56 protein-coding genes and 1 other RNA gene (1 of these 57 only partly in view) are annotated in these 55,578 nt (G+C 64.1%); 15 read left to right on the forward strand and 42 right to left on the reverse strand.

Annotated elements, in window-relative coordinates; translation table 11 throughout:
• Positions 1-841 precede the first annotated feature (841 nt).
• The 26 genes from DyAD56_RS02140 to DyAD56_RS02265 form a co-directional block, all read right to left on the reverse strand.
• Positions 842-2,023, reverse strand: coding sequence for a flagellar hook-length control protein FliK (locus DyAD56_RS02140; RefSeq protein ID WP_158241227.1), 1,182 nt, complete (start codon positions 2,021-2,023; stop codon positions 842-844).
• Positions 2,024-2,054: 31 nt separating this feature from the next.
• Complete coding sequence (gene fliJ / locus DyAD56_RS02145; RefSeq protein WP_102301115.1) at positions 2,055-2,492, reverse strand: flagellar export protein FliJ; 438 nt, start codon at positions 2,490-2,492, stop codon at positions 2,055-2,057.
• Positions 2,489-3,853, reverse strand: a complete 1,365-nt coding sequence (gene fliI / locus DyAD56_RS02150; protein ID WP_102301116.1) for a flagellar protein export ATPase FliI — start codon at positions 3,851-3,853, stop codon at positions 2,489-2,491. The genes fliJ and fliI overlap by 4 nt, the downstream gene beginning before the upstream one ends.
• Positions 3,850-4,500, reverse strand: coding sequence for a flagellar assembly protein FliH (locus DyAD56_RS02155; protein ID WP_102301117.1), 651 nt, complete (start codon positions 4,498-4,500; stop codon positions 3,850-3,852). The genes fliI and DyAD56_RS02155 overlap by 4 nt, the downstream gene beginning before the upstream one ends.
• Positions 4,497-5,492: a flagellar motor switch protein FliG gene (gene fliG / locus DyAD56_RS02160; RefSeq protein WP_199178862.1), complete on the reverse strand. Its 996-nt coding sequence runs from the start codon at positions 5,490-5,492 to the stop codon at positions 4,497-4,499. Before fliG ends, DyAD56_RS02155 begins: the two co-directional genes overlap by 4 nt.
• A 147-nt stretch (positions 5,493-5,639) precedes the next feature.
• Positions 5,640-7,346: a flagellar basal-body MS-ring/collar protein FliF gene (fliF, locus tag DyAD56_RS02165; protein WP_102301119.1), complete on the reverse strand. Its 1,707-nt coding sequence runs from the start codon at positions 7,344-7,346 to the stop codon at positions 5,640-5,642.
• A 48-nt stretch (positions 7,347-7,394) separates the two neighbouring features.
• Entirely contained in the window at positions 7,395-7,718 is a 324-nt protein-coding gene (gene fliE / locus DyAD56_RS02170) for a flagellar hook-basal body complex protein FliE (RefSeq protein WP_102301120.1), read from the reverse strand.
• Between the two features lie 253 nt (positions 7,719-7,971).
• Positions 7,972-9,393 (reverse strand): sigma-54 dependent transcriptional regulator, encoded by a 1,422-nt coding sequence (locus DyAD56_RS02175; RefSeq protein ID WP_102301121.1) that lies wholly within the window; start codon positions 9,391-9,393, stop codon positions 7,972-7,974.
• 360 nt (positions 9,394-9,753) lie between these two features.
• Positions 9,754-10,311: a PilZ domain-containing protein gene (locus DyAD56_RS02180; protein ID WP_102301122.1), complete on the reverse strand. Its 558-nt coding sequence runs from the start codon at positions 10,309-10,311 to the stop codon at positions 9,754-9,756.
• A gap of 71 nt (positions 10,312-10,382) precedes the next feature.
• The gene (locus DyAD56_RS02185; protein WP_102301123.1) at positions 10,383-10,676 is read right to left on the reverse strand and encodes a flagellar protein FliT; all 294 of its coding nucleotides are present in this window, start codon (positions 10,674-10,676) and stop codon (positions 10,383-10,385) included.
• 2 nt (positions 10,677-10,678) lie between these two features.
• Positions 10,679-11,110 carry a flagellar export chaperone FliS gene (gene fliS / locus DyAD56_RS02190; protein ID WP_102301124.1) on the reverse strand — a complete coding sequence of 144 codons (432 nt, stop codon included), beginning with the start codon at positions 11,108-11,110 and terminating at the stop codon, positions 10,679-10,681.
• Between the two features lie 16 nt (positions 11,111-11,126).
• On the reverse strand, positions 11,127-12,650 hold the full coding sequence (gene fliD / locus DyAD56_RS02195) for a flagellar filament capping protein FliD (protein ID WP_102301125.1): 1,524 nt from the start codon (positions 12,648-12,650) through the stop codon (positions 11,127-11,129).
• A gap of 195 nt (positions 12,651-12,845) precedes the next feature.
• A complete protein-coding gene (locus DyAD56_RS02200; RefSeq protein ID WP_102301126.1) occupies positions 12,846-14,249 on the reverse strand; it encodes a flagellin in 1,404 nt (467 codons plus the stop codon).
• Between the two features lie 270 nt (positions 14,250-14,519).
• A complete protein-coding gene (gene flgL, locus DyAD56_RS02210) occupies positions 14,520-15,746 on the reverse strand; it encodes a flagellar hook-associated protein FlgL (protein WP_102301128.1) in 1,227 nt (408 codons plus the stop codon).
• 20 nt (positions 15,747-15,766) lie between these two features.
• Complete coding sequence (flgK, locus tag DyAD56_RS02215) at positions 15,767-17,641, reverse strand: flagellar hook-associated protein FlgK (protein ID WP_102301129.1); 1,875 nt, start codon at positions 17,639-17,641, stop codon at positions 15,767-15,769.
• An 18-nt stretch (positions 17,642-17,659) separates the two neighbouring features.
• Positions 17,660-18,634: a flagellar assembly peptidoglycan hydrolase FlgJ gene (gene flgJ, locus DyAD56_RS02220; RefSeq protein ID WP_102301195.1), complete on the reverse strand. Its 975-nt coding sequence runs from the start codon at positions 18,632-18,634 to the stop codon at positions 17,660-17,662.
• Between the two features lie 169 nt (positions 18,635-18,803).
• The gene (locus DyAD56_RS02225; RefSeq protein WP_233202253.1) at positions 18,804-19,973 is read right to left on the reverse strand and encodes a flagellar basal body P-ring protein FlgI; all 1,170 of its coding nucleotides are present in this window, start codon (positions 19,971-19,973) and stop codon (positions 18,804-18,806) included.
• Positions 19,973-20,656 carry a flagellar basal body L-ring protein FlgH gene (flgH, locus tag DyAD56_RS02230; RefSeq protein WP_102301130.1) on the reverse strand — a complete coding sequence of 228 codons (684 nt, stop codon included), beginning with the start codon at positions 20,654-20,656 and terminating at the stop codon, positions 19,973-19,975. The genes DyAD56_RS02225 and flgH overlap by 1 nt, the downstream gene beginning before the upstream one ends.
• Positions 20,657-20,664: 8 nt before the next feature.
• Positions 20,665-21,450, reverse strand: a complete 786-nt coding sequence (gene flgG, locus DyAD56_RS02235) for a flagellar basal-body rod protein FlgG (RefSeq protein ID WP_102301131.1) — start codon at positions 21,448-21,450, stop codon at positions 20,665-20,667.
• A 27-nt stretch (positions 21,451-21,477) separates the two neighbouring features.
• On the reverse strand, positions 21,478-22,218 hold the full coding sequence (flgF, locus tag DyAD56_RS02240; RefSeq protein WP_102301132.1) for a flagellar basal-body rod protein FlgF: 741 nt from the start codon (positions 22,216-22,218) through the stop codon (positions 21,478-21,480).
• 9 nt (positions 22,219-22,227) lie between these two features.
• The gene (flgE, locus tag DyAD56_RS02245; RefSeq protein ID WP_102301133.1) at positions 22,228-23,445 is read right to left on the reverse strand and encodes a flagellar hook protein FlgE; all 1,218 of its coding nucleotides are present in this window, start codon (positions 23,443-23,445) and stop codon (positions 22,228-22,230) included.
• 35 nt (positions 23,446-23,480) lie between these two features.
• A complete protein-coding gene (locus DyAD56_RS02250; RefSeq protein ID WP_102301134.1) occupies positions 23,481-24,164 on the reverse strand; it encodes a flagellar hook capping FlgD N-terminal domain-containing protein in 684 nt (227 codons plus the stop codon).
• A 16-nt stretch (positions 24,165-24,180) separates the two neighbouring features.
• Positions 24,181-24,609 (reverse strand): flagellar basal body rod protein FlgC, encoded by a 429-nt coding sequence (gene flgC / locus DyAD56_RS02255; protein WP_102301135.1) that lies wholly within the window; start codon positions 24,607-24,609, stop codon positions 24,181-24,183.
• Positions 24,609-25,010 (reverse strand): flagellar basal body rod protein FlgB, encoded by a 402-nt coding sequence (flgB, locus tag DyAD56_RS02260; RefSeq protein ID WP_102301136.1) that lies wholly within the window; start codon positions 25,008-25,010, stop codon positions 24,609-24,611. The genes flgC and flgB overlap by 1 nt, the downstream gene beginning before the upstream one ends.
• 396 nt (positions 25,011-25,406) lie before the next feature.
• Complete coding sequence (locus DyAD56_RS23800) at positions 25,407-25,583, reverse strand: hypothetical protein (protein WP_158241228.1); 177 nt, start codon at positions 25,581-25,583, stop codon at positions 25,407-25,409.
• A 787-nt stretch (positions 25,584-26,370) separates the two neighbouring features.
• Positions 26,371-27,300 carry a chemotaxis protein gene (locus DyAD56_RS02265; RefSeq protein ID WP_102301137.1) on the reverse strand — a complete coding sequence of 310 codons (930 nt, stop codon included), beginning with the start codon at positions 27,298-27,300 and terminating at the stop codon, positions 26,371-26,373.
• Positions 27,301-27,464: 164 nt separating this feature from the next.
• Between DyAD56_RS02265 and DyAD56_RS02270 the strand changes: the two genes are divergently transcribed.
• The 5 genes from DyAD56_RS02270 to DyAD56_RS02290 all read left to right on the forward strand — a co-directional run bounded on the left by DyAD56_RS02270 (position 27,465) and on the right by DyAD56_RS02290 (position 31,665).
• Positions 27,465-28,772: a methyl-accepting chemotaxis protein gene (locus DyAD56_RS02270; RefSeq protein ID WP_102301138.1), complete on the forward strand. Its 1,308-nt coding sequence runs from the start codon at positions 27,465-27,467 to the stop codon at positions 28,770-28,772.
• On the forward strand, positions 28,769-29,461 hold the full coding sequence (gene flgA / locus DyAD56_RS02275; protein WP_102301139.1) for a flagellar basal body P-ring formation chaperone FlgA: 693 nt from the start codon (positions 28,769-28,771) through the stop codon (positions 29,459-29,461). Before DyAD56_RS02270 ends, flgA begins: the two co-directional genes overlap by 4 nt.
• A gap of 85 nt (positions 29,462-29,546) precedes the next feature.
• Positions 29,547-29,870 carry a flagellar biosynthesis anti-sigma factor FlgM gene (flgM, locus tag DyAD56_RS02280; RefSeq protein ID WP_102301140.1) on the forward strand — a complete coding sequence of 108 codons (324 nt, stop codon included), beginning with the start codon at positions 29,547-29,549 and terminating at the stop codon, positions 29,868-29,870.
• A complete protein-coding gene (locus DyAD56_RS02285) occupies positions 29,867-30,313 on the forward strand; it encodes a flagellar protein FlgN (RefSeq protein WP_102301141.1) in 447 nt (148 codons plus the stop codon). The genes flgM and DyAD56_RS02285 overlap by 4 nt, the downstream gene beginning before the upstream one ends.
• Positions 30,314-30,408: 95 nt before the next feature.
• Positions 30,409-31,665, forward strand: coding sequence for an HDOD domain-containing protein (locus DyAD56_RS02290; protein ID WP_102301142.1), 1,257 nt, complete (start codon positions 30,409-30,411; stop codon positions 31,663-31,665).
• A 291-nt stretch (positions 31,666-31,956) separates the two neighbouring features.
• Here DyAD56_RS02290 and DyAD56_RS23805 read toward each other — a convergent pair whose 3' ends face one another.
• From DyAD56_RS23805 to pdxH, 4 genes are all read right to left on the reverse strand, one after another.
• Positions 31,957-32,103 (reverse strand): hypothetical protein, encoded by a 147-nt coding sequence (locus DyAD56_RS23805; RefSeq protein ID WP_158241229.1) that lies wholly within the window; start codon positions 32,101-32,103, stop codon positions 31,957-31,959.
• A 298-nt stretch (positions 32,104-32,401) separates the two neighbouring features.
• Positions 32,402-33,223 (reverse strand): cobalamin-binding protein, encoded by an 822-nt coding sequence (locus DyAD56_RS02300; RefSeq protein ID WP_102301144.1) that lies wholly within the window; start codon positions 33,221-33,223, stop codon positions 32,402-32,404.
• Positions 33,224-33,227: 4 nt separating this feature from the next.
• Positions 33,228-33,665, reverse strand: coding sequence for a secondary thiamine-phosphate synthase enzyme YjbQ (locus DyAD56_RS02305; protein ID WP_102301145.1), 438 nt, complete (start codon positions 33,663-33,665; stop codon positions 33,228-33,230).
• A 32-nt stretch (positions 33,666-33,697) separates the two neighbouring features.
• Positions 33,698-34,285, reverse strand: a complete 588-nt coding sequence (gene pdxH / locus DyAD56_RS02310; RefSeq protein ID WP_102301146.1) for a pyridoxamine 5'-phosphate oxidase — start codon at positions 34,283-34,285, stop codon at positions 33,698-33,700.
• Positions 34,286-34,327: 42 nt separating this feature from the next.
• Between pdxH and DyAD56_RS02315 the strand changes: the two genes are divergently transcribed.
• On the forward strand, positions 34,328-35,158 hold the full coding sequence (locus DyAD56_RS02315) for a kinase (protein WP_102301197.1): 831 nt from the start codon (positions 34,328-34,330) through the stop codon (positions 35,156-35,158).
• 10 nt (positions 35,159-35,168) lie between these two features.
• Here DyAD56_RS02315 and DyAD56_RS02320 read toward each other — a convergent pair.
• From DyAD56_RS02320 to DyAD56_RS02330, 3 genes are all read right to left on the reverse strand, one after another.
• Positions 35,169-35,245: non-coding RNA, sX9 sRNA (locus tag DyAD56_RS02320), on the reverse strand.
• Positions 35,246-35,306: 61 nt separating this feature from the next.
• Positions 35,307-35,651, reverse strand: coding sequence for a heavy metal-binding domain-containing protein (locus DyAD56_RS02325; protein WP_102301147.1), 345 nt, complete (start codon positions 35,649-35,651; stop codon positions 35,307-35,309).
• Positions 35,652-35,706: 55 nt separating this feature from the next.
• Positions 35,707-36,543 (reverse strand): NAD-dependent epimerase/dehydratase family protein, encoded by an 837-nt coding sequence (locus DyAD56_RS02330; protein WP_102301148.1) that lies wholly within the window; start codon positions 36,541-36,543, stop codon positions 35,707-35,709.
• Between the two features lie 58 nt (positions 36,544-36,601).
• Between DyAD56_RS02330 and DyAD56_RS02335 the strand changes: the two genes are divergently transcribed.
• The 6 genes from DyAD56_RS02335 (at position 36,602) to DyAD56_RS02360 (ending at position 43,632) form a co-directional block, all read left to right on the forward strand.
• The gene (locus tag DyAD56_RS02335; protein WP_102301149.1) at positions 36,602-37,141 is read left to right on the forward strand and encodes a shikimate kinase; all 540 of its coding nucleotides are present in this window, start codon (positions 36,602-36,604) and stop codon (positions 37,139-37,141) included.
• Positions 37,138-38,235, forward strand: a complete 1,098-nt coding sequence (gene aroB, locus DyAD56_RS02340) for a 3-dehydroquinate synthase (RefSeq protein WP_102301150.1) — start codon at positions 37,138-37,140, stop codon at positions 38,233-38,235. Before DyAD56_RS02335 ends, aroB begins: the two co-directional genes overlap by 4 nt.
• A gap of 19 nt (positions 38,236-38,254) precedes the next feature.
• Positions 38,255-38,761: a hypothetical protein gene (locus DyAD56_RS02345; protein ID WP_146010417.1), complete on the forward strand. Its 507-nt coding sequence runs from the start codon at positions 38,255-38,257 to the stop codon at positions 38,759-38,761.
• A gap of 118 nt (positions 38,762-38,879) precedes the next feature.
• Positions 38,880-39,140: a WGR domain-containing protein gene (locus tag DyAD56_RS02350; protein WP_102301152.1), complete on the forward strand. Its 261-nt coding sequence runs from the start codon at positions 38,880-38,882 to the stop codon at positions 39,138-39,140.
• Position 39,141: 1 nt separating this feature from the next.
• Positions 39,142-40,209 (forward strand): uroporphyrinogen decarboxylase, encoded by a 1,068-nt coding sequence (hemE, locus tag DyAD56_RS02355; protein WP_102301153.1) that lies wholly within the window; start codon positions 39,142-39,144, stop codon positions 40,207-40,209.
• 615 nt (positions 40,210-40,824) lie between these two features.
• Entirely contained in the window at positions 40,825-43,632 is a 2,808-nt protein-coding gene (locus DyAD56_RS02360; protein WP_102301154.1) for a valine--tRNA ligase, read from the forward strand.
• A gap of 205 nt (positions 43,633-43,837) precedes the next feature.
• Here the strand turns inward: DyAD56_RS02360 and rimI are convergent, their stop codons facing one another.
• The 3 genes from rimI to pssA are packed head-to-tail and all read right to left on the reverse strand — an operon-like array spanning position 43,838 to position 45,573.
• The gene (gene rimI / locus DyAD56_RS02365; RefSeq protein ID WP_102301155.1) at positions 43,838-44,311 is read right to left on the reverse strand and encodes a ribosomal protein S18-alanine N-acetyltransferase; all 474 of its coding nucleotides are present in this window, start codon (positions 44,309-44,311) and stop codon (positions 43,838-43,840) included.
• Between the two features lie 6 nt (positions 44,312-44,317).
• Positions 44,318-44,803 (reverse strand): hypothetical protein, encoded by a 486-nt coding sequence (locus tag DyAD56_RS02370; RefSeq protein ID WP_102301156.1) that lies wholly within the window; start codon positions 44,801-44,803, stop codon positions 44,318-44,320.
• Positions 44,803-45,573 (reverse strand): CDP-diacylglycerol--serine O-phosphatidyltransferase, encoded by a 771-nt coding sequence (gene pssA / locus DyAD56_RS02375; protein ID WP_102301157.1) that lies wholly within the window; start codon positions 45,571-45,573, stop codon positions 44,803-44,805. The genes DyAD56_RS02370 and pssA overlap by 1 nt, the downstream gene beginning before the upstream one ends.
• Positions 45,574-45,761: 188 nt before the next feature.
• Here pssA and DyAD56_RS02380 point away from each other — a divergent pair, with 188 nt between their 5' ends.
• The 3 genes from DyAD56_RS02380 (at position 45,762) to DyAD56_RS02390 (ending at position 48,697) form a co-directional block, all read left to right on the forward strand.
• A complete protein-coding gene (locus DyAD56_RS02380; protein WP_102301158.1) occupies positions 45,762-46,193 on the forward strand; it encodes a DUF4124 domain-containing protein in 432 nt (143 codons plus the stop codon).
• 101 nt (positions 46,194-46,294) lie between these two features.
• Positions 46,295-47,992: a proline--tRNA ligase gene (locus DyAD56_RS02385; RefSeq protein ID WP_102301159.1), complete on the forward strand. Its 1,698-nt coding sequence runs from the start codon at positions 46,295-46,297 to the stop codon at positions 47,990-47,992.
• 378 nt (positions 47,993-48,370) lie between these two features.
• Entirely contained in the window at positions 48,371-48,697 is a 327-nt protein-coding gene (locus tag DyAD56_RS02390; protein ID WP_102301160.1) for an H-NS histone family protein, read from the forward strand.
• Positions 48,698-48,764: 67 nt separating this feature from the next.
• On the opposite strand, the gene DyAD56_RS02395 is transcribed toward DyAD56_RS02390, so the two are convergent.
• The 6 genes from DyAD56_RS02395 to DyAD56_RS02420 form a co-directional block, all read right to left on the reverse strand.
• The gene (locus DyAD56_RS02395) at positions 48,765-50,039 is read right to left on the reverse strand and encodes a threonine/serine exporter family protein (protein ID WP_102301161.1); all 1,275 of its coding nucleotides are present in this window, start codon (positions 50,037-50,039) and stop codon (positions 48,765-48,767) included.
• Positions 50,040-51,230: 1,191 nt separating this feature from the next.
• A complete protein-coding gene (locus tag DyAD56_RS02400) occupies positions 51,231-51,677 on the reverse strand; it encodes an NfeD family protein (protein ID WP_102301162.1) in 447 nt (148 codons plus the stop codon).
• A 9-nt stretch (positions 51,678-51,686) separates the two neighbouring features.
• Positions 51,687-52,640: an SPFH domain-containing protein gene (locus tag DyAD56_RS02405; protein ID WP_102301163.1), complete on the reverse strand. Its 954-nt coding sequence runs from the start codon at positions 52,638-52,640 to the stop codon at positions 51,687-51,689.
• A gap of 353 nt (positions 52,641-52,993) precedes the next feature.
• Positions 52,994-54,373: an ATP-binding protein gene (locus DyAD56_RS02410; RefSeq protein WP_102301164.1), complete on the reverse strand. Its 1,380-nt coding sequence runs from the start codon at positions 54,371-54,373 to the stop codon at positions 52,994-52,996.
• 28 nt (positions 54,374-54,401) lie between these two features.
• Positions 54,402-54,710, reverse strand: a complete 309-nt coding sequence (locus DyAD56_RS02415) for a hypothetical protein (RefSeq protein ID WP_146010418.1) — start codon at positions 54,708-54,710, stop codon at positions 54,402-54,404.
• Between the two features lie 68 nt (positions 54,711-54,778).
• Positions 54,779-55,578: the 3' portion of a sigma-54 dependent transcriptional regulator gene (locus tag DyAD56_RS02420; RefSeq protein WP_102301166.1), read on the reverse strand. It continues 538 nt past the right edge of the window; 800 of the gene's 1,338 nt are visible here — the last part of the coding sequence; its start codon lies off the right edge, out of view; its stop codon occupies positions 54,779-54,781.

The following is a 55,578-nucleotide window of genomic DNA, read 5'->3' on the forward strand; positions in this document are numbered from 1 at the left end:
CTTCCGGGCTTCGCCCTCCAGGTACGCCGTGCGGGTTCCGGGCTTTTCGACGGGGGCTCCTGCCCCGGCGAAAAGGAATCGGCATCCATGCCGATTCCCCTGCGGGCCTTTTCTCCACCCGCCCGCCGCCTCATACGGGGCCCGGGAAGATCAAAAGCAACAGGCACACGGCTCGTGCAGCAGAGCTGCACATCGCGTCGTGGCAGGTCGTGTTGCCCCTGCTTTAGGGCACAAAGCCAAGGCAGAAGAGAAAGCCGATGCCGTTAGGTGACGAGTTCTCCATAACGGTCGGGAAGCGTCGCGGCAGCCTTACCTAGCCTCTGGGGTAGGGAAGCGTAGCGAAGCCTGCCTTAAGTCCTCTCCGCATCAGCGCGATGTGCAGCTCTGCTGCACGAGCCGTGTGCTTGCAGCCTTTGATCTACCGGGCCCCCTGTGCGGCGGTGAGGGGTGGACGAGAAGGCCCGCAGGGGGATCGGCATGGATGCCGATCCCTTTTCGCCGGGGCAGGAGCCCCGTCGAAAAGCCCGGCCGCCCCTCACGAACTGGCCGGCTTCACCGGCCAGCGCCAAGTGGGGGTGCCCTTTCTTTGGGTTACTTTTCTTTGGGCATGCAAAGAAAAGTGACTCGGCCTCCGGTAGGAGGGCGAAACGCCCGCCGCGTAGGCGGCCAGATCGCGGTAACGCACGAGGCGACGACCAACCGCCCACGCCACTGGACCCCGGCCCTTGCCCCCTTTTGAGGGGTACGCCGGGGTGACGGCTAAAGATGAAACCATGAGGCCAGGTTGCCCCCTCCACCCCAACCCTCTCCCCGTAGGGGAGAGGGAGAAAAGCGCGCACCGTCAGGCAAACATATCCACCAACCCCACCGCCTTCACCACCGGCGCCACCACAGAAGCCAACTCACCCGCATCCTCGGCAAGCCCACTCCCACTTCCCGCCGCCGCCCCACCAGAACTCCCCGACCCCTGCCCCGAATTCCCCTGCCCCACCTGCGCCTGCCCCAACGACAAACCATGATGGGCCAGCATCGAATCCAACTGGCCGAGCGTCTGCTGAACCGCATGTACCGCCTGCGGGTGTTGCGCAATGAAGGCCACATCCACGTGGTCCTGCTTCACACTCACCTTAACGTCGAGCTCGCCAAGGTCTTCAGGATGCAGGCGAATGCGCGCCTCCTTCACGTCCTGACCGCCAAGCCAGGTGACCTGTTGGCTCAACTCCTGACCGAAGGCCGGTGTGCCCACGCTGGACTGCATGGTCAACACATGCGCTGCAGGCGTGGTGGCCGCATTGGCCTGCAAGCCAGGCTGCAGTGGCGCGCCCATGGCGGCGACGTTTTTCAGGGCGTCCAGCGAATCACTGCCATCGTCCTGCTTCGACGACGTCGTCAAGGTCTGCAGGGCGGCGGTGAATGCATCGCCCTTGGCGCCCTGCGTTGCAGTGGTGGTCGTGGCGTCGGCACTGTCGTCGCCGTCATTCGCGCCCTGCGCGAGCATGGACAGACTCTTATCTTGGATGCCATCCATGGCCTTGGTGAAAGTATTCGTGTTGGCGGCCGCCGGCTGGGCGTTCGCCTGCATCGCACCGAGCAACGACAGCCCGGCGGGTGTCGTTGGCAGCGTGCCCAGCGCCGCGCCTCCGGTGCTGCCGGTCGTGGCATCCACGGCGGCGTCCGCATCCGCAGATACCGCGGTAGGTGCTGCCGAAGCCGGCACGCTCTGCCCCAACAACGCGAGCATGGCAGCGGCAGCATCGGGGGTGGGTGACGTTGGTTTGTCGTCGTCCTTTGCGCCTGCCTTGTCCTTGGCTTTTGCCTGCGGCTGCGCCTGAGACGATGCCGCTTTCGGCGATGGCTGCTTCGCCGGCGCTGCGGGCGACGGATCGTTCTGTCGTGCCCATTGCCGCTGCGCCTGCTGCAACGGCCTGCTGAAATCCTGGCTGGTATCGCCCTGCACACTCGTGCTGGCTGGCGTGTTGGCGGGCGGCGGCGTATTCGCCGTCAGGGCAACGGGGGGCGTCATACGGTGGCCTCTTGGCATACGTTGGGGGTTTTCATCGCGACAAGCCCCGGTTCGGTCGACGATGCTGCATGCGCTCGTCCACCTCGGCTTGTTCGCGACGTTCCTCGCTCTTTCGTTCCTGCTCGCGGTAGCGATCGATCACGGTGCCAAGCGCCTGTTCCCGCGCGTGGGCTTCGCGCCATTGGTTGCGGACACCGTCGAGGTATCGGCGTTGGCGCGCCACTTCGTTGACCTGCTGGGCGATGACCTGATTGATGCGCTCGACGAACTGGCGGCGGTTGAGCAAGGCACTCACGCTCACGCCACCCTGCGTCTCGGCGTACTCGGCCCGGTACTTCTCCAGCTCTTCGAGCTGCTGTTCCGCCTTCGCGAGCTTTTGCTGCTGCTCGGCCAGGCGTTGCATGGCCTCCTCCTGGCGTGTGTGTGCCAGGTCGGCAGCCGGCTGCAGGCGGTTCGCGCGGGATTTCACGGCGCGCCTCCGGCGGTCAGGCTTTCAAGGCCGCCGATGGCGTCGGCCAGCGTGGTCGGCGCATCGACTTCCTGCTGCAGGAAATCGCGCAGCCTCGGCCACATGGCGATGGCATGGTCTACTTGGGGGTCGGAACCTTTCTGGTACGCGCCTACGGCGATCAGGTCGCGCTGCTGGCGATACGCCGAATAGACCTGGCGGAAACGCTGCGCGGCGCGCAAGTGTTCGCGCTGTACCACGGCGGGCATCACACGACTGATCGATGCTTCGATATCGATGGCCGGATAGTGCCCTGCCTCGGCGAGATCGCGCGAGAGCACGATATGGCCATCCAGGATCGCGCGCGATGCATCCGCGATGGGATCGTGGCGGTAGTCGTCGCCTTCGGTGAGCACGGTGTAGAACGCGGTGATGGAGCCACGCCCTTCCGCGTCGTTGCCTGCACGTTCCACCAGCGCAGGCAGCATGGCAAACACGGACGGCGGATAACCCTTGGTGGCCGGCGGCTCACCGATAGCCAGTGCGATTTCGCGCTGCGCCTGTGCGTAACGAGTGATCGAATCCATCAGCAGCAGAACGCGCTGGCCGCGATCGCGGAACCATTCGGCGATGGCGGTGGCGTACTGCGCGCCGCGTAGCCGCTTGAGCGGCGGCGCATCGGCCGGCGCGGCGACGATCACCGAGCGGGCCCGGCCTTCCGGACCCAGCGTGTGTTCGACAAATTCCTTCACTTCGCGACCGCGTTCGCCGATCAGGCCGACGACCACTACGTCAGCATCGGTGTAGCGCGTCATCATGCCGAGCAGGGTCGATTTACCCACGCCCGAACCGGCGAACAAGCCCAGACGCTGCCCACGCCCCACGGTAAGCAGGGAGTTGATCGCGCGCACGCCGGTATCGAGCGGCGTGTCGATGGGCTTGCGCGCCATCGGGTTGATGGGTTCTTTCTTCAGCAGGGCATGCTCATCAACGTCGAGCGGACCCAGGCCGTCGAGCGGTAGGCCATCTGCGCCGATTACCCGCCCCAGCAGGGCATGGCCTACTGGCAGCCCGCCGGTATGCGTGCACGGGCGTACCCGGGCATTGGGCAACACGCCATGCATCTCCGTCACAGGCATCAACAACAGGCGTTCGTCAGCGAAACCGACGACTTCGGTATCTAGTTCGCTGCCATCAGCGGTGGTGACCATACAGCGGGCGCCAAGCGGCGCTTCACAGCCCTCCGCCTCCAGCGCCAGACCCACCACGCGGCGCAAGCGGCCTTCCACGGTCAACGTGCGGACACCCACCGCGCGCTGGCGGCGACGGGCTAGCCGCTCTTGCCACAGCGCGCTACGCGGCGAGTCCGGCTGCACGCTCATCCACGCACCTCGTCGGCGTCTTCATCGGTTTCTTCGGCTTCCGCGCCGAGCACGGCATCGACTACGGCGGCGAGCCGCGTTTCGACACGCGCATCCAGGCGCGAGCGTTCGCTCTCCAGCAGGCAGTCGCCGCGCTGGAGGCTATTGTCCGGCAGCAACTGCCAGTGCGACTCCACCATGTCCAGCGAGCGCAGCAGCGCCAGATCGTCCGGATGCAGGCGTACACGCAGGTTGCCCGTTGCAGACGGCAGCGCCAGTGCAGCCTGCCGCACGGCTTCCACCACCAGATCGGGAGCGGTGCGCAACTCGTGCGCCAATACCTGGCGCGCGACCGTCATGGCCAGGCGCGCCAGTTCCAGTTCTACCAGCTCGTCCATGCTGCGCAGCGGACGCGCCGCCGACTCCAGCAAGGCGTCCAGACGCTGCATGCGTTCTTGCAGCACGTCGCGCGCCTCCGCCATGCCCTGGGCATGGCCGGCGGCGTAGCCTTCCTCGCGCGCTTGTTCTTCCAATGCCTCCAGATCGCGCACGGTCGGTTGCTGGACGGTCTCCACGGGAGCCGGTTCCGGCGCAGCCGACTCACCGACCTCCGGTGGAAGCCAACGCTCGAATGCTTTCCAGTCGTCCCTGTTCATCACGGCGCTCATGCCACCAGCTCGTCACCCGTACCGGAAAGATTGATCGCGCCGGAATCGGCCAGCTTGCGCGCGATGGCGAGCACTTCCTTCTGCGCCGAGTCGACTTCGCTGAGTCGAACGGGACCGGACACTTCCAGATCGTCGCGCAGCATGTCGGCGGCGCGCTTGGACATATTGCCGAAGATCTTTTCGCGCACGCCGGGCTCTGCGCCCTTGAGTGCGGTGACCAGGCGGGCTGTCGGCACTTCGCGCAGCAGCGTCTGCATGCTGCGATCGTCGAGCTCGGCCAGATCTTCGAACACGAACATCAGCTCCTCGATGCGGCCACTGAGGCTAACGTCGTGGGTGCGGATGGCCGCCATCAGTTCGTTCTCGCGCGTGGTTTCCATCGCATTGAGGATGTTGGCCGCCGCTTTCAGTCCGCCGACGCTGGCGGACTTGAGTTTCTTGGTGTTTCCGCCAGCGAACTGGCGCTCCATGATCTCGTCGAGCTCGTTGAGGGCGTGCGGCTGCACGCCGTCAAGGGTGGCGATACGCATCACCGCATCGCTGCGGGTGCGCGGCGGCAAGTAACCGATGACTTCAGCCGCCTGATCCGGTTCCAGATGCGCCAATACCAGCGCGATGATCTGCGGATGCTCCTGGCCGATCATCTCGGCAATGGCGCGGCTTTCCATCCACTTGAGCGATTCCAGGCCCTTGCTGCTACGGCCAAGAAGAATGCGGTCGATCAAGCCACCCGCCTTGTTCTCGCCCAGCGCGTTGACCAGGATCTTGCGGATGTATTCCTCGGTGCCCACGCCAAGCGAGGTATGACGCCCCATGTCTTCGTTGAGGCGCGCGAGCACCTGTTCCACGTGCTCGCGCGTCACGTTGGACATGCCGGCCATGGCCGTGCCCACCGCTTGCACGTCGCGCGCGCTGAGGTGCTTGAGCACTTCGGCCGCGTCTTGCTCACCCAGGGTGAGCAAGAGGATGGCCGCGCGCTGCGCGCCGCCGATTGGCATATCTGTCTTCATGATTCGTTCCGCCCGCTAACCTGCTGTGCCGTGGCCGGCCGAAGAAATGTGTTCTGCGATACGACAGCGCGGCGCTGCTCCGCCGACCGCGCGTGAAACCGATGGCCGTCATGGGCCGCGAAGTTGCGATCAGCCGCCATCTTCGCCCACCCAGCTCTTGACCACCTGCGCGACCTGCTTGGGGTTCTCGCTCACCATGCGGCGCGCCAGACCAATGCGCTGTTCATAGGCAAGCTGCGGCGGCACGCCGCCGAGCTTGACCAGGTCGTCGCCTACGTCTTCATCGTCCACGCGCACCGAAATAGTGGGCGCACCGGGACCGGCGCCCGCCAGGGCCAGTTCGCGACCCGGTGTAGGCGCGCGCGACAAGCCGCGCAACAACGGACGCAGCAGACCGAAGGCCACCAGTAGCGCTACCAGAATGCCGGCGGCCTGCTTGATCAGGTCGAGCATGCCGGGCCGCTCCCAGAACGGCTGCGTGGGCGTAGCCATGTCGGCATTGGGGTCTTGATGGAACGGCTGGTTGATCACGCTTACGTTGTCGCCGCGTCTTTCGTTGTAGCCAACGGCGTTGCGCGTGAGTGTGGTGAGGTGTTCCAGTTCCTGCGGCGTGAACGGCACGCTTTTGGGCGCGCCCTTGTCACCAGCCACGGTCTTGTTGTCGAGCACCACCGCCACCGTAAGGCGCGCAAGTCGGCCAGCGGGATCACTGACATGGCTGATGGTGCGATCGAGCTCGTAGTTGCGCGTGGCGCTGCTCGACGTGTCGCCCGGGGCGTTGCTCTGCGCCGTGGTCGCCGCCGCTTTGCCGTTCGCACCCTTGCCCGCCGCAGGCTTGGCCGCCGTCGGCTGGGCCACGTTGTTCGGTGGCTGATTGCTCAGCGCACCCGGCACCGACGCGTCGTTCGCCTGACCCACATGACTTTCGCTGTTGGTCTGTTCGCTGCGCAGCGCGGGATGTTCGTGATCGAACGTTTCGGTCGCCTTTTCAGTCTCACTGAAATCCAGGTCCGCATACACCTGCGCACGCACCTTGCCCGGACCAACCAGTGGCGTCAGCAGTTCTTCAATGCGCTGCGCGTAGGTGTTTTCGATACGCGTAGCCAGACGCAGGCGCGTGTCGCCGATGGCGCTGGCGCTTCCGGCATCTGTGGTGGTGAGCAGTTGACCCTGCTGATCAACCACCGATACCTGTTTGGGGTCGAGATTGGGCACGCTGGAAGCGACGAGATGCACAATCGCCGCCACCTGACTCGCGTCGAGCTGACGGCCGGGATACAGCGTCACCAGCACCGAGGCACTCGCTTCCTTGTTGTCGCGAATAAAGGCCGATGGCTTGGGCAACGCCAGATGCACGCGCGCGGCGCGCACCGACTGCAAGCCGGCGATGGTGCTGCCCAGATCCGTTTCCAACATCTGCTGGTAACGCGTGCGCTCGGCCAGATCACTCATGCCGAACGGCGAGTCGCCACCGGGTACCGCGGTCGTCGCCGAACTGCCCTGCGGCAGACCCTGAGACGCGAGCTTGAGTCGGATCGCGGCCAAATCGGACGCGGGCACCATGATGGACGTGCCATCCGCACCCAATGTGTACGGCGTGTTCGACGCCTGCAACGCCTGCGTGACGGCGGCGGCATCCTTCTGCTCGAGGCCCGCATACAGCAAGCCGTAGTTGGGCCCGCGGGACCACAGCACCACGGCGACGCCAAGGGCGACTGCCGCGGCGACACCCACCAGCAGCAACAGTTGTCGCGATGCCGGCGTGCGCACGAGCTGCTTGAGATCCAGGCGAGAACCGGGCTGCTCGTCGGTGGTCGCTAGGGCGTTATCGGCCATGAAGACTGCTCTTGCTCAAGGGACGCAGTAACGTCGTCATCGGACCGGTCAAACCGGCATGTTCATGATGTTGTTGTAGGCGTCGACCACTTTGTTTCGCACCTGGGTCAACGTATTCAACGAAAGATCGGCCTTGTTGATGGCCACCATGGTCTTGGCGAGATCGGCGCCGTCGTCGCCACGCTCGAAACTCGCTGCCTGGTTTCCGGCATCCATCTGTGCATCGGCTACCGACGAGATCGACTTCTTCAGCAGGCTGGCGAAATCCGTCTGCCCCGGTGCCGCCGCAGTAAATGCCTGCTCGGTCGGCTTGGTCTGCAAAGTGAGCTGGCGCATCTGCGACAGCAGGTTGTTGACGTCGATCTGACTCATGACGGAATTCCAACGCGTAAAGAGTGTCCGAGGGTGTAACTGCACAACCCGTGCCAGCTTCGTGAAAGCCGTTCGCCGGCGTGATAGCACGCGTTCCCGCGACGGTGCAGAACCAACATCTTGCTCAACGAAGACAAGGCGATGCGCGCCAAACGCATCGCGTGACGCTGGATATACACGTGCGCAGATAGATCGAAACGACGCGACCGAACGACGGCGCGCGACTCTCCGTGACGGAGAGCCGACGTCATCCTTATGCCTGCAGGCTCGGCTGCAACCCGTACTTGCGAAGCTTTTCCACCAACGTGGTGCGCTGCATGCGCAGCAGCTTTGCCGCGTGTGCGACCACGCCACCGGTGACGTCAAGCGCTTGACGGATCAGGCCCACCTCGATGTCGGCCAGATGGTCCTTCAGGTCGAGCCCGCCTTCCGGCAGCATGGCCAGCGATTCGCTCGACACCACGGTCATGGACTCCGGCAACACCGGAGACTGGCCCGTCATCAGCGACAGCAGCGCCGCGCCGCGAACTTCCTCGATCGGTTGTTGGCCGCGATATTTTTCCGGCAGATCGCTCACCCGCACTTCGCTGTGCGGATAGAGAATGGCCAGGCGCTCGACTAGGTTGTACAGCTCGCGCACATTGCCCGGCCATGCATAGCTATGCAGCGCGTTCATCGCACCGGCGCTGAAGCGCACGTTGGCCAGGCCGCGGCGCGACAGGCGCTGGTTGAACTCGCCCACCAGCTCCGACAGGTCGTCCAGATGATCGCGCAGCGCGGGCATCTCCAGCGGGAACACGCTGAGGCGATAGAACAGGTCTTCACGGAACTGGCCGTGAGAGATGGCGTCTTCAAGGTTACGGTGCGTGGCGGCGATGATGCGCACATCGCAGCGCTGTGTGCGATTGCTGCCCACGCGCTCGAACACGCGTTCCTGCAGCACACGCAGCAACTTCACCTGCATCGGCAAACTCATGTCGCCGATTTCGTCGAGGAACAGCGTGCCGCCCTCGGCCAACTCAAAACGGCCCTTGCGGGTACTGATCGCGCCGGTGAAGGCGCCCTTCTCGTGACCGAACAGTTCGCTTTCCAACAGTTCGGCTGGGATAGCGCCGCAATTGATGGCGACGAACGGCTTGTCGCGACGCGACGAACATTCGTGGATGCTGCGCGCCACCATTTCCTTGCCGGTGCCCGAATCGCCCAGCACCAACACGCTGGAATCGAACGGCGCCACCTGGCGTACCAGTGCGCTGACGCGGGCCATCGGGCCCGAGCTGCCTACCAGCCGGACTTCGGAGCGACGCGGCGACGCTGCCTGCGACCCGCGCATAGCTTCGGAGAGCTGCTCATAGCGCAGCGGAAATTCAATGATGCCGATGCGGCTTGCGTTCGCCGCCTTGTCCGCGCCAAGGCGGGACAACCATTCCGAATCAGCGGCCATCAACACCATGGCCTGGTGGGAAGCCTCACCCAATCGCGAGAACTGGCGCTCGGCTTCTACTTCATCCCGCACATTGCCCACATACACGGCACGCCATGCGTGCGTCGCCTCGTCCACCATCTCGCAATCTTCGCCACGCTGCGGGCGATAACCGAGAAATTCCAGCGCCGAAACGACCGACTCCGCCCTGCGGTGATCGGACTCGATCACCAGTACGTCGAACTTGCCCATGTGATGCTCTCGTGCGTGCTGCTTCATTGGTGACCCCCTGGATTGCACCTTCGTGCGTGACGACATTCCGTCGGCGTCCGCGAGGAGGGAGGAGCAAGAAGAGGGCCAGTCGGCACGAATTTTCGACACGAACTTGCAACGTGCGACTGCCGGTGAGCGTCACCTTGGCTGAACATCGCCGGGAAGCTTCCCAGCGATGGGCCACAGACCACTGAATCCACTAGGGAAAAATGACGCTACGCAATACTCGGGAAGGTGACCCTGTGCGGCACCTGTTCGAGATGTGCGTCAAAGAACTTTCGTGTCGGGTTTCAGTAGCGTGATATCGATCACATTTGATCTGTGATCCCGATCGAGGCTCTAGAAGGCCGTCTGTCGGCGCTCTGCCACTTTACGTCGATGATGGCGGAACACCAGCCGCTCAATCGCGTCACATGTGGCCTCGTCCATGGCCTCAAACACGGCAAAAATGTGATGTTCATCACACTCTTGTGCGTGTCGGGCCACCAGTTCGAGCGGCAATGCCAGGCATCCATCGAAGTGCAGCCGCACCATCGTGCGGTCTTGCCCTGCAGGCCAGATCGACAGGGGCAATAACGCGCCGATCGCGTTAAAGCTGACACGGGCACGGGGGGGCAATTCGGCCTTTTGCTGGAGAAGCTGATCCAGCATGGCCATCAGCACGTTCAGTTTGCTGTCGAGCCGCTGCATGTCCTGCGCGAGGGGATTCTCTTCGTCCGCTGGCTCGCTGCGACGTTCACTGAAGACGGCCAGGGTGCCCAGCACGCTGAGATTGCGGTCGCGCATGGCAGCGCGCTGCAGGTCGCCGGGAAGTTCAGCCAGCGCGGTGCAGCTGACGTGAAGGCCGTCGTCGTAGGTGACCCGTTCGGAGAATGCCTGCCAGGAAGCGTCTTGCATGATGCCCTCGTCACTGGCCGTCCGGATCGCGGCCGCCCGGGATTATGCGCGCTTCCACCACGCTGCCGCGCTTACTCGTGGCCCGCGTGCAGGTACGCGCTGAGTGCGCGATGGCGATGCTGATGTTCCTGAAGATCGGCGCCCAGGCGATCGCGCTGACCCCGGGCCAGCTCGCGCACTTCTTCGGTGTGGGCCAGCAGCGTCTTGAACAACGGCAACATCTCGGACTCCGTGGTGGAGAGCAAGGCGATCTGCTGGCTGCGTTCGGCTTCGAGAATCGCCACAGCCTCCCAGTCATCCCCACGGGCGGCGGCCAACATGCGTTCGCTCATAGCCAGCAGGGTCGCGTGCACGGCGTCCACCATGATCAGGCCGCCACGCTGGGCGCGCGGCTTTGCGCTGCCAGAAAATCGTCGCGGATCTGGCGCCAGGCATCGCGCACCGGCGTAAGCAGATCCACTACCTCGTCGATGGCCCGCTCGTCATTGTTGAGCTGGGCATGCAACAGGCGACGGCTGACATAGTCGTAAAGCGCATCCAACCGCCCCGCCAAAGGGCCGCCCTGCTCGTGGTCGAGGCTGCCGCGCAGTTCGCCGATGATGGCGTGCGCGCGGCCGAAGTGCGTGCCTTTGGCCGGCACATCGCCACGCCGGATGGCGCCGCGAGCCTGGGTGATGCGGTCGATCACGCCGTCGAACAGCATGCCGGTCAGTTGGTGACGATCGGCGCCTTCCACGCTGCCGCGCGCACTGGTGTCCTGATAGAGCGCACTGGCGTTGCGCATATAGCCGTAGGTCATGATCGCTTCCCCGCGTTCAGTTCTTCGAGCTGGAATTGTTCAGCTGTGCCAACGCCGTGGTCAGGTACGAGCTGGTGTTGTTGAGCGAGGACATCAGCGTGTCCAACGCCGTGTACTGCTGTTGCAACTGCGTCTGATAGGTCGCCATGCGATTGTTCAGCGCGGTCTGCTGCGTGCTCAGCTGCGTCAGCGTGTTGTTGAGGCTGTTCATCCGCGTACTGATGATGCCGCCCGTGGCGGTGTACGCGCTGATCGTGGTGCTGAGATTGGTTGCGTAGCCGTTGGCGCCGACGAAGAGGTTCTTCACCGCCGACGGGTTGTTCTGGAACGCCGTGGCGAGCTTGCCCGTGTCGAAGTTCAGCGTGCCGTCGGGGTTGCGCGTGATGCCAAGATTGGCCAGCGTACCGATGCTGTTGCCCTTCACCGCGCCGCTCAGCACAGAAGCGATGCCGCGCTGCACCGAGGTGAGCGTGGTGTCGCCCAGCAACGCACCCGCTGTGCCGCTGCTGGTGTCGTAGCTGGACAGCGAAGACACCGTGCTGGCGTAGCTGTTGTAGGCGTCGACCAGGCCCTGGATGGCGTTGGTCGCCGCCGTGTTGTCCTGCGCCACCGTCAGCGTGTTGGTGCCGGTACCGGTGAGGTTGAGCGTGACACCGTCCATCATGCCCGTGACGGTGTTGGTCGCACTGGAGACGGCAATGCCATCCACGGTGAGCTTGGCGTCCTGCGCCTCGTTGCTGCCCGCGGTGTTCAGCGTGGTCGCGAGGCTGGTAAGACCGGCGCTGCTGGTGGCATTGGCGGAAACGGTGAAGCCATTGGCCACGCCCGTCTTGCTCGAGCTCAGCATCAGCTGCTGGCCGTTCACGCCATTGACGATGGTCGCGGTCACGCCCGGATTGGTCGACGAGCCGTTGATCGCGGTGGCGATATCCGACAGCGTATTGGTGGCGGATACCGCCACGTTCATCGTGTTGGAGCCGATCGTGATGCTTAGCGTGCCCTGCCCTACCGCCGTGCCCGAGGCCACCGCGCTGCTCGCGCGCTTCTGCGCCGTGGCGAGCTGGCTCACCGCGATGGTGTAGGAGCCCGGGTGGGCGCTCGACATGGTGCTCGCGGTGCCGACGCTGCTGCTGGAACCTTGCGCCGTCAGCGTGGCGTTGTAGCTGCTGAAGGTGTTGACCGAGGTCAGCGTGGCCAGCGCCGTCTGGATGCCGCCCAGCGCTGAATTCAGTGAGGACAGGCCGGTGAGCAGGCTGTTGGTCTGCGTGGTGCGCGTGGTGATCTGCTGCTGCGAGGCCGCCTTGCGCGCATTCACCAGCGCGGTGACGATCGCGTTGACGTCCAGGCCCGAAGCGAGACCTGCCGAGCTGATGGTGGAGCTGCCGGAGCTGCCGCTCGACGACGTGCCACTGGTGGAACTGCCGCTAGTGGAACTGCCGCTGGAGGTACCGGACGTGCCGCTGCCCGAATTCGTGCTCGTGCCCAACTGGTTGAGCAGAGAGCTCAGGCTGCTGCCGCTAGTGCTGCTGGTGGTGGTCATCGCGCTGCCTTGTCAGTTTCCCGAAGTTGCCCCGCCGTGGCGGGAAGATTCGAGCCCCCGGCAAAACCTTCGCTCGCGAAGGCTTTGCCGGAAGCTCCCGAAACACCGGGCGGGCTGCGAGAGGCAACCCGCCGGGTGACAAAACCGGCCGCATGCGGACGCGACCCGGGAGAGTCGCGTCCTGGCCTGCGTCCGTTACTGCAACAGCTTCAGCACCTGCTGCGGGTTGGAGTTGGCCTGGGCCAACACCGAGATGCCCGCCTGCTGCAGCACACTCGCCTTGCTGAGGTTGGCCGTCTCCGCCGCGAAGTCGGCGTCGCGGATGGTCGACTGAGAAGCCTGCAGGTTGGTCGTCTGCGCCGCCACCGTGGAGATGGTCGACTGGAAACGGTTCTGCACGGCACCCAGCTGGGCGGCGAAATCGCTGACCGTCTTCAGCGCCACGTCGACGCGGGAGATCAGGTCGTTGGCCGAGTCCACCGACTGCACGTTGCCACCGGACAGCGAACCACCGGAGGAGGCCGTGCTGCCCACCGTGTAGGTCGCACCCGCGTTCACGTCCTTGGCATTGGCACCGATGATGTTGCCGCCCGTGTCGGCGATCTTCAGTGCGCCCGCCGAGTAGAAGTTGACGCCGTTGCCTGCACCGTTCACCGCAGCGGTGACACCGGTGATGCCAGCCGCATTGATCGCGTCGGACACGTCCTGCAGGCTCTTGGCGCCGCTGAGGTCGATCGACGTACCGTTGATGCTGAAGCCTTCGCCAGCCAGGCTCGGCAGGCCCGTCAGGCCACCGACAACACCTGTGGTGGTGGCATTGCCCGCAGCAGCCACGGTGGTCGGCATGCCCAGCGCGCTCGCCTGGGCGCCACCAACGGCCAGAGCCGTTGCACCGGCGTTGGCGATGTTGATTTCGCCACTCGCGCTGACGGTTGCCGTCACACCGGCGCCGCCGGCGGTCTGGATGGCCGCTGCCAACGTGGTGGAGTTGTAGGTACCTGCGGCCACCGCGCCTGCGCCGACGGTCAGATCACCGGCCTTCAGCGTGATGGTGCCGATGTCGCCCGAGGTCACTTCGGAAACCTGGCCCATGGCGCTCGACTTCACGCTGGTGCCGAGGCTCACGCTGATGGTCTGGCCGACGTTGGCGCCGATCTGGAAGCTCTTGGTCTTCATGGAGCCGTCCAGCACGTTCGAACCGTTGAACGTGGTCTGGTTGGCGATACGGGTGATTTCCGCCAGGCGCTGCTGCACTTCCTGGTCGATCGAGGAACGGTCAGCAGAGGTGTAGGTGCCGTTGGCCGACTGCACGGCCAGGTCGCGAATGGCCTGCAGGTTGGCGGTGACCTGATCCAGGGCCGAACCGGCAGTCTGCGCCAGGTTGATGGCGTCGCTGGCGTTGGAGCTGGCCTGCTGCAGGCCGCCGATCTGCGTGGTGTAGCGCTGGGAGATCGCGAAGCCGGCGGCGTTGTCGGCGGCGCTGTTGATCTTCATGCCCGACGACAGACGCTGCGTGGCCTGGGACAGGGCGCTCTGCGACTTGGTCAGGTTGTTCTGCGCGTTCAGCGACGAAATATTGGTGTTGATAACGAGAGACATTGGATTTCTCCTACGTAACCGATGATCGGTTTGGATTGGCGTTGTTCTTGCCGGCGGCCAGGTTCCATACGTGGGATGCCATCCGCCTCAGGGAGCTTTTCGGCCCGTCAAGAAATTACTTGAGCCGCCTCTCCCGCCAATTCGTGATGGAGCGCACTGGACAAGGGTTTTCGCCCCTTCCCGACCGGCCCATCACCACCGTCAACCTTGCGTAAGAACCTCCTCTCGTCATCGCGCCTTAGGGGCGTCGGTCTTGTGTTCCGCGTGCCATTACTTCAGATAATTGAACAGGCTCATCGACTTCACCTGCGCAAACATCTGCTGCGACGCCTGCAACGCCGTCTGCTGCAGCGACAGATTGCTGATCGCGGTGTACGCATCCGCACCCTGCACGTCCGACAGGGCAGACTGGTAGGTGACGTTGAGATCCTGGTACGCGCCCTGCTGCTGTTGCAGCGTGTTCAAGCGGCCGCCGATGGACACTTGCACCGAACTGATCGCCGACTGCGCCTGGTCGATGGATTCGATCTGCCGGCTCATCACGTTGGTGAGCTGCGTATCGCTCGAACCGCTCTGCAGCGCGCTGATCATGTTGTTGAGTGTGCTGAAGATGTCCTGCTGCCCACCCGTGCTCACCGACACCGTGTCGCCCGCTGCGGGCGTACCGCTCATGGCGATGTTCATGCCGTTGAAGCTGATCGAGCCACCATCCGTATAGGTGCCGCCCACCGGGTTGCCGCTGCTGTCGAGCACGGCGCTGCCGTTGGCATTGGTCGCCGTCCACGTACCGCCCGTACCGAAGGTGATGGTGTAACCACCGCCACTGGCGGCTTTGGTGCTGTTCCATGCCGACTGGTCGGTGACGCTATTCGTGCCCACGATCAGTGTGCCGGTGTTGGCGCCACCCGCACTGGCTTCGAACGAGCCGTTGCCGTTGGGAATGTTCATGAACAGACCCGAGCCCGGATCGCTGGTCGCCACCTGCATGCCCGAGCCCACCGCTGAAAGCTGCTGACCATCGTTGCCGCCGTAGGTCACCGCACCATTGACGCCCGCCTGAAACGGCGTCTTCGTCGTGCTGGTGCCGGCGAACAGGGCATTGCCGTTGCTGTCGGTGGTATTGGCCAGCTGCACGAGCTGGTCGTGGATCTGGCTGAGCTGGCTGGCGACGCTCTGGCGGTCAGAGGCGGACAGCGTGCCGTTCACTGCCTGCAAGGCCAGCGTACGCGCGTTGTCGAGCACGCTGTTCACCGAGCTCAGCGTGCTCGCCTCGGTATTCAGGCGCGTGGTCGCCGAATCGATGGTGCTCGAATACTGCGTATTCGCCGCGATAACGTGATTAAGGCTGACCACCTGGCCAGCGCCCGACGGATCGTCGGATGCCACGTTGATGCGATTGCCCGTGGACACCTGATTCTGAGTCGCCGCCAGCGCGCTCTGCTGGCTGATCATGGTGTTGAGCGACTGCTGGTACATCCAACTGGTTGAGAGACGCATGGTCGTAGCCCGTTCCTTGCTTAAGCCTGGATCGCCGAGATCAGGCTGCTGAAGATGCTTTGCGCGGTGGAGATCACCTGCGCGGAGGCCTGGTAAGCCTGCTGGTACTTGACCATGTTGGCGGCCTCCTCATCGAGGTTCACGCCGGACACGCTCTGCTGCGCCGACATGGCCTGGTTGTAGAGGCTGGTCTGCGTGGTGAGGTTGGTCGTGGCCTGGCTGCCCACTGTGCCAATGGAGGTGGTGAGCGTGCCGTACGCATCGATGATCGACTGCGTGCCGCCGTTCAACACCTTGGCGTTCGCCAAGCCAGCGAGCGCAAGCGCGTTGCTGGTGTCGTTGAGGCCATTGGTGTTCGCACCGACGGTGAACTTGTCGTTGGCGGCCGGCGTACCGGAAGGCGTTACGCTCCAGCCGTTCGCACTGATGGTCTGCCCCGGCGCATAGCTGCCGCTGGACAGCACATTGCCCGAGCTGTCGGTCACCTGATAGCTGGTGCCCGTTGGAAAGCTGACGGTAGCGCCGTTGAGCAGCGCCGCGTTGGTGGGGTCGGTCACCGTCACCGAGCCGATACTGCCGGTGCCGGTGTTGGTGGTCGCCGCCTTGGCGTTCAGCGCGGCGGCGGCAGCGATGCCACTGGGATCGGTCATGGTCAGCGTCAGGCCCGTCGAGGCCTGGCGTGTCGGTTGAATCTGGAAGGTATCGCCCGCCTGAGCGGCGCCCGAGAGGGAGAGCGTCATGCCAGCGGCGGAATAGGTGCCGTCCGGATTCGCCGTCATCGCCACGTTCTGCCCGCTTGTGGTCGCCATGCTCCACGCGCTGCCGTTGTAGCTCAGCACGTAATCCGAGCCGGTGAGCTGCGATGCGTTGCTGATGCTCGCGGATACGCTCCCCGTGCCCTTGTTGAGATTGCTCGGCAACACCGCAGGCGACGGCACGCTGAACATCGCGCCACCCTGCTTGCCGTTGAGATCCAGACCCTTCGATTGCTGCGTGTTGACGCTGGTAGAAAGCGCCACAGCGGCCTGGCCCAACTGGTTCTGCACGCCATCCAGCACATTGCTGCGGTAGTTCAGCAACGCGCCCAGCGTGCCGCCGCTCAGCTTGCTGCTGACCACGGTCCCGGTGCTATCGAGCACTTCGGTGCGCGATGCGTCGTACTGATTGTTGCCGGTCTGCAAGGCGTACGACTGATTACCGCTCACCAGTGCCTGACCGCTGGAGGCATACACGCTGATGGTGCCGTCGGTCTGCGTAAAGGCAGACACGCCAAGGTAGCCGGACAGTGTCTGCACCAAATTGTCGCGCTGGTCGAGCAGGTCGTTGGGCACGTTGTTGCCCGCCTCGTGAATCTTGGCGTTGACGTCCGCCAGGTTGCTCGACACGTTGTTGATGCTGTTGACGGTGGTCTTGATCTGCGCATTCACCTGGCTCTGCTGCGCAGCGAACTGCTGGCCCAGCGTGTTGAACACGCTGACCATCTGGCCCGCATTGCCCAGCAACGACTGGCGGCTGGACGCCACGCCCGGCGTATTGGCCACCGTGCTGAAGGCACCGTAGAACGTGTCCAGCGCACCCTGCAGGTTGCCGCTGGCACTCAAGGCGCCGTTGAGCGTCGTCGCCAGGCTATTGGTGGTGGTCGCGCCCTGCATGCTGGAGTTGGCAGTCCACAGCGCCGAGGTCAGGAAGTCGCTATAGGCGCGCTGCACCGCCTGCACGTTCACGCCGCTACCCGTGGTGTAGTTCCCGCCGCCCGTGGTGATGGCCTCCGTCTGCAGCACCGTCTGGCGGCTGTAGCCCGTCGTGTTGACGTTGGAGATGTTGTTGCCGACGGTGGTCAAGGCCACCTGTGCGGCGTTGAGCCCGGAGGCACCGATGCTAAGAAGATTGGACATAGGTCATTCCAGGACAGGTCACTCGGAGGAGTTCGGCGGGGCGGCCACATTCTTGAGGTCGCCCTGCCCGATGGCGTCGAGTGCTTGACGCATCTGCGGGCTGTTGGCGATCGCAATAATTTTTTGCGCATAGGACGGATCGGTGGCGTAACCGCCATTGACCAGCCCCTTGGCGAAACCGACCACGTCCTCGCCATGGTTGAGCGCCTTGGCGTAACGCGGGTTGTTGGCAAGCAGTTGGGCGTAGTCGTCGAACGACTGGCCCGGGTTGTCGTACGAACGGAACTGGGCGCGCTTCTGCACCGCCACGCCGTCCTCAAATTCCAGCGTTGGCACGCTGACCTTGTCGCCGCCCCAACTGCTGCCGGCTTTCATGCCGAACAGGTTGTTGCTGGTATTGCCGTTGGAGTGCGTGGGCAGGTGCTTGCCCCACTGCGTCTCTAGCGCGGCCTGCGCCAGCACGGCGCGCACCGACACGCCGAGCTTCTCGGCGGCCTGCTGCGCATACGGCGCCAGCTGTTTGACGAAATCCGTGGCGTCCTTCGGCAACAACTTGAGCACCTTCTCGCCGGTGTTGCGTGCTGCGCTGGCCACCGAGTTCAGGCGCTGCTGCCAGCTGTCGCTGCCGTTGGGTGCTCCGGTGTTACCCGTGGCACTGCCGTCGGACGAGCCGCCGAGCGCGCCACCCAACTGCTTCATCAACATCTGTGCGATGCCGATGCCATTACCGCCCTGCGAGAGCTGCACGGACAGCTGCTGATCGAACATGTCGCGCCACTGGTTGCCGGCATCGCTGTCGAACAGGCCATCGCCACTGCTGGCGTCGCGCATCGACTTCAGCATCATCTGCGTGAAGATCGACTCGAACTGCTTGGCTACCGCCGGCAGTGCCGCCTTCGCGTCGCTTTGCGCCGTCTGGCGCAGCGCGGCGAACCCGGACAGATTCGTCCAGGTATTGAGGCTATTGGCGGCATCTCCCGGGAGCGTGCTCATGCTCTCACCGTGACCCGCGTTGAGTTCATGCGCCCGCCAGGGAGTGAGGCGCAGGGCAGCGTCATCACTCGGTTGTGTATCGACATACACGCCCTCGTTCTTCCTTGCCCTGCGCGCAAACAGCTTCCGGCGCGGGCCACGGTGAGAGCATGAGCACGCTCCATAGCCATCAGATCACCACCAGCTCCGCATGGAGCGCACCCGCCTGCTTGAGCGCCTGCAGGATGGAGATGAGATCCGTCGGCGACGCGCCCACCTGGTTCACCGCACGCACGATGGTGTCCAGGTTGGTGCCCGGGCCGAACTTGAACATGTGGGCGCCGTCTTCGCTGACCTGTACGTCACTCTGCGGCACCACCACGGTCTGGCCGCCCTTGCTGAACGGATTGGGCTGCGATACCTGCGGATTCTCGGAAATAGTCACCTGGATGGAGCCATGCGCCACCGCGGCCGGCGTTACACGCACGTCCGCGCCGATCACTACGGTGCCGGTGCGCGAATTAACCACGACGCGCGCGGGTGCGTCGCCCGGGGTGACTTCGATCGCCTGGATCGCGCCCAGCCACGCGACGCGCTGACTGGGATCGAGCGGGCCACGCACGTTCACCGAGCCACCATCCATCGCGCTGGCGGTACCGGCGCCGTACGTACGGTTTACCGCCTCGGCGATGCGCGTCGCCGTGGTGAAGTCAGCCGTATTGAGATTGAGTACGAGATCGCCGCCGTTGGAGAACGAGGAAGCCACCGCACGCTCGACCGACGCGCCATTGGGAATACGGCCGCTCGCGGAAATATTCACCTGCACGCTGGAACCGCTCTTGCCCGACGCGGTGATACCACCCACCACTACACTGCCCTGCGCCATGGCGTAGACGTTGCCGTCAGCGCCGCGCATCGGCGTCATCAGCAGCTCACCGCCGCGGATGCTCTTGGCGTTACCGATGGAAGCGACCGTTACGTCAATAACCTGACCCGGCTTAGCGAATGGCGGCAATTGCGCGGTCACCGTCACGGCCGCCGCATTCTTCAGCTGCGGACGGACGTTCGCCGGCACGGTGATGCCGAACTGCACCAGCATGTTTTCCAAACTCTGCGTGGTGAACGGCGCCTGCGTAGTCTGGTCACCACTACCGTCAAGGCCCACCACGAGGCCGTAGCCGATCAACTGGTTACTGCGCACGCCCGCGACCTGCACCAGGTCGCGGATCTTGTCGGCGTGCACGGGTTGATTTACCGAGAAGCACGCGCACAGCACGATGGCGGTGGTGCGCAACGCTGCTGCCGCGCGCTCGCGGGCGCGAATCAGCGTGGCATGCGTGAAAAGGTGACGGATGTTCATCAGTACGGCATCCACTTCGAGCTGAAGAAGCGCGACAGCCAGCCCTGCGTATTCGCATCGGCCAGTGCCCCCTTACCGGTGTAGCCAATCTGCGCGTCGGCCACGCGCGTAGACGGCACGCTGTTGTCCTGCAGGATGTCCTGCGGACGCACGATGCCGGCGATGCGGATCTGCTCCTGACCTTGGTTGATCGTCACCATCTTCTCGCCACGCACCAGCAGATTGCCGTTGGACAGGCGCTGCGCCACGGTCACCGTGATCGAACCCGACAACTGGTTGCTTTGGCTGCTGTCGCCGCTGCCGTCGAAGGCGCGGTTGCCATTGAGGCTGGTGTCCGCCGTCTGGCCGGCGACCTTGAGCGTATGGCCCAGGATGCTCGGCGCGGAGATGGTGCTGACGTCCTTCTTGCTGGTGTTGGTCGTGGCCTTCTTGGATGCCTGCGTGCTCTCCACCAGGGTGATGGTGAGGATGTCGCCCACGCGGTGTGCGCGCGCATCGTTGAACAGTTCCATGCCCTGCTCTGCGTGGTAGATCGAGCCATCGGTCGGCGGCGACGCCGGCTGCTCCGCCGGCATGGTGGCTGCCCACTGGTGATCGTCGCGCGGCGGCTGCATGACGCAGCCGGCCAGCGCGGCCAAGGCCAGCGCGACACCGATTCGAGGAAGGGAACGGAAGGACGCCATGACGGTTCTCACATCTTGTCGGTCAGGTCTTGCAGCATCTGGTCGGTGCTGCTGATCGCCTTGGAATTCATTTCGTAGGTGCGCTGCGTTTCGATCATGTTGACCATCTCGGCCACCACGTTCACGTTGGAGGATTCGAGCGAACCCTGCAGCAGCGAACCCATGCCGTTGAGTGCCGGCTGGCCGGTCTGCGGCGCACCGCTGGCGACGGATTCCACGTATAGGTTCTGGCCCATCGGCTGCAGGCCGGCGGGATTGATGAAATCCGCAAGCTGCAACGTGCCCAGCGTCTGCGGCGTGGCCGAAGCGGTGGTGGTCGCCGACACGGTGCCATCGGAACCGATGGTCAGGCTCTGCACATTCGGCGGCACGGTGATGGCCGGCTCCAGCGGATTGCCGTCCGCCGTGACCAACTGACCGTTGGGATCGGTATGCAGCGAACCATCGCGCGTATAAGCCACGGTGCCATCGGGCATGCTCACCTGCAGGAAGCCGCGGCCCTGGATGGCCACGTCCAGCGAGTTGCCGGTCTGCGTGATACTGCCTTCGGTGAAGAGTTTTTCGTTGGCAACCACTTTCACACCGGTGCCGAGCATCAAGCCCGACGGCGACACGGTCTGTTCGGTGGTCTGGCCGCCCGGCTGGCCCTTGTTCTGGTACATCAGATCCTGGAACGACGCACGCGAACTCTTGAACGCGGTGGTGTTGGCGTTGGCCAGGTTGTTGGAGATCACGTCCATGCGCGTCTGCTGCGCGTCAAGGCCGGTCTTGGCAATCCAGAGGGAAGAAAACATCGGTCACTCCTTGATTAAGCGGCAGCCTTAGTTGCCCTGAAGCAGCTTGAGGCTGGAATCGGCGTTGTCCTCGGAGGTCTTGATGGACTTCACCTGCATGTCGTACTGGCGCGAAAGCGCGATCATCTTCACCAGCTCGGACGACGGATTAACGTTGCTGCCTTCGAGTTCACCCGAATTGATGGTGACCGTGTCGTCGATGGCAGCGGTGCTGCCATCGCCCATGTGCATCAGGCCATCCGAGCCCTGCGTCATCTGCGTCACGTCCGGATTGACCAGCTTGATGCGGTCGATCTGCGACACGGAATTGGGGCCCTGCCCCTGTGGCACCGTGGAAATGGTGCCGTCGGAGCCGACGCTGATGTCTGTGGCTGGTGGGATGGTGATGGGCCCTGAACCGCCCATCACCGGATTGCCTTTCGAGTCTGTCAGCCCACCATCCGCGGTGAGCTGCAGATCACCCGCGCGGGTGTATGCCTCTGAACCGTCCGGCGACTGCACCGCGATGAAACCGTCGCCGCGCACCGAGATATCGAGCGCCCTGCCGGTATTGATCGGCGAACCCTGCCCGCTGCTCTGGCCGATGCCCTGCGCCACCGCGTTGATGCGCGCCGGCTGACCATCGCCCAGCACCGGCACGCTCTGGAACGCGGAGAGCTGGCTCTTGAAACCGACCGTGGAGGCGTTGGCCAGGTTGTGGCTCACTGCCTCCTGGGCGCGCATGATCTGCGTCGCCCCGGTCATCGCTACGTAGACGGAACGGTCCATGGCGATCTATTAACGAGAAACCGCGTTGAACAATGCCGACGCCAGCGTGTTGTCGGTCGACAGCACCTGCGCATTGGCCTGGTAGTCACGCTGCGCCTGGATCATGTCCACCAGCTGCGCCGTGGTATCGGCCGTGTTGGAGCTTTCAAGCGCACCCGACTGGATCGCGCCGAACTGACCCACGCTCGCCGTACCCATCACGGCCGGACCGGAATCGGTGCTGGCTGCCCACGTGGTATTGCCCATCTGGCGCAGGCCCTGCACGTTGGCAAAGTTGGCAATCGCCACCTGACCGATCTGCGTGCTCTGGTTGTTCGAGTAGTACGCCGTGATGACGCCCTTGCTATTGATGTCGATGCTCGACAACGTGCCTGCTTCGAAACCATTCTGCTGGATAGTGCCGGCCGAATAGTCCGTGCCGTACTGCGTGGTGTTGTTCACGTTGAGCGACAGCGTCATCGGCGACGAACCGTTGCCCAGATTCACCGTATTGAAGGCCAGCGTGCCGTTGGTCGGCGTAGCTAGCTTGCCGGTGGAATCAAAGGTCATCGGCTGCGTGCCGGCGTTCTGGCCGTCCACGTACAGATTGGCGTTCCAGGTGTTGGTGCCGGACTTCACGTAGTAAATCGTCGCTTGGTGCGAACCGCCCTGCGAGTCATACACGGTCACCGGCGAAGCGGCGTTGTAGCTGGTGGAATCCGTCGTGCTGAATGCGTTGGTCGGCACGGTGGCGCTGGCCGGCAAGTTAGACGTCATGGTGATGGTCGAGGTCGCCGTAGCGTTGCTCTGCGCCGTCACCCAATTGAAGTCCTTCAGCGTACTGGTATCAAAACCACCCGCGCCATTGGCCGCGTACATCTGCAGGCGCGAACCGTCCGGCGTGGTGACGTAGCCGCTCGGGTCTTTCTGGAAATCACCGGCACGCGTGTACTGCACACCACTGCCGTTGTTCACCACAAAGAAGCCGTTGCCGCTGATGGCGAGGTCCAGGCTGTTGTTGGTGGTCTGGATATCGCCTTGATTGAACTGCTGGGCCACGTCCTGCAGACGCACGCCGCTGCCCACCGCGGTGGAGTTGAGGTTGAGGCCAGTCACCGCGAAGACATCCGCGAACTCCGCGCGCGAACCCTTGAAGCCGGTGGTGTTGGCATTGGCGATGTTGTTGGCGATGACGTTGAGATCGGACTGGGCAGCGTTGATGCCGCTGAGCGCCGTATTAAGTGCCATGTTCGGTTCCTCGTGATGAGATGACGCTTAGCGCGTCAGAGAATCTGTGCCACCTGACTGAGCGGCACGCCGCCCACGCCCGATACCTGCAGGTACGTACCCAGCGAACTGCCGCCGTAACCCACAGCCGTCACCGTGCCGGCGACGTAGGTGTCCAGCGAGGTACTGCCACTGCCGGCCTGGATGGTGTACGTGCCTGCGGCGATGGCATTACCGTTATCGTCCTTGCCATCCCAACTGAACTGCGCAAGGCCAGTGTTCTGCGCGCCCAACGGAATATTGCGCACCACGTTGCCGCTGCCATCGACGATCTTCACGTTGACGGTGGTGGCGCTGGTGACGTTCACCGCTCCCTTCACCGCATCGGTACCGTCGAATGCGGCCGAGCTGCCTGGCACGAGCACCTCGCGATTCACCAGGTTCGACGAGCTGAGCACCTGCGAGGTCTGCATAGCCGTGTTGACGTTGCTGGCGAGCGACTGCAGATCGGTATCCAACTGCTGCGTCGCCGACAACTGGCTGAACTGCGCCATCTGCGAGACGAACTGCGAGTTGTCGACCGGGTTGGTCGGATCCTGCGCCTGCAACTGGGCCGTCATCAGCTTGAGGAAATCGGCCTGCGTCATCGTGCTCGACAGCGCCGAGTTCGCACTCGACGTGCTGCCCGAACTCGAACTGTTGCTGGACGTGTTGTTGGTAGTGCTGGGTATCGTAGACACGAGGGCTCCTCCCGGCTCACTTGCCGAGGTCGAGGGTCTTGATCATCAATTGCTTAGTGGTGTTCATCGCTTCGACGTTGTTCTGGTACGAACGCGACGCGGTGATCATGTTCACCAGCTCATCGATGGGATTGACGTTGCTGCCGTAGACGTAACCGTTGGCATCGGCCATGGGATTACCCGGCTCGTAGCGCGTCTGCACGTCGGCCTGGCTTTCGGTCACGCCCTGCACCTGCACGCCAACAGCGCTGTCGGCCTGCGAGTTCTTTGCGCCACCCACCGCCTTCTGCACGGCCGAGAACAGCGGTTCCTTCGCGCGGTACGCGCCTTCCGGCGTGCTCGACACGCTATCGGCATTGGCGAGGTTGCTCGCCACGGTATTCAAGCGCAGCGACTGCGCTGCCATACCCGAACCCGCGACATCGAAAATCTTGAACATAGACATCAGCCCTGGCCTCCTGTGATCGCCGTGCGCAGCATGTGGATCTGCGCCGTGATGAAGGAAAGGCTGGCCTGGTAATGCACGCCGTTGGCGGCGAAGTTGGCCTGCTCGACCTGCGTATCCACCGTATTGCCGTCCATCGACGGCTGCGTGGGCATGCGGTAAGCGAGTTGCTGCGCGGATTGCGCCTGCGGATCAATCTGTCCGGGCTGCGTGATGGTCATCGCCAGCGTGTTGCTGGTGCCACTCGCACTGGCCAACGCCTTCTTGAAGTCGACATCGCGCGCGAGATAGCCGGGCGTGTCGGCATTGGCCAGATTGCTGGACAACACTTCGCTGCGCTTCTGCCACGTATCGAGCGCCTGCGTGTGCAAACCGAACAGGTTGTCGTTGATGGAACTCATCGCTCACTCCTGCGGCGAGGGCCGCGGGATGACTTGAGCAAATTGCGTGCCACTGTTTGAGTGGTGCCTGGGAAGCCGCGTGGTTGTTGGGTTTGTTGCGTTTTTTGCGTGTGTCGCGAGATGGGTTTTACGTGGGGCTGTCGGAAAGTCGACGCGGGGTGTAGCGGGTTACTGACGGGGGTTTGGCGTTGGGGTGGTTGTTCACCGTGCCGCAGCAGCGAGCCTGCTCCCTCTCCCCTTTGGGGAGAGGGTTGGGGTGAGGGGTCAATCTCGCCTCACCGTTGTGATCGTCACCCCGGCGAAGGCCGGGATCCAGTGACCTTCCGCTTGGTTGTCGCGTCACGGCGACCTGGCCGCCTACGCGGCGGGCGTTTCGCCCTCCTACCGGAGGCCGAGTCACTTTTCTTTGCTTGCCCAAAGAAAAGTAACCCAGAGAAAGGGCACCCCCACTTGGCGCTGGCCGGTGAAGCCGGCCAGTTCGTGAGGGGTGGCCGGGCTTTTCGACAGGGCTTCCTGCCCTGGCGAAAAGGGATCGGCATCCTTGCCGATCCCCCTGCGGGCCTTTTCGTCCACCCCTCACCGCCGCACAGGGGGCCCGACGGTCAAAGGCGAAAGCGGACGGCTCGTGCAGCAGCGCTGCACATCGCATCGCGACAGGTCGCGTTGCTCCTGTCTTAGCGATCAAAGTCGAGGCAGAAGAGAAAGCAACGTAGCCCGGATGAAGCGCAGCGAGAATCCGGGAAGACTCGCGGAACCCTACTTCTAACCGACACCAACATGCGACGTCGTCAACAACACGTTGGGTCGCATCGCCACGCTCCGCGACGCGATGTGCAGCGCAGCGGCACGAGCCGTCGGCTCTAGCTCTTGATCTACCAGGTCCCCGTATGAGGCGGCGGGCGGGTGGAGAAAAGGCCCCGCAGGGGAATCGGCATGGATGCCGATTCCTTTTCGCCGGGGCAGGAGCCCCGTCGAAAAGCCCGGAACCCGACCGCGCACCTGGAGGGCCGCAGGCCCGAAAGGCGCCTCATCCGGGGTGCCCTTTCTTTGGGTTACTTTTCTTTACTCCGGGCATCCTGCCCTCCGCCCTTCGGGCCGGCTTCGCCGTTCGCACGCGCTCCTGCGCGTGCGTGGGCAAGCAAAGAAAAGTGACCCGGCCTCCGGCAGGAGGTCGGAACGCACGCCGCGTAGGCGGCCAGATCGCCGTATTGCTAAAACCAAACACTGAGGCTCTGGACCCCGGCCGGCGCCGGGGTGACGATTCTATCGAAACGCTAAGGCGAGCACCCACCCCTCACCCCAACCCTCTCCCCAAAGGGGGGAGGGAGAAAAGCAAAGAGCCAAGCACCGCTCCCAAAACTCAAAACTCCCCAAACCTCTCCGGCATTAAATCCAACACCGCCTGCGCCAACACATCCGGCTGAAACTTCGCCACAAAGCGATCCGCATTCACCTCGCGCACCATCGCCTCATTGAAAATTCCACTGATCGAACTGTGCAACACCACTTTCAGCGTCCGCAGCGCGAGCGTCTCGCGAATTGCGCGGGTCAACGCATAGCCATCCAGCCGCGGCATCTCGATGTCCGACACCACCAGCGTCACCCGCTCCTCGCCGGGCGATTCAGCGATGGCCTGCAGCCGCTCCAACGCTTCGCGCCCATCCGTCGCGACCACGCATTCCACATCCATCTGCCGGAACAGGTTCACCAGCTGATTGCGGGCAACCAGCGAGTCGTCCACCACCATCACGCGGCGCGGCTGCAGGTCGTGGACCCGGGCGATGCGCTGCATCGGGGCCGACAGCTCGGTGGGCGTGGCGTTGAGTGAGGCCAGTACATGCTCCACGTCCACCACCGCCACCAGCGCACCGTCCACGCGCGTTACCGCGTTGACGCGGCTGCCGAAGCCCAGCGCGGGCGCCGGCGCGGCGAGCGACTCGCCGTCGCACTGGACCAGCCGCTGCGGCTCGGCCACCAGAAAGCCCTGCACGCTGCGGCTGAACTCGGTGACCATCAGGTGCGCAGAAGTGACGTCGCGCAGCGAGGGGTACCCCAGCGCAACGGCCAGGTCGATGATGGGGATAGTGGTGCCGCGGTAATCGCAGCTACCGGCAATCAGGGGATGGGCGTCAGGCATGCGCTCCATCGGCGGGCGACGCATGACCTCGCGCACCTTGAATACGTTGATGCCAAACAGCTGCTCGTCGCCCATGCGAAACAGCAGTATGGCCACGCGGTTATGCCCCGCCAGCCGGGTCTGCTGCTCCACCTTGTCCATCCACGCGCTCATGCGGTTTCCTCGCGGCGGCCCAGCCGCCTTTACTCCCCGCGTATCGGCCGGGTCAGCCACGGCTTGAGCGCGGGATGGCCCTCATGGCACGTCGCTTGCTTCTCAAGTTCCGACGTTCGCCGCCGATGCCTGGGGCGACCCTTATAGGAAGGAACGATCCACCCATGAGTCTGATCTGGAGCCAGCATCTCGCCGATCTCGCCCGCGCCGCCGCCGCGGGTGACCGGGCGCAGGTCGCACAGCTATCGGCCCGGCACCCCCGCACAGCGCAGGCCTTGGCCCCGCTGCTGGCGGCTGTGTCCACTACGCGGCCACCGGTAGCCGTCGCCATGCAGACGATGGAACAACTGGGCCTGGTGCTCGGCGCGGCCCAACAATTGGCCCGCGAACAAGCGTCCATGCACAAGTCGGCACAGGAAAGCCGCGACGACGTCGGTCGTTTGACGGACGGCAGTGCCGGAATCTCGACATCACTGCAACAGATCGCCACCAGCCTGAGCTACGCGCGTCAGACTGGCGAAGGCAGCGAGCGCAGCGTGAGCGAGCTGGACGGTCAACTGCGCCTGCTGCGCACCGCTCTATCGGCCATGAATCGCAACCAGAGCAAGCTGGCCGAGCAAGTGGCGCAGATCCGCAAGCTCACCGGGGTGGTGCAGGAGATCGCCCACCAGACCAACCTGGTTGCCCTCAACGCGGCTATCGAGGCCGCCCGTGCGGGTGAAGCGGGTCGCGGCTTCGCCGTGGTGGCCGACGAGGTCAAGCAACTGGCTGAGAAGACCAGCCAGGCCACCGGCGAGATCGAACTGGTGACCGGCTCCATTGGGGAGTTCTCCCAACAGCTGGATGGCGACGTACAGCAAGGCCTGCAGCGCCTCGACCGCGCCCAGGGCGGCGTCAGCCAGACCGAAACCTCGCTGCATGACAGCAGCGAAGCGCTGCGCCAGATGGACGAGCGCATCGGCACCATGCATAAAAACCAGGACGCGCAGCACGCACGCGCCGTCGCCGCACAGGCCGCGCTGGGCGTATGGCACCGTCGCTCTGCCGAAACCACGCGCCAATCCGAAGCACTGAGCCGCGGCACCTTGCTCGGCCATCGCCTCGCTCTGGACTGGCTGGAGACTGAAACCGGTGAAGACCCGGCCAGCCTCAGCCTGACCGTGCGCGAAGCCGCGCAGGGTCTGCGCCAGGCTATGGAGCTGGCCCTGCAGGAACCGGCTGCGCTCGACCGCCGCTGGTTCGACACGCAGGCGCTCAGCCGCACGCTGGAACGCCTTACCGCCAGCCGCGGCAGCAACCCGGCGGCCAACGCACTTAGCGCCACGGGCACACGCTTGCGCGAACAAGGCACCGCCTTCGCCAGCTTGCTGTGCGATGGCCAAATCGATCAGGCAGGGCAGTTGATGCAGCAATTGGAGGGCGAGCGCGAAACCTTGCTCACCCAGCTCAACGCGTTGCTGGCCGACTTGTGAGCCGGCGCGTACTGGCCACCTTGCTGCTCAGCGCCCTCGTGCTGCCCGCCCATGCCGCGGAGCCGGCACAGGCGGCGCGTGCCAGTGCGGAGCAGTGGTTGCGCGGCCAGTACGAAACCCCAGGCAGCCGTGTCGTAGCCAAGGCCGCGGAACTGGATACGCGAACGCTGGAACTGGCGCCCTGCCCCGTGGCAACCAATGTCAGCCTGCAAGCCGGTGCGCGACTGATGCCGCGCATGACCGTACTGGTGCGATGCCCCGGCGCGGACGGCTGGACCCTGCATGTGCCGGTGCAACTGCAAGTTTTCCGTCAGGTGCTGGTGCTGGTGCGCCCCCTGCAGCGCGGCGACGGCGTACGCGCCGACGACGTGCGCACGGAGGAACGCGACATCACCCGCCTGGGCTATGGCTATGTGAGTGACATGGCGGACCTGGAAGGACGTACCCTTGCCCGCGCCCTGGGCGCCGGCAACGTCGTCACTCCGTCCGCCCTGGGGGGACGCAGCGCCGTGAAGGCGGGTGACCAGGTGCAACTGGTATCCCGGCTCAACGGTATCGAGGTTCGCGCCAGCGGCGTCGCGCTGGGTGGCGGGGACAGCGGTTCGCGCCTCAAGGTACGCAACGGCAGCTCGGGCAAAGTGATCGACGCCATGGTCATGGCACCCGGCGAGGTGCTCGCAGTTCCCTGAACCGACTCGCATAAACGATTAAAGTTTGCGGCCAGCCGGCCGATCCTGTCAGCAACAGGGCCAGCAATCCAAGAGAACGGACCCCATGAACACCACCATTTCCAACAACGGCTTGCCGAAGCTCCCCCAGCCCCCCACGGGCCAGGGCAGCAGCGCCACGCAGAGCCCCGCCAGCACAACGTCCAGCGACGCCACTGCCGGCAGCACGGGTACCACCGACCGCGTGCAGTTGACCGACTCCGCACGCGCCCTGCAGGAAGCAGCCCGCACCACCGACGGTGCCACCATGGACACGAAGAAAGTCGATCAGATCCGCCAGGCTCTCGCGAACGGCACCTACAAAGTGGACGCCGGCCGCATCGCCGACCGCATGATGTCGCTCGACAACCAGCTCAACGGCAAGTCATGAACCCGTCCCTGCAAGCCGAACTAGACCATGCCCTGACGGCCTCGGTCGAGGAGATGCGGCTGGCAGTGGGCGAATTGATGGACGCGCTTACCACCGAGCGCTCCGCCTTGGAAACAGCTGACGTCGACGCGCTCAACCACGCCGGCGCCAACAAGCACGAACTGATGGTGCGTCTGGAACAACTCGACGGCGAACGCGTGCAGTTGAGCCAAGGTGCACCGGAAGCCAGCCGCGTGCTGGCACCGAAGTGGCAAGAAGTTCTGCAGTCGCTACGTGCCTGTCAGCAGCTCAACCAGCGCAATGGCTACCTCGTGGGTATCCGTCTGCAGCAGGTGCGCAAGGCGCTGGCGGTACTTACCGGCAACGAGACGGAAGCAAGTGTGTACGGCCGCGCGGGTGACCTGCGCACGAGCCTGCGCTCGCAACCGCTGGCCGAGGCCTAAGCAAACATCAACATGCGCGCACGCCTCCACGTGTGCTCCAGTTTTGCCGGCGTCATTGCCGTCCCACTCAACCATCGTCCACACGTCGATCGATCATGAGCGAAGCCGCGGCCATCACCACAGCCCAGGACGTATCCACCGCCAGCGAACAACCGCTGCCAGTGATTCGCCTGCCCATGCTGGACAACCGGCGCGAGCTGTTCGCGTACGAGATCGTGTTCCAGGATGATGTCGAGAACGAAGACGTCCTTATGCGTCGCGCACTCGCCACCATCACGGACGGCGCCCTCGCCCGCCTCGTGCGTGGCAATCGCACCTTCCTCCGGCTCACGCACGAGCTGTTGATGGAAGAAACCGACGTGCTACAGCACCAGCCACGCTTCGGCGTGCTGCTCAAGCCCGAAGCGGCGACCGATCCCGCATTGGTCGAACGCCTGTCCCGCATGGCGCAGCGCGGTTGCCCGCTGATGCTCGATGCCGGCGACACGACACTGGAATTCAATCCCGCGGTCGAACCGCTACTGAAGATCGTGCAGTTCGTACGCCTGGATGCCAGCAAGCTCGATCCCGCAACACTGCGCTCGCGCAGCGAATACCTGCACGCGCGCGGCACCCACGTCGTCGCCGGCCAGGTAGACGACCACGACACCTATCACCGCTGCGAATCGCTGCCCTTGCAGGCGATCCAGGGCCAGTTCCTGCTCAAACCCGAACCGGTTGCCGTGCCTGTGTTGGCCGCGAGCCGCCTCAGCCTACTGCGCCTGATGAAGGCACTGCAGGAAGGCAACCCTGGCCCCGTTGAACTGGGCCAGATCGTGCGCGACGACGCCATCCTCAGCTACAAGCTGCTGGGCTGCGTAAACTCCGCCTACTTCGCCCTGCCTCGCCAGCTCAAATCCGTGCAGCAGGCCGCCATCTTCTTCGGCGCCGCCCGCCTGCGTAACTGGATCTACACCATGGCGCTGAGCGGTACCGGCGACCGTCCGCCGGAACTGCTGCGCGCTGCGCTGATCCGCGCACATATGGCCGAAAAACTGGCGCAGGGCATGCCTGCCGAACAGCGCGAAATGGCTTTCACCGCCGGTTTGTTCTCGTTGCTCGACGCCATGATGGAAGCGCCGATGGATTTCGTGCTGTGGCATTTGCCGCTCGCTCGCGAGATCAGCAGCGCGCTGCTGGAGAACAAGGGTCCGTTTGCCATGTTGCTGGATCAGATTCGTGCATGGGAAGCAGGCAACCTGCGCGGTGGCGAAGTGCAGCCGCAGGTGATTCGTCGCATGGCGGCGATTTATCTTGAAGCGACGCAGTGGGCGGATCACGTTTACGCGTTTGCGGATCAGCGGCCGAATTGATTTGTCTCTCAGCACGTAGTTGTTGAGAAGCTGATCTAGAGCGTTGCTCTTTCAACTTAGCTGCGCTTTCAAAGCACGCTCAGAGGCTGCGCGCGAAGAGCATTACGTGCCTCAGTCTTACTCCCTCGCCCCTTCGGGGAGAGGGTTGGGGTGAGGGGTCAATCCAGCCTCACCGTTGTGATCGTCATCCCTGCGTAGGCAGGGATCCAGTTTCTGTATCGCTTGGTTGTCGCGTCACGGTGATCTGGCCGCCTACGCGGCGGGCGTTTCTACCTCCTGCCGGAGGCCGAGTCACTTTTCTTTGCTTGCCCAAAGAAAAGTAACCCAAAGAAAGGGCACCCCCACTTGGCGCTGGCCGGTGAAGCCGGCCAGTTCGTGAGGGGCGGCCGGGCTTTTCGACAGGGCATCCTGCCCTGGCGAAAAGGAATCGGCATCCATGCCGATCCCCCTACGGGCCTTCTCGTCCACCCCTCACCGCCGCACAGGGGGCCCGAAGGTCAAAAGCACTGAGCCGAAGGCTCGTGCAGCGGAGCTGCACATCGCGTCGTGGCAGGTCGCGATCACGCGACAACCGAAAGCAAAGTCACTGGATCCCTGCCTCCGCAGGGATGACGGCATGGGCGAAACGGCGAGGCTAGATTGACCCCTCACCCCAACCCTCTCCTCGAAAGGGAGAGGGAGAAAAGAAAGTCGCGAGCCCTCACCACAGCGCGCGCCAACAGCGCAACACCAAAAGTCAGCCCCGCCGCCCCCTATCCCACTCCGCAAAAATCCCATGCATCGCCTCCAACCCATCAAACAGCGCCGCCGGCCCCGGCTGCAAAATGATCGGCGACTTGATCTCATAAAGCGCCCCATCACGCACGGCAGGAATCGCATCCCACCCCTCACGCGCTGCGACACGCTCCGGGCGAAACCGCTTCCCGCACCATGAGCCGAGGATGATGTCCGGCGCCGCGCGCACCACTTCGCCCGCGTCTTCGAGAATGCGATGCTTCGCCAACGACTCCCCTGACATCCGCGGAAACACATCCTCGCCGCCAGCGATCCGGATCAGTTCCGCCACCCACTGGATGCCGGTGATCAAAGGCTCGTCCCACTCCTCGAAATACACCTTCGGTCGGCGCTCGAACTGCGCAGCCGCCGCTTCGATGCGGGCAATCTGCTGCTCGGCTTTCCGCGCATAGGCTTCCGCTTTCTCCGCCGCGCCAACCATCGCACCCAATCGGCGGATGTAAGCGAGGATGCCGTCAACGCTGCGATGGTTGCTGATCCACACCTCTACGCCGGCCTTGATCAACTCACGCGCGATGTCTGCCTGGATATCGGAGAACCCAATCACGAAATCCGGTTGCAGCTTGAGGATCTCGTCGATCTTCGCGCTAGTGAATGCGGATACCTTGGGCTTCTCCTTGCGCGCCCGCGGCGGACGCACGGTGAAGCCGGAGATGCCGACGATGCGGTGCTCCTCACCAAGCGCATAGAGCACTTCGGTGGGTTCTTCGGTAAGGCAGACGATGCGCTGCGGGTAGTGGTCGGCGTTGCGAATATCAGTCACGCGTTCAATGTCCCAACACGGTCACCGTGATCTTGCGCTGGTGCGGATCAAGTCGGTGTTCCCATAGGTAAATGCCCTGCCAGGTGCCCAGTTGCGCCTTGCCCGCGTGCACCGGAACCACCAGGCTGACGCCGGTGAGGATGGCGCGCACGTGGGCGGGCATGTCGTCTGGGCCTTCCTCGTCATGGCGGAAGATGCTGTCGCCATCGGGCACGGCGCGCGCGAACCAGCGCTCAAGATCGTCGCGCACGGCCGGGTCGGCGTTCTCGCTGATCAGCAGCGAGCAACTCGTGTGCAGGCTGAAGATATGGGCGATGCCCGTATGCACACCGCTGGCGGCTACGACGTCACCCACCTTATCGGTGATCTCGGTGAAGCCGCGGCCGCGCGTGTGCACGACAAAGCCATTCTGGGCGACGTGATCGGCGGGCGTTGCACGCATGCTTGAAGCCTCCGAATGGCGGGTCAATCGAATCAGGGGTAAAGCAAGCGGCTCGTCCAGGTTTGGCCGTGGCGGCTCCAGCGCACGCGCTCGTGCAGCCGGTATTCGGCGCCGTACCAGAACTCCACCATGTCCGGCTCCACCACGTAGCCACCCCAATTGGGCGGACGCGGCACGTCGCGGCCTTCGAACTCGTGCTCGTAGCGCGCGTAGCGCTGCTCGAACGTGTCGCGATCGGGCAGCGTCTGCGATTGCAGCGACGCCCAGGCACCGAGCTGGCTGGCACGCGGACGCGTGGCGAAATACGTATCGGACTCTTCAGGCAGCACCTTGCGCGACACGCCTTCCACGCGCACCTGCACCGCGTTGCGCAGCTGCTTCCAGTGAAAGCACAGCGCCACCTGCGGGTGCGACTCGACCTGGCTGCCCTTGTCGCTTTCGTAGTTGGTGTAGAAGCGGAACCCCCGCTCGTCGGCCCCCTTGAGCAGCACGATGCGCGAACTCACGCGCCCGGCCGCATCCACCGTGGCCAGGCTCATTGCGGTCGGCTCAGGCTCTCCTGCCTTGCCGGCCTCGTCCAACAGTTGCACAAATGTGTCTAGGATTTCTGGTTTCAGCATGGGGGTCTTGAATCGTGGCTCGCGCGCGCCATCATGGCGGGCATGTCTCCAGATGCTAGCACGCAGAATTCGACCCTGGCCGGGCACCTGCTCGACCAGTACGCCGGGCGCATCGCCCGTTCCCGGCGCCCCTACCTGCTGGGCCTGTCCGGCCTGCAGGGCAGTGGCAAGAGCACCCTGGCGCGGGAGATGAAGGCCCAGGCCGATGCCCGTGGCTGGCCTACCGAGGTGCTGTCGCTGGATGACTTCTACTACTCGCGAAGCGAGCGTGAAGTCCTTGCTCACCAGATCCATCCGCTGCTGCGCACCCGTGGCGTGCCGGGTACGCACGAAATCGAACTACTAATGTCGGTGCTGGCTGCATTGCCGCAGGCATCTGACAAGCTGCCGGTGAGTTACCCGCGCTTCGACAAGGGCCGCGACACGCGCACGGCGCCGTCGAAATGGCCCAAGGTCACCCGGCCGCCGAAGCTCGTCATCCTCGAAGGCTGGGCGCTTGGGCTACGTCCCCAGCTGCAGGCCGCACTGGAAGAACCGGTCAACGACCTGGAGCGCGAGGAAGATCCGGAAGGCACCTGGCGCCACTGGGTGAACAAGCAGTTGCGAAGCTACCAGCCACTGTGGCGCAAACTGGACGCCCTGATCGTGTTGCTGGCGCCCAGTTGGGACGTCGTGCGCAAATGGCGCAGCCAGCAGGAGGAAGAGCTACTGGCCCGGCACGCCCCGCTGGCGATGGACGCGGAGGCCATGGTGCGCTTTCTGGCTCACTATGAGCGCCTGAGCCGGCACGCACTCGCCATCCTGCCCGAGCTGGCCGATGCCACGGTGGAATACGACGATGACCGACACGTCATCGCCGTCAACCACAGCTGATATTCAAAGTCGCTAACAAAACGTAGCGAGCGGCCGTCAGGCGGGTGCGGGCGGCGCGCAGGAACCGGAGTGTACTTGCGCGTACATGAGGATTCCGAGCACCGACCGCGCCCGCCTGACGGTCGCGCAGTAGTTTTGTTAGCGGCTCTTAGGCGGCCGGCTCCACCTGCACCGCCGTACCGTAGGCCAGCACTTCGGTCACGCCCTCGGCCACATCGTTGGCGTCGTAGCGCATGCCGATTACGGCGTTGGCGCCGCGTTCGGCGGCATGCCTCAACATCAGCTCAAAGGCTTCCTCGCGCGCCTTCTCGCACAGTTCCGTGTAGATGGTGATGTTGCCACCCACCAGGGTCTGCAGAGCGGCGCCGAGGTTGCCCACCACGCTGCGCGAACGCACGGTGATGCCACGCACGATGCCCATCGGGCGCACGATGCGATGCCCCGGCAACTCGTTGCTGGTGGTGACCATGTGGAGCGAGACGCTGGCTGGCATGGATGCTTCTCCTGGGTTGGTTGAATGGAACGTCGATGTACTTGTGGCTGGTGACTCAATTGTCACCGTCGAGCAGGGCTGCATATCCCAGACGTGCATCCGGCCATTGCGGTACGAAGCCGCTGGCGCGCAATCGGGCATTGCTCAAACGTTTGCTGCCGATGCCCGGTGGCGCTGCACCGTCGCCCGGTACCGGCGCATGCACGCGGCGCGCGAGATCGTCATAGAGCACGTCCAGTGGCAGCGGCGTGTCGTCGACACCGAGGTAAAGCGACTGCGGATCTTGCGCGAACAGCAGATGCACGATCGCCGCGGCCGCGTCGTCGACGTGGATGCGGTTGGCCCAGTGTGGCGTGGTGCGGGGCACGCGGGCCGTGCCGGCGCGCAACCGATCGATCAACTGCAGGCGACCGGGTCCGTAGAGTCCCGCCAATCGCAAAGTGACTGAGGGCGCGTGCGTATGCGCATAGCGCTCTGCGTCCAGCAATACGCGACCATTGAAGCCCGGTGGATCGACAGGCGTGTCTTCGTTGATCCACGCACCGTCATGTTCGCCGTAAACGGCGCTGGATGAGACGAACAACAGGCGTTGCAATTCGGAGCCGCCGAGCGCGCCAAGCAGATGCCGTAATCCATCCACGAACACGGCGCGATACAGCGCCTCGTCGCGGGCATCGGGCGTGGGCAGGTACACGACATGGCTGATGCCTGTGGGCAGGTCGTGCAGTGTTTCCGGCCGGGTCAGGTCGCCCTGAGTCCAGCAGATGCCATCGCCATCACCGGCCTGGGCGGTACGCCGCAGCGCCCAAACGTCGTCACCACGCTCACGCAATCGGTGCGCTACGCGCAGCCCCACGTCGCCCGCGCCAGCGATCAGCACGCGCGCGTTCATGGCATTCTCCTCGTCGAGAGAATCAGTCGTGCGCTTTCGCGCCTGTTAGCATTTACCCATGAATCCATCGTGCAACCTGTTCATCATCGGCCCGACCGGCGCCGGCAAGACGACTATCGGTCGTCGGCTGGCTGACCATTATGGGCTGAGCTTCGTCGATCTCGACCAGGAGATCGAGCGGGTCTGCGGCGTACCGGTCAGCACCGTGTTCGAGATCGAGGGCGAGACTGGCTTTCGCCAGCGTGAAACCACCCTGCTGGCCGAATGCAGCGCGCGCGCCGGCGTGGTGATGGCCACGGGCGCTGGCGCCGTGCTCGACCCGGCCAACCGTCGCCTGCTGGCCGAGCGTGGCTACGTGCTGTGGCTGCAGGCCACGCTGGAGCAGCAGTTGGAGCGCCTCGCCCAGGATCGCCAGCGCCCTTTGCTGGCCGGCGCGGACCGCGCGGAACGACTCACCGCGATGTCGCAACGACGCACGTCGCTGTATGAAGAAGTCGCGGACCTGGCCATCCCTGGCGCCCACGAAACCGTCCATACCGCCAGCCTGCGCAGCATTCTTCTGATCGACCAACATTGGCATCGCCAACACGCCGCATGACTACGCATACCCAGCCCCGCACCATCGACGTCGCCCTCGGCGAGCGCAGCTATCCCGTCTGGATTGGCCCCGGCTTGCTCAATGATCACGCCCGCTGGCGCGCTGCGTTGCGCGGCCGGCATGCACTGGTGATCAGCAACACCACCGTGGCGCCACTTTATCTGGAGCGCATAGCGGAAGGATTGGATGGTCTTTCATGGTCGTCGTTCCTCATCGACGACGGCGAAGCGCACAAGACCTTCGCCAACGTCGGCCTCGCGCTGGACGCATTGGCGAAACTGGGCGCCACGCGCGATGCGTGCGTCATCGCCTTGGGCGGTGGCGTGGTGGGTGATCTGGCCGGCTTCAGTGCGGCCTGTTGGATGCGCGGCATCGATTTCATCCAGATGCCGACGACACTGCTGTCGATGGTCGACTCGTCCGTGGGCGGCAAGACCGGCGTAAACCTGCCTGCCGGCAAGAACCTGGTAGGCGCGTTCCACCAGCCGCGCGCGGTGATTGCCGATACCGACACTCTCACCACGCTTCCCGAGCGCGAATACCGCGCGGGGCTTGCGGAGGTGATCAAGGGCGCTGCCATCGGCGACGCTGACTTTTTCGCGTGGCTGGAAGCGAACGCCGACGCGCTGAATGCGCGTGAGGCGGGCCCGCTGATCGAGGCCATCGCACGCAAGGTGCAATACAAGGCCGGCGTGGTTGCGCGCGACGAAACGGAACAAGGTGAACGCGCCCTGCTCAACCTGGGCCACACCTTTGGCCACGCGCTGGAAACTGCGGGCAAGTACAAAGTCTTGCTACACGGCGAAGGCGTGGCCGTTGGCATGCTGCTCGCCGCGCAGCTCTCCGAACGGCTGGGCATGAGCGAGTCCGCCGACACCACGCGCCTGCACCGCCTGCTCGACGCGGTGGGCCTGCCGACGACGATTCCGCCCAGCATGGAGCCGGAGCCCCTGCTCACCCTGATGCGACTGGACAAAAAGAATCTGGCCGGCACCCTGCGATTGATCCTGTGGCGTGGTATCGGCCAGGCGGACATCGTCAGCGGCGTGGACGAAGCCGACGTGCTCGCCGTGCTGCGCGACAACTGCCGTTGACCGGCTCTAGCGACACCCGATGACGCGCAGAACGAACGCATGGTTGCTCGCCCTGCTCCTTGTCGGGGTCGTCCACACTGCGCATAGCGCATCGCTACAGCGCTTCGACAACTTCCGGGTGCAGAACGTCTACCAAGGGCAAGTCGCCGCACCCATGCTTCGCAGTGCGCAGGACAAGCGCTACCGCACCATGATCCGAGACGCCGCCGCCAGCGAGAAAGTCAATTTCGCTGGCCACTACGTGCTTTCCGCCGTCGGCTGCGGCGGTGGCTGCCTGCAGATTTTTGCCCTGGACGCCCGCAATGGCGAGGTCTCCTGGCTGCCGTTCACTGTCAGCTGGGGCGTGGAGGACAAACTGTTCGATACGGAGATCATGCCGCTCGATTACCGCATCGACAGCAACCTGCTGGTGGTCGCCGGCAGCCGCAACGAACACGGGCACGGCACGTACAACTACATCTTCGAACACGGGCACTTCCGGCTACTGGATGCACACGAAGATCCGCCGAACGGGCTCTGGCCTTAGCAGCCACACAACACGTAGGCCGCCCGCGCGAAAAGGCGCACTGCCTCGCCACTGGGCACGAAGCCTTCTAGAATGCGAGCTCTGCGGCCTACCGCCCTTTTTCCTCGAACCCGACTCCATGCGCCTCTACCTGCAAGCCATGTCCGCCACCGCCGAGGCGCCGCGCTACGTCCAGATCGTGCTGGAGCAGGATCTGCTGGGTGGCTGGACGCTGTATCGCGAATCGGGTGTGCAAGGCGGTAAGGCCACGCTCAAGCGCGAGCAGTTTCTGGAGCGCGACGATGCACTCGCCGCGTTCGAAAAAGCGCGCGACGCGCAACTCAAGCGCGGCTTCCGCGTGATGTTCAGCCAGGGCCAGGACGGCCCTTACGGATCCTGAAATGAGTGATGCCCTGAAGAACGACCGCTTCCTGCGCGCATTGCGCCGGGAGGCCACCGACACCACGCCCGTGTGGGTCATGCGCCAAGCCGGCCGCTACCTGCCGGAGTATCGCGCCACCCGGGCTCGCGCCGGCAGCTTCATGGCGCTGGCGCAAAATCCGGAGCTGGCCTGCGAGGTGACGCTGCAGCCGCTGGAGCGCTTCGAGCTGGATGCAGCCATCCTGTTCTCGGACATCCTGACCATTCCCGACGCGATGGGCCTGGGGCTGAGCTTTGCCCAGGGCGAAGGCCCGCAGTTCGCGCATCCGGTGCGCACGAAGGCCGACATCGAGAAACTCGGCGTGCCGGACATGGAAGGCGAGCTGCGTTATGTGATGGACGCTGTGCGCCTGATCCGCCGCGAGCTGCATGGCCGTGTGCCGCTGATCGGCTTCTCCGGCAGCCCCTGGACGCTGGCCTGCTACATGGTGGAAGGCCAGGGCTCACGCGATTTCGCCCGCCTCAAAGCCATGTGCTGGAGCGAGCCCGCCCTCGCCCACCGCCTGCTCGACACGCTGGCCCAGGCCGTCACTGCGTACCTGATCGCCCAGGCCGAGGCCGGCGCGCAGGCGCTGATGGTGTTTGATACCTGGGGTGGCCTGCTCGGCCCCGCGCCGTTCCGCGAGTTTTCGCTGCGCTACATGGCCCAGGTAGTCGAAGCACTCAAGGCCCACCCGGCCAGCCGCGAACTGCCCGTGATCCTGTTCTCCAAGGGCGCCGGTCGGCACTTGTCGGCCATGGCCGACACCGGCTGCGCCGCCTTGGGCGTGGATTGGACCATCGACCTTGCCGACGCCCGTCAGGCCGTGGCTGGCCGTGTGGCGCTGCAGGGCAACCTGGACCCCGCCATCCTGCTGGCCGATCCGGAAGTGATCCGCCGCGAGGTGCGCCGCGTACTGGACAGCTACGGCAACCATCCTGGGCATGTGTTCAACCTGGGCCACGGCATTACGCCGGAAGTGAATCCGGAGCATGTGAAGGTGCTGGTGGATGAGGTTCACGCTTATGGGCGGAAGCTGCGGGGCTGAGCCGCGAATGCTTCTCAAGGGGCGATGTGCAGCGTTGCTGCACGAGCCTTCGGCTCGGCGCCTTTGACCTTCGGGCCCCCTGTGCGGCGGTGAGGGGTGGACGAGAAGGCCCGCAGGGGGATCGGCATGGATGCCGATCCCTTTTCGCCGGGGCAGGAGCCCAGTCGAAAAGCCCGGCCGCCCCTCACGAACTGGCCGGCATAGCCGGCCAGCGCCAAGTGGGGGTGCCCTTTCTTTGGGTTACTTTTCTTTGGGCAAGCAAAGAAAAGTGACCCGGCCTCCGGCAGGAGGTCGGAAGCCCGCCGCAGGCGAGCCAGGTCGCCGTAGCGCGATAACCAAGCGCAAAGTCACTGCTGGATGACCAGCCATTCGGCTGTTGCAAAGCGCTCCCTGCCCTTGCCCCTTTTGTGGGATTCGCAGGGATGACGGCGACGATAAAACGGTAAGGCTAGATTGACCCCTCACCCCAACCCTCTCCCCGGAGGGGAGAGGGAGCAACGGCGACGCAAGCCCGGCCGCCAGCCAAAAATGGCACCCCAGCGCCCCCACCCGTACAATCGACCCTTTAACGTCAATCCCCACGCGCCAGCCTCGGCGCGCAATCGCGAGCCCCTGATGGACAAGAGTTTCGAGCCCGGCCAGATCGAATCGAAGTGGTATGCCGCCTGGGAAGCCAGCGGCGACTTCAAGCCGACCGGCCAGGGCGAGCCGTACTGCATCCTGCTGCCGCCGCCGAACGTCACTGGCACCCTGCACATGGGCCATGCGTTCCAGCAGACCGTGATGGACATGCTGATCCGCTACCAGCGCATGCGTGGCATGAACACGTTGTGGCAGGTAGGCACGGACCACGCCGGCATCGCCACGCAGAAGATCGTGGAGAACCAGCTCGCGGTAGAGAACAAGACGCGCCATGACCTGGGCCGCGAAGCCTTTATCGAGCGCGTGTGGCAGTGGAAGGAAGAGTCCGGCTCCACCATCACCAACCAGATGCGTCGACTCGGCGTCGCTGCCGACTGGTCGCGCGAGCGCTTCACCATGGATCCGGGTCTGTCGGCCGCGGTGCGCAAGGTGTTCGTCGACTGGTTCCGCGCGGGCCTGATCTACCGTGGCAACCGCCTGGTGAATTGGGATCCGGCACTGGGCACGGCGGTCTCGGACCTGGAAGTGAACAATGTCGAGCGTGATGGCCATATGTGGTCCATCCGCTACTACACAGCAGACGGCAAGGACAGCGTTGTGGTCGCCACCACGCGTCCGGAAACCATGCTGGGTGACGTCGCCGTCGCCGTGAATCCGGAAGACGAGCGTTATACGCACCTCGTCGGCAAGACGTTGCGCTTGCCGCTGAGCGGCCGTGAGATTCCGGTGATCGCCGACGACTACGTCGATCGCGAATTTGGCACCGGCTTCGTCAAGATCACGCCTGCGCACGACTTCAACGACTACGCCGTCGGTCAGCGCCACAACCTGACGCCGATCAACATCTTCACGCTTGACGCGAAGGTCAATGAAAACGGGCCGGAGAAGTACCGCGGCATGGACCGCTACGAAGCACGCAAAGCCGTGCTCGCGGACCTGGAAGCGGAAGGCCTGTTGGTGGAAACCAAGCCGCACAAGCTGCAGGTGCCGGTGAGCCAGCGCTCGGATGCCGTGATCGAGCCGATGCTCACCGACCAGTGGTTCCTCGACCTCACCAGCGAGAAGGGCCGCAAGGAAATCACCGAGCCGGCGCTCGACGCCGTGCGCTCGGGTGAAGTGAAGTTCGTGCCGGAAAACTGGAGCACCACGTACACGCAGTGGCTGGACAACATCCAGGACTGGTGCATCAGCCGCCAGCTGTGGTGGGGCCACCGCATCCCTGCGTGGTACGACGAAGCGGGCAACATCTTCGTCGGCGAAGACGAGGCCGACGCACGCGCACATGCCACCACTCCGCCCGTCGGCGCGCTGCGCCAGGACGACGACGTGCTCGATACGTGGTTCAGCTCCGCGCTGTGGCCGTTCTCCACCCTGGGCTGGCCGATGGACGGCCCGGTGAAGGACGAGCACGGCAACGTCGTGGCGAACTGGGACACGGACAACGTGTTCCTGCCCAGCGCCGTGCTGGTGACGGGTTTTGACATCATCTTCTTCTGGGTCGCGCGCATGGTGATGGCGACCAAGTACTTCACCGGTCGCGTGCCGTTCCGCCATGTCTACATCAATGCCATCGTGCGTGATGCGGAAGGCCAGAAGATGTCCAAATCCAAGGGCAACACGCTCGACCCGCTCGATCTCATCGACGGCATCGAGCTGGAGCCGCTGGTCGCCAAGTCGACGAAGTCGCTGCTGATTCCGCAAGTGCGCGAGAAGGTGGAAAAGCGCATCCGCAAGGACTACCCGGCCGGCATCCCGTCCATCGGCACCGACGCGCTGCGTTTCACTTTCGCCGCGCTGGCCAGCTACAGCCGCACCATCAACTTCGACATCAAGCGTGCCGAAGGCTACAAGGCGTTCTGCAACAAGCTGTGGAACGCCGCGCGCTTCGTGCTGATGAACATGCCAGAAGGCGAGCTCGCCGCACCGGCGAATGGACCGGTGACGAAGGCGGAGCGCTGGATCCTTACGCGCCTGAAGCAGACGCTCACCGATGTCGAACAGCACTTCGCTAACTATCGCTTCGACCTGCTGGCGCAGGAACTCTATGAGTTCACCTGGAACGAGTTCTGCGACTGGTTCCTGGAATTGTCCAAGCCCGCGTTGAACGGCGACGATGCCACCGCTGCAGCCTCCACGCGCCACACACTGGTGGTGGTTCTGGAAACCATCCTGCGCGCGCTGCACCCCATCGTGCCCTTCATCAGCGAGGAGATCTGGCATTCGGTGGCGCCGAAGCTCGGCCTCGACGCCAAGTTCCTGATGGAGCGCCCGTGGCCGAAGGCGGACGAGATCGTGGCCGACGAAGCCGCCACCGCCGAGATCGAATGGTTCAAGAACGTGCTCAGCGGCATCCGCCGTATCCGTGCGGAGATGAACATCCCACCGGGCAAAGTGCTCCCTGTGCTGCTCGCCGATGGCGATGGTGCAGACCGCACTCGCGCCGCTGCAAACACGGCGAACATCAGCTTTCTGGCTCGTGTCGACGCACCGCACTGGATCGAATCGGGCAAGGACGAACCCGCAGCTGCCGCTGCAGTGGTCGGTTCGATGCGTGTGCTGATCCCGCTCGCCGGCCTGATCGATCTTGGTGCAGAAAAAGCCCGCCTCTCGAAGGAAATCGCCCGCATCGAAGGCGAGATCAAGAAGTGCGAAGGCAAGCTGGGCAACGCCAACTTCGTCGCCAACGCACCGGAGGAAGTGGTTGCGCAGGAACGCCAGCGCATCACCGACTGGACCACGCAGGCCAACGCACTGCGCGAACAGGCGCAGAAGCTGGGCTGAAACTAACGTCGCGACGCTCGACGCGAATGTATGTTCCTCGCTCTAATCCACCAGGATTAGGGCGAGGGGCATCCAGCGTCGATCGCGCAACCGGGCGCTCGCATCTCGCGCTCTGTTTGCGACAACCCATGCCGCTTCACGGACAGATACTTTTCTACCAGCGATGCGGCGAACGATGGCGCCGCGCCACGGCGGCGCGTCAGGTTCACGGCGCCGGGGACAAATCCAGTGCCATCACGATGGCGTCTTCGCGTCCTTCCTTGGCCGGGTAGTACTTCGGCCTGCGCCCGATCTCCTCGAAACCGATCGAGCGATACATGGCCTGCGCCACCGGATTGGACGGCCGCACCTCAAGGAACACCCTGCCCGCGCCATTCCAACGGGCGATGTCCAGCAAGCGCCGGAACAGGAATCGCCCGAGCCCGAGCCCCCGGTGATCGGGACCGACACAGACGTTGAGGACGTGCGCTTCATCAGCGGCCACCGACAGCACGCCATAACCGGCAATCACACCGTCCACCCACATCACCCAGCTCGGGTGACCGGCCTTCAGGCAGTCATTGAAGATGCCCGCTGTCCACGGGAAATCGTACGAAGATGCCTCCATCGCCGCCACGATCGGCACGTCGTCGCGACGCATGGCGCGGATTTCGGCGTGAGGACGGGCCACAGCGACCATGCAGGACTACTCCGCAGACGAGGCCAGCGCGCGACGCAGGCTGCGCAGCGCGTTCCAGAGCCTACGCTTGCCGGCGCCTGAGGTCAGTACGCCAGCGGGCTCATCGGCCAGCACGATATGGGCGCGGCTCACGGTAGCCGCCGGCAATTCGCGCCCCAGCGCCCGCGCCTGCGCCTCACCGAAGACGAGATACGCACGGGCCTCGGGCGGGTTAGCCAGTTGACCCTCAGTCACTTCGATGCGCGGCGCCCTGGCCACCGCGGCGCCGCAGGCCATCAGCGCACGCCCCACCAGATCGAGCTCCCGCGGCGAGCAGCCAGCGGGCAACACCACCACGCAATCACCTGTCATCACCGCAGACATGGCGTCGACTGCGGAGACGTCCACAGCCGCCGACTCTGCGGCCGCCACGCGACGCACCCACGGCGTGACGCCCAGCGCGCGCAACACACGCTCGCGATGCGGCAAGGAAGTGGGTGCAAACCCGGCCATCAGACGACTCCCCGACGCCGGCGACGCGTGGCGCGTCCCCACACCGTCATCGCAGGGCCAGACAGCAAGTACAGGGTGAACACGACGAACAGCACACGCGGTGGGTCAATGAAGAACGGCACCAGCACCAGCACGCCGATCAGTACCCACAAGAACGGCACACGGTCGCCCATCGGCAGCGATTTGAAGCTGTAGTAGCGAAAATTACTGACCATGAGCAGGCCCACCAACACAGCGATCACCGGGGTGACGAAGCACACCTCCGCACCGATCACGCCGAACTTATCCATGCTCCACACAAAGGACATGCACACGGCCGCTCCCGCCGGGCTCGCCAACCCCTGGAAATAGCGCTTGTCGATCACGCCGACCTGGGTGTTGAAGCGCGCCAGCCGCAAGGCCGCGCAGGCTGCGTAAATAAAGGCGGCGGCCCAGCCGATCTTGCCCCAGGTGGGGCCGTAGTCCTTCAGCGCCGATAGCGACCAGGTGTACATCACCAGCGACGGCGCCAAGCCAAAGCTGATCAGGTCCGACAGCGAGTCGTACTGCACACCGAACTCGCTCTGGGTGTTGGTCAGGCGAGCCACGCGACCGTCCATACCGTCCAGCAGGGCTGCCACGAACACGGCGATAGCCGCCGAGCTGAAATCCCCGCCGATGCTCGTCACGATCGCGTAGAACCCGGCGAACATCGCACCGGTCGTGATCAGGTTCGGCAGCAGATAAATCCCCCGATGGCGCGGGGGGCTGGCGGGCGTACTGTCGCTCATGAATCAATCCGTGACGGAATACGCGCAGTGTAAACCATCCCCCGCTTGAGTCCGGCTGGAGGGGGTGCAACGATGCTACGGCCTCGCAGGAGGGCGTCGCCGGCCTCGCCGGTCCACCGGGATATGCCCGGAAACGCCGCCGGAGCGAGCCCACTTTCTTTAACCTGCCTTACGCCCCGGAGTCCACCATGCGTCGCCTGATGATTGCCACTGCGCTGCTGCTCGTTGCGCCCCTGGTCGCCGCCCAGGCATACAAGTGGAAGGACGCCAACGGCACCGTGCACTACTCCGATGCACCGCCGCCGCAGGGCACCAAGTACAACAAGGTCACCACCAGTGGCTCGGTGGAACCACTGGCCGCACCGCCGGCCCAGACTGCCAGCACGGAACCGTCCAGTGATGCCGCCAAGCCGGCAACGCCCCAGCAGCCGATGGCCGACACCCCGGAAAACCGCGCAAAGCTGTGCACCACGCTCAAAGCCAACATGGACACGCTCAAGGGCAGCGGCCCCGTGATCATGGAAGAAGGTGGCCAGCAGAAGGTTATCAACGCCGACCAGCGCCAACAGCAGCAGGCCACCTCCCAGGCGCAGTACCAGCAGTATTGCTCGGGCACCTAAGCGCATCCCGGCGGCGCAAGCGCACGGAAACTGGCACGGTCAGCCAAGTCACGTGTCGCGGGCCGCTATAATCGCCCTCTTTCTCCGCCGGATCCGTTCGCATGCGCCTCAGCCAATTCCACCTGGCCACCGTCAAGGAAGTCCCTGCCGACGCCGAAATCACCAGCCATCGCCTGATGCTGCGCACCGGCATGATCCGCAAGCTGGCCTCCGGCCTGTACACCTGGTCGCCGTTGGGCCTGCGCGTGCTGCGCAAGGTGGAGGCCGTCGTCCGTGAGGAAATGGACCGCGCCGGCGCGGTCGAACTGCTCATGCCGACCATCCAGCCCAAAGAGCTGTGGGAGGAAAGCGGTCGCTGGGCGAAATTCGGCCCGCAGCTGCTGAAGATCAAGGACCGCAAGGAGCAGGAGTTCTGCTACGCGCCCACGGCCGAGGAAGTGATCACCGACTTCGCGCGCAACGAGCTGAAGAGCTACAAGCAGCTGCCGGTCAACTTCTACCAGATCCAGACCAAGTTCCGCGACGAGATCCGCCCGCGCTTCGGCGTGATGCGCGCGCGCGAGTTCCTGATGAAGGACGCCTACTCCTTCCATCTCTCCCAGGAATCGCTGGCTGAAACCTATGACGCCATGTACCAGGCGTACACACGCATCTTCACCCGCCTGGGCCTGACGTTCCGCGCTGTGCAGGCCGACACCGGCGCCATCGGCGGCAACGCCAGCCACGAATTCCAGGTACTGGCCGATTCGGGCGAAGACGCACTGATCTTCTCCGACGGCTCCGACTACGCCGCCAACATCGAGAAGGCCGAGGCGCTGGCACCCACCGCCGAGCGCGCCGCCGCGTCCGCCGGACTCCAGCGCGTGGATACACCCACGCAGAAGACCATCGAGGACGTCGCCGCCTTCCTGAAGGTCACGCCGCAGCAGTGCGTGAAGACCATCCTGGTGCGCGGCACCGAAGGCCTCGTCGCGCTGTGCGTGCGCGGCGACCACGAGATCAACGAGGTGAAGGCCGGCAAGCTGGCTGAGATGCCGGGTGATTCCGTGCTGGCCTCCGAGGAGGAAATCCTCGCCGCTACCGGTGCCCGCCCCGGCTTCATCGGGCCGGCTGGGCTGCCGGCGAACATCCCCGTCATCATCGATCGCAGCGCGGCCGTGTTGGCCGATTTCGTCTGCGGCGGCAACCAGGACGGCACCCACTACACCGGCGCCAACTGGGATCGCGACGCCCGCGTGACCCGTGTGGAAGACATCCGCAAGGTCGTCGCTGGCGACCCTTCGCCGGATGGCAAGGGCACCCTGCAGATCGCGCGCGGTATTGAGGTGGGTCACGTGTTCCAGCTCGGCAGCAAGTACGCCGAGGCACTCAAGGCCACCGTGCTGGATGAGAACGGCAAGGCCCAGGTAATGCTGATGGGCTGCTACGGCATCGGCGTCAGTCGCATCGTGGCGGCCGCCATCGAACAGCGCCACGATGACGCCGGCATCATCTGGCCCGAGCCGATGGCCCCCTGGCGCGCGGCTGTGTGCGTGATCAATCCCAAGAACGTGCCCGAGATCAGTCAGGCCGCCGAGTCGCTCTACAAGGCGCTGCAGGCCCGCGGCATCGACGTGGTGCTAGACGACCGTGGCCTGCGCCCAGGCGCCATGTTCGCGGATATGGAACTGATCGGCATTCCACATCGCGTGGTCGTCAGCGAGCGCGGCCTCGCCGCCGGTACGCTGGAATACCGTGCCCGCAACGAGGCCGAAGCCCGGGCCGTCACGCAAGACGAGCTGTTCGCACTGCTCGGTTAATGCAGGATCAGTTGTCATAAAAAACGGCCGCGCAAGCGGCCGTTTTTCTTTATTGTCCGGCGCTGACATTTTCAGCCCGGTTCCATTGGCCTATCGCAGTCATTTACGGTCCGACGCCAGACATTTTCCACCGAACGGTCGGCCATCGATTAATCGTCATGTGCCATGCGTCATGATTCGAACTAAAGGGGGATGGGCGCCACATAAATCCACAGGGCCCATTATTGGAATCAGATGAAACAAATGGCTTTACCCGTTCCTGGCAATGTCGGCTTTGCATCAAAACGTTGAATCGGTAAAAATCAATAAACCATAAGAGGTACTGCCCTAAGTTGCGGTGCCCGTGCAAGTAGCCACACTCACCCCCGGGAGTAACGCATGGCAGTTGATATCAAGAACCTCAACCATAATCAGCTCAACGACCTGATCAGCAAGGCGCAGACTCGCCAGCACGAATTGCGCAAGGAAAAGGTTTCCAAGCTTCGCGAGAAAATCCACGCATTGATCAAGGCCGAGGGTTTTTCGGTTGAAGATATTTTTGGCAGCGCACGCGCCGGCAAGGCCCGTCGCAGCGGTGGCACAGTGGCTCCCAAGTATCGCAATCCCGCTGATCCTGAGCAGATGTGGTCGGGTCGCGGCAAGCGTCCGCGCTGGTTCAATGACGCACTGAAGGCCGGCAAAAAGGAAAAGGATCTGGCGATCTGATCGTCCATCCTGTAAACAAAAAAATGCCGACCCAAGGGTCGGCATTTTTATTTGCGGCCTCGCATTTTTACAACGAACGGCGTGGCGCAATAAGCAGATCGCCGAACAACAATCCGGCCACCAACGCAATGAGCAGCGTTACCAGCAGCAAACTGGTGTCCATGCCCAACGTGGTGTCCCGCTCGAGCAAATACGACACGCTGCGAAACCCTGTACTTCCCGGCACCAGCAGGATGATGCCGGGCTCGCGAATGATGGCGCCCGGCCGGTGCACAAAACGCGCATACAGATTGGCAAGACTGCTCAGGATCAATCCGCCCAGGAACACACCGAACGGCGCCGCCGGCAGTTTGGCGGCCAACGCACCACCCCAGCGCGTCGCCAGATATCCGATCACCACCGCCGCCATGACCACCAGCCAGTCGCGCCGTGCCGCGCGGAAGGAAATGGCAAAGGCGAAAGCGCCCAGGATCAACGCCGGATAATCCGTCCACGATGGCAAAGGCGGCAACGCGTAATCGCGGCCTTCGATGCCGAATGCCGTACACAGCGTGGTCGCTGCCACCGCACCAAAGGTGAGTTTGATAAGCGTCGCGATCGCACCACCCATGCGTGCCACGCCCGCCACCAGATGCTGGCTGGAGATCTCGCGCACCGCCGTGGTGAGTGCCATGCCCGGCATGAGCACGATCAATCCCGCCAGGATCACTGACTTGATCGCCAACGGCACCACGAACTGGCTGACTACGATAGCAATGGTCGTAGCGACCAGCGCGCTGATGGCCTCACTCGCCACGGCCAGCCGAGGCCGTGTGGCAGAAAGCACAGTGATCGTGCCGATGATGAGGCCGATCACCGCCGCCGCGATGAGATCCGCCCACGAGCTATGCAACAGCAGCGCCACAACACTCGCCGCCGCCAGGCCGTAACTCGCGATCACGCCCGCCTGCGCGCGGCGCGTGTCCGGCCGCCCCAGTTCGCGGAGCTGGCGAAACCCTCCGCGCAGATCGATGTCGCCCGCGATCACCTTATCGGCGATAGCATCGGCGTCGCTCAACCGCGCCAGGTTCACGTCGCCCGGCGCCAGACGCATCACCTGGGTGACCTGAGCCACCTCGTCCTCACCCTGCGTGAGGTCGGTGAACGAGATGATGATGGCCGTGGGACTGGACCAGACGTCCGCCACCAAACCCAATCGTTGCGCCGCCCCGCCGATAGCCCCCTCCAGGCGCGGCGCCGCCGTGCCGTACTGGTGCAGACGACGCGCCAGCTCCAGCAGGAACGCGATGCGGGTGTTGAGCGGCGCCATCGCCTGTGGCGTGAGGATGAGGGGCGGATTCATCGCGTGGTGGTCCGGGCGACGGTGGTCGCTGGCGATGGGGTGGTGGTGGGCTTGGCCTGGGGCATGACGGTAGTAAAACTGATTTGGACGGCTATGTCAGGGGGAGGAGTCTGGGGTTTGTCATCTGAATAGGGGTTGTGTTGGTGGTGTGCGTGTCGTTTGCTCGACGTGGGCGTTCGTTCTGCTCCCTCTCCCCTTCGGGGAGAGGGTTGGGGTGAGGGGTGGGTGCTCGCCTTACCGTTTGTTTCGTCACACCGGCGAAGGCCGGGGTCCAGAGCCTCGGCATATAGTTTTAGCGATACCGCGATCTGGCCGCCTGCGCAGCGGGCGTTTCGACCTCCTGCCGGAGGCCGAGTCACTTTTCTTTGCTTGCCCAAAGAAAAGTAACCCAAAGAAACGGCACCCCCACTTGGCGCTGGCCGGTGAAGCCGGCCAGTTCGTGAGGGGTGGCCGGGCTTTTCGACAGGGCTCCTGCCCTGGCGAAAAGGGATCGGCATCCCTGCCGATCCCCCTGCGGGCCTTCTCGTCCACCCCTCACCGCCGCACAGGGGGCCCGACGGTCAAAAGCGCCGAGCCGAAGGCTCGTGCAGCGGAGCTGCACATCGCACGGATGCGGAAAGGACTTAAAGCAGACCTCGCTACGCTTCCCTACCGGTGTGGAGGACTCGATGCGTGACGGCATCGCTTTTTCTCTTCTGCTTTGACTTTGTGCGCTTGGCAGAAGCAACGCGACCTATCGTGATGCGATGTGCAGCTCCGCTGCACGAGCCGTCTGCTTGCTGCTCTTGATCTACCGGGTCCCCGTATGAGGCGGCGGGCGGGTGGAGAAAAGGCCCGCAGGGGAATCGGCATGGATGCCGATTCCTTTTCGCCGGGGCAGGAGCCCCGTCGAAAAGCCCGGAACCCGCACGCGCACCTGGAGGGCGACAGCCCGGAAGGCGCCTCATCCGGGGGCCCTTTCTTTGGGTTACTTTTCTTTGGGCAAGCAAAGAAAAGTGACTCGGCCTCCGGCAGGAGGGCGAAACGCACGCCGCGTAGGCGGCCAGGTCGCGACAACGCGACAATCAAACACCGAGGCTCTGGATCCCGGCCTACGCCGGGATGACGGCTAGAGATGAAACGATACGGCGAGCACCCGCCCCTCACCCCAACCCTCTCCCCAAAAGGGGAGAGGGAGCAAAGAACGGTCCCCTACTCCGCCGCCCTCACCAACAACGTAGTCCCATCCACCCCCACCACCTCCACCATACTGCCGACAGGCAAATCCGGCCCACTCACCAGCCACAAACTATCGCCCACCTTCGCCTTGCCCCGCCCATGGACGATAGGCTCAGCCAGCACATAGCGTTGTCCGATCTTCTGCTCACCACGTCGGTTCAGCAGCGCATCACCCGGCTCGTTGCGCATCAGGCGCGGACGCAGCCCGTACCAATAGGCCGCACAGGAAAGAAACGAGAGCACCACGAACACCAGCGCCTGCGCGAGCAACGACATACCCGGCGCAACCAGCACCACCAACCCGGTGACGCCAGCGGCGATGCCGATCCACAGCATGAAATAGCCGGGCAGGATCACCTCGATGGCGATCAGCACCAGCGCGAGGATCCACCACAGGTAATGCACGGCGATCTGTTCCATGGTCGTCGCTCAGCTCATCGACGGTGGCGTGCGGCGGCCCGTGTTGCTGGCCTGCTGTTGGCTGAGCGAATCCTTGGCGAGCTCGGCAATGCCTGCCAGCGAACCGAGGATGCCGGTGGTTTCCATCGGAAGCAGCAGCATCTTCTGGTTGGGCGAGTGCGCCATTTCCTTCAGCGCCTCGACGTACTTGTTGGCGACGAAATAATTGAGCGCGTTGACGTTACCGTTGGCGATCGATTCGGACACCATGGTGGTTGCCTTGGCTTCGGCTTCTGCCGAGCGCTCGCGGGCTTCAGCAGCGCGGAAAGCAGCTTCCTTCTCACCCTCTGCCGCCAGAATCACTGACTGCTTTTCACCTTCAGCCTTGAGAATGGCTGCCTGACGAAAACCTTCGGCTTCGAGAATGTTTGCACGCTTCTCGCGCTCGGCCTTCATCTGGCGCGCCATCGAATCAATCAGATCTCGCGGGGGCGCAATGTCCTTGATCTCGATGCGATTGACCTTGACACCCCACGGATGGGTGGCTTCATCCACCACGTTAAGCAGCTTGGCGTTGATGGCGTCGCGCTGGCTCAGCGATTCATCCAGGTCCATCGAGCCCAGCACCGTGCGGATGTTGGTCATCACCAACGCCAGCGCGGCCTGCTCGAGATTTGCCACTTCATAGGCGGCTTTGGCTGCGTCCAGCACCTGATAGAACACCACACCGTCGACACGCACCACGGCGTTGTCCTTGGTGATGACGTCCTGCGAGGGCACGTCCAGCACCTGCTCCATCATGTTCATCTTGCGACCGATGCTGTAGATGAAGGGGACGAGGAAATGCAGGCCCGGTGTGAGCGTGCGCGTATAGCGACCGAAGCGCTCCACCGTCCATTCGTAACCCTGCGGCACCATGCGCACCAGCTTGGCGACCACAATCACGGCGACCGCGATCAATACGAGAGCAAATATCGAGCCCATTGCCTGCCTTCCCATTCCATGAAGATGGGATCGAGTATAGGCGAGCCCGGCGCCGACAAAGTGTCTCAGAGCCTGTTTGTAGTCTCCGCGTAGCCCGCGTTGCTCTTGAGTGGCCAGCCAGCGGCGGCGCGTGGCGCAGCGCCTGCCTGGTGGGCAGGTCAAGCCGCGCGCTGTCGCTGGCTGGCCACTCAAGAGCAACCCTTTGGGCCGGGTCTGTTTGCGCGCAGGCCGGCGTCATCACTCAGTCGTGTACGGACGTACACTCCCTCGCTCTTCCTTGTCCTGCGCGCAAACAGCTCCCGGCGCGGGCCACGCGGAGACTACAAACAGGCTCTTAGCCATTTGATTGAGCGTTATCTTGACCCTAGCGGGAGCAACAGGCTGACCCGCAGGCCGCCATCCTCCCGGTTGTTGAGCGCAATGCGGCCGCCGTGGGCTTCCACAATCTCGCGCGCCAACGCCAGACCCAGCCCGGTGCCGGATCGCTTGGTGGAATAGAACGGCAACAGGGCCTGCGCCAGCACCGTCTCGCTCATGCCAGGGCCACGGTCGGCCACCTCGATGCGCGCATCACGGGCGACGATCATGACCGACAGCGATACTTCGTCGTCGGCGCTGCCCGATTCGTGTGCGTTCTTCACCAGGTTGATCAATACCTGCTCGATCTGCGCCGTGTCGAACCAACCGGGCTGCTCGGGCAAGGCGCTGCCCAGGCGGAATTTGCAGTGCAACGCCAAGCCGTCCAGGAACGGCTTCCAGTCGATCGCCTTGGGTTGTGGTGCGGGCAGCTTGGCGAAACTGGCGTAGCCGGCAATGAAACCATGCAGATGCCGCGCGCGCTCACCGATGGTGGCGAAGACGCCCGGCAGGCGCGCGGTGTCGCCCCGGCGCGCGAGTTCCGCACCGGAATGCGCCAGCGAGGAAATCGGCGCCAGCGAGTTGTTGAGCTCATGACTGATCACGCGGATCACGCGTTTCCACGTGGCGACTTCCTGTCGCGACAGTTCGCGCGTCATGCGCCGGAACAACTGCAAACGATGCGGTCGCCCCTGCAAACGGAAGCTGCGCTGCGATAGGTGAAAGGTTTCCTCACCGCCGTCCATCTCCACGGTCAGCAGCGCATCCTCGCCGCTTTCCACCGCGCGACGCAGTGCTTCCGGGCTGTCGCTGAGCAGCTCGCCGAAATCCAGACCGTGCAAGGTGCGCCCCTCGTTGAAGAGATGGCGCGAAGCGATGTTGGCGTAGGTCACTCGTCCGCTGGCATCGGTGAGCACCAACGCGACGGGCGTGTTCTGCACCACCGTATCCAGCAGTAACTCGCGCTGTGCAAGGTTCTGGCGCTGCTCGCGCAAGGTCTGCCCCAGCGCGTTGTGCATGCGGATCAGCTCGCCCAGTTCGTCGCGGCGCGTGGCCGCGATGGAAAAGCTGAAGTCACCGTCGCGGTAACTGGCCACGGCGCCTTCGAGCGCGCGCAACAGCTTGGTGATGGGCGATATCACGCGATGGCCCAGCCACAGCGACAAGGGCAGCAGAAAGGCCATCGATACGAGGATGCCGCCGTAAAACCCGAAATGCGCCGGCGTTCCGAGGTTGATGCCTAGCTGGCGTAGCCATACCAGAATCTGCGGCAACGGCCACTGCGTCACACCAGCGTAGATAAGTGCGCCTGCGATACCGGCAAAACCAAGCAGCATCACCATGCGCGACTCGAGCGAACGCAAGCCCAGCCACATCAAACCTCTCCCCCGCAAACGACGGCCGTCAGTGACACGCGCCACCCGGCCCCATCGGCACGCAATTGATATTCGGCCCGTGGCCGTTGTTGATGATCACGCGGATCGGCGTCTGGTCGGGCGGCGCCTTGTCCTTAGCGGGACCTTCGTTGAAATTGAAACGCTGCGCGTCGCCAGCGGCCGTGCTAAGTGTGTCGCGATAACCACTCGCCACGGTGCTCGCCGGCGCAGGCGAGAGCTTGCCCCAGTGATCACTGGATGAGGCTGGCACAACGCTCTGCGCTGTTGCGTTGGCGCACAGCAGTGCGGTGACGAGAAGCAGGTAGCGATAGCGCATGACGGACTCCATCGACCCTCCTGACATCATCCTCGGCCTTCACCACTAGGGCAACGCCGTCAGCCGCGTTACACCTGGGCCAGTCCGTAACGCTCCATACGGCGATACAACGCCTGCCGCGACAACCCCAACGACTGGGCGGCACGACTGACCACGCCGCCGGCCTTATCCAGGGCAGCCTCTACCGATTCACGACTGGGTTCATCCAGATTGCGCGCACCTGCAGCGGCCAACTGCGGTAGGTTGAGTAGCTCCGGCGTGATGCGACCATCGGTGGCCAGCAGCGCAGCGCGCTCGATGGCGTTCTTCAACTCGCGCACATTGCCGGGCCACGCATAGCCCAGCAGTGCATCGCGTGCGGCATCGGTCAGTTCGGCGCGGCTGTCGAGGAAAAAATCAGCCAACGGCATGATGTCGTCCACGCGGTCGGACAACGACGGCAGGTTCACCTCGATGACGTTGAGGCGGTAGTACAAGTCTTCGCGGAAGGCACCTGCGCGGATCATCGCCTTCAGGTCCGCATTGGTCGCGCTCAGCACACGCACCTTCACATGGCGCGTGCGGCCGGAACCCAGTCGCTCGAACTGGCCAGTTTCCAGCACGCGCAGCAGCTTCACCTGCCCCGACAGTGGCAGGTTGCCGATCTCATCGAGGAACAGCGTGCCGCCATCGGCCAATTCGAAACGGCCCTCGCGCGCTTTGTTAGCGCCGGTGTACGCGCCCGCATCGGCACCGAACAGTTCGGCCTCGATCAGCTCACCCGGCAAGGCGCCGCAGTTCACTGCAACGAACGGGCCGCGCTTCACACCCGAATTGGCATGCACGATCGCGGCGATACGCTCCTTGCCGGCGCCGTTGGGGCCAGTGA

It is taken from the genome of Dyella sp. AD56, from assembly GCF_002878475.1.
Lineage (GTDB): Bacteria > Pseudomonadota > Gammaproteobacteria > Xanthomonadales > Rhodanobacteraceae > Dyella.

What these genes read in the sequence shown, in the direction of transcription:
- DyAD56_RS02140 (WP_158241227.1), bottom strand. Translation starts at nt 2,023, where the DNA reads ATGACGCCCCCCGTTGCCCTGACGGCGAATACGCCGCCGCCCGCCAAC.
- fliI (WP_102301116.1), bottom strand. Translation starts at nt 3,853, where the DNA reads ATGAGCGTGCAGCCGGACTCGCCGCGTAGCGCGCTGTGGCAAGAGCGG.
- DyAD56_RS02155 (WP_102301117.1), bottom strand. Translation starts at nt 4,500, where the DNA reads ATGAGCGCCGTGATGAACAGGGACGACTGGAAAGCATTCGAGCGTTGG.
- fliF (WP_102301119.1), bottom strand. Translation starts at nt 7,346, where the DNA reads ATGGCCGATAACGCCCTAGCGACCACCGACGAGCAGCCCGGTTCTCGC.
- fliE (WP_102301120.1), bottom strand. Translation starts at nt 7,718, where the DNA reads ATGAGTCAGATCGACGTCAACAACCTGCTGTCGCAGATGCGCCAGCTC.
- DyAD56_RS02175 (WP_102301121.1), bottom strand. Translation starts at nt 9,393, where the DNA reads ATGGGCAAGTTCGACGTACTGGTGATCGAGTCCGATCACCGCAGGGCG.
- DyAD56_RS02180 (WP_102301122.1), bottom strand. Translation starts at nt 10,311, where the DNA reads ATGCAAGACGCTTCCTGGCAGGCATTCTCCGAACGGGTCACCTACGAC.
- DyAD56_RS02185 (WP_102301123.1), bottom strand. Translation starts at nt 10,676, where the DNA reads ATGGTGGACGCCGTGCACGCGACCCTGCTGGCTATGAGCGAACGCATG.
- fliS (WP_102301124.1), bottom strand. Translation starts at nt 11,110, where the DNA reads ATGACCTACGGCTATATGCGCAACGCCAGTGCGCTCTATCAGGACACC.
- fliD (WP_102301125.1), bottom strand. Translation starts at nt 12,650, where the DNA reads ATGACCACCACCAGCAGCACTAGCGGCAGCAGCCTGAGCTCTCTGCTC.
- DyAD56_RS02200 (WP_102301126.1), bottom strand. Translation starts at nt 14,249, where the DNA reads ATGTCTCTCGTTATCAACACCAATATTTCGTCGCTGAACGCGCAGAAC.
- flgL (WP_102301128.1), bottom strand. Translation starts at nt 15,746, where the DNA reads ATGCGTCTCTCAACCAGTTGGATGTACCAGCAGTCGCTCAACACCATG.
- flgK (WP_102301129.1), bottom strand. Translation starts at nt 17,641, where the DNA reads ATGTCCAATCTTCTTAGCATCGGTGCCTCCGGGCTCAACGCCGCACAG.
- flgJ (WP_102301195.1), bottom strand. Translation starts at nt 18,634, where the DNA reads ATGAGCACGCTCCCGGGAGATGCCGCCAATAGCCTCAATACCTGGACG.
- DyAD56_RS02225 (WP_233202253.1), bottom strand. Translation starts at nt 19,973, where the DNA reads ATGAACATCCGTCACCTTTTCACGCATGCCACGCTGATTCGCGCCCGC.
- flgH (WP_102301130.1), bottom strand. Translation starts at nt 20,656, where the DNA reads ATGGCGTCCTTCCGTTCCCTTCCTCGAATCGGTGTCGCGCTGGCCTTG.
- flgG (WP_102301131.1), bottom strand. Translation starts at nt 21,450, where the DNA reads ATGTTTTCTTCCCTCTGGATTGCCAAGACCGGCCTTGACGCGCAGCAG.
- flgF (WP_102301132.1), bottom strand. Translation starts at nt 22,218, where the DNA reads ATGGACCGTTCCGTCTACGTAGCGATGACCGGGGCGACGCAGATCATG.
- flgE (WP_102301133.1), bottom strand. Translation starts at nt 23,445, where the DNA reads ATGGCACTTAATACGGCGCTCAGCGGCATCAACGCTGCCCAGTCCGAT.
- flgC (WP_102301135.1), bottom strand. Translation starts at nt 24,609, where the DNA reads ATGTCTATGTTCAAGATTTTCGATGTCGCGGGTTCGGGTATGGCAGCG.
- flgB (WP_102301136.1), bottom strand. Translation starts at nt 25,010, where the DNA reads ATGAGTTCCATCAACGACAACCTGTTCGGTTTGCACACGCAGGCGCTC.
- DyAD56_RS02265 (WP_102301137.1), bottom strand. Translation starts at nt 27,300, where the DNA reads ATGAGCGCGTGGATGGACAAGGTGGAGCAGCAGACCCGGCTGGCGGGG.
- DyAD56_RS02270 (WP_102301138.1), top strand. Translation starts at nt 27,465, where the DNA reads ATGAGTCTGATCTGGAGCCAGCATCTCGCCGATCTCGCCCGCGCCGCC.
- flgM (WP_102301140.1), top strand. Translation starts at nt 29,547, where the DNA reads ATGAACACCACCATTTCCAACAACGGCTTGCCGAAGCTCCCCCAGCCC.
- DyAD56_RS02285 (WP_102301141.1), top strand. Translation starts at nt 29,867, where the DNA reads ATGAACCCGTCCCTGCAAGCCGAACTAGACCATGCCCTGACGGCCTCG.
- DyAD56_RS02290 (WP_102301142.1), top strand. Translation starts at nt 30,409, where the DNA reads ATGAGCGAAGCCGCGGCCATCACCACAGCCCAGGACGTATCCACCGCC.
- DyAD56_RS23805 (WP_158241229.1), bottom strand. Translation starts at nt 32,103, where the DNA reads ATGGATGCCGATTCCTTTTCGCCAGGGCAGGATGCCCTGTCGAAAAGC.
- DyAD56_RS02305 (WP_102301145.1), bottom strand. Translation starts at nt 33,665, where the DNA reads ATGCGTGCAACGCCCGCCGATCACGTCGCCCAGAATGGCTTTGTCGTG.
- pdxH (WP_102301146.1), bottom strand. Translation starts at nt 34,285, where the DNA reads ATGCTGAAACCAGAAATCCTAGACACATTTGTGCAACTGTTGGACGAG.
- DyAD56_RS02315 (WP_102301197.1), top strand. Translation starts at nt 34,328, where the DNA reads ATGTCTCCAGATGCTAGCACGCAGAATTCGACCCTGGCCGGGCACCTG.
- DyAD56_RS02325 (WP_102301147.1), bottom strand. Translation starts at nt 35,651, where the DNA reads ATGCCAGCCAGCGTCTCGCTCCACATGGTCACCACCAGCAACGAGTTG.
- DyAD56_RS02330 (WP_102301148.1), bottom strand. Translation starts at nt 36,543, where the DNA reads ATGAACGCGCGCGTGCTGATCGCTGGCGCGGGCGACGTGGGGCTGCGC.
- DyAD56_RS02335 (WP_102301149.1), top strand. Translation starts at nt 36,602, where the DNA reads ATGAATCCATCGTGCAACCTGTTCATCATCGGCCCGACCGGCGCCGGC.
- aroB (WP_102301150.1), top strand. Translation starts at nt 37,138, where the DNA reads ATGACTACGCATACCCAGCCCCGCACCATCGACGTCGCCCTCGGCGAG.
- DyAD56_RS02345 (WP_146010417.1), top strand. Translation starts at nt 38,255, where the DNA reads ATGACGCGCAGAACGAACGCATGGTTGCTCGCCCTGCTCCTTGTCGGG.
- DyAD56_RS02350 (WP_102301152.1), top strand. Translation starts at nt 38,880, where the DNA reads ATGCGCCTCTACCTGCAAGCCATGTCCGCCACCGCCGAGGCGCCGCGC.
- hemE (WP_102301153.1), top strand. Translation starts at nt 39,142, where the DNA reads ATGAGTGATGCCCTGAAGAACGACCGCTTCCTGCGCGCATTGCGCCGG.
- DyAD56_RS02360 (WP_102301154.1), top strand. Translation starts at nt 40,825, where the DNA reads ATGGACAAGAGTTTCGAGCCCGGCCAGATCGAATCGAAGTGGTATGCC.
- rimI (WP_102301155.1), bottom strand. Translation starts at nt 44,311, where the DNA reads ATGGTCGCTGTGGCCCGTCCTCACGCCGAAATCCGCGCCATGCGTCGC.
- DyAD56_RS02370 (WP_102301156.1), bottom strand. Translation starts at nt 44,803, where the DNA reads ATGGCCGGGTTTGCACCCACTTCCTTGCCGCATCGCGAGCGTGTGTTG.
- pssA (WP_102301157.1), bottom strand. Translation starts at nt 45,573, where the DNA reads ATGAGCGACAGTACGCCCGCCAGCCCCCCGCGCCATCGGGGGATTTAT.
- DyAD56_RS02380 (WP_102301158.1), top strand. Translation starts at nt 45,762, where the DNA reads ATGCGTCGCCTGATGATTGCCACTGCGCTGCTGCTCGTTGCGCCCCTG.
- DyAD56_RS02385 (WP_102301159.1), top strand. Translation starts at nt 46,295, where the DNA reads ATGCGCCTCAGCCAATTCCACCTGGCCACCGTCAAGGAAGTCCCTGCC.
- DyAD56_RS02390 (WP_102301160.1), top strand. Translation starts at nt 48,371, where the DNA reads ATGGCAGTTGATATCAAGAACCTCAACCATAATCAGCTCAACGACCTG.
- DyAD56_RS02395 (WP_102301161.1), bottom strand. Translation starts at nt 50,039, where the DNA reads ATGAATCCGCCCCTCATCCTCACGCCACAGGCGATGGCGCCGCTCAAC.
- DyAD56_RS02400 (WP_102301162.1), bottom strand. Translation starts at nt 51,677, where the DNA reads ATGGAACAGATCGCCGTGCATTACCTGTGGTGGATCCTCGCGCTGGTG.
- DyAD56_RS02405 (WP_102301163.1), bottom strand. Translation starts at nt 52,640, where the DNA reads ATGGGCTCGATATTTGCTCTCGTATTGATCGCGGTCGCCGTGATTGTG.
- DyAD56_RS02410 (WP_102301164.1), bottom strand. Translation starts at nt 54,373, where the DNA reads ATGTGGCTGGGCTTGCGTTCGCTCGAGTCGCGCATGGTGATGCTGCTT.
- DyAD56_RS02415 (WP_146010418.1), bottom strand. Translation starts at nt 54,710, where the DNA reads ATGCGCTATCGCTACCTGCTTCTCGTCACCGCACTGCTGTGCGCCAAC.